This window comes from Syntrophomonas sp. DTU019, from assembly GCA_913757435.1.
Taxonomy (GTDB): domain Bacteria; phylum Bacillota; class Syntrophomonadia; order Syntrophomonadales; family Syntrophomonadaceae; genus DTU019.
The window spans coordinates 1-57,671 of record CAJYDM010000007.1 but is presented as its reverse complement, the minus strand read 5'-3'; the positions used below and the strand labels follow the sequence as shown (position 1 = coordinate 57,671).

Annotated in this window: 55 protein-coding genes, 1 riboswitch and 1 other annotated feature (1 of these 57 running past the window's edge); of the genes, 8 read left to right on the top strand and 47 right to left on the bottom strand. The window is 51.0% G+C overall.

Features of this window, described 5'->3' with window-relative positions:
- Together AC15IQ_RS14430 and AC15IQ_RS14425 are read right to left on the bottom strand one after the other, a co-directional pair.
- Positions 1-33, bottom strand: partial view of a hypothetical protein gene (locus AC15IQ_RS14430; RefSeq protein ID WP_483180062.1) — the start only. Its footprint begins 429 nt before the window's first position; only the first 33 of its 462 coding nucleotides appear in the window; the start codon lies at positions 31-33; the stop codon falls past the left edge of the window.
- Positions 34-448: 415 nt separating this feature from the next.
- On the bottom strand, positions 449-1,822 hold the full coding sequence (locus tag AC15IQ_RS14425) for a MurT ligase domain-containing protein (RefSeq protein WP_483180060.1): 1,374 nt from the start codon (positions 1,820-1,822) through the stop codon (positions 449-451).
- Positions 1,823-2,109: 287 nt separating this feature from the next.
- Here AC15IQ_RS14425 and AC15IQ_RS14420 point away from each other — a divergent pair, with 287 nt between their 5' ends.
- Positions 2,110-2,376, top strand: a complete 267-nt coding sequence (locus AC15IQ_RS14420) for a hypothetical protein (protein WP_483180058.1) — start codon at positions 2,110-2,112, stop codon at positions 2,374-2,376.
- Positions 2,377-2,614: 238 nt separating this feature from the next.
- Here the strand turns inward: AC15IQ_RS14420 and AC15IQ_RS14415 are convergent, their stop codons facing one another.
- The 25 genes from AC15IQ_RS14415 to pgeF all read right to left on the bottom strand — a co-directional run bounded on the left by AC15IQ_RS14415 (position 2,615) and on the right by pgeF (position 28,622).
- Complete coding sequence (locus AC15IQ_RS14415; RefSeq protein ID WP_483180056.1) at positions 2,615-3,817, bottom strand: glycosyltransferase family 4 protein; 1,203 nt, start codon at positions 3,815-3,817, stop codon at positions 2,615-2,617.
- 695 nt (positions 3,818-4,512) lie between these two features.
- The gene (locus AC15IQ_RS14410; protein ID WP_483180054.1) at positions 4,513-4,992 is read right to left on the bottom strand and encodes a TraR/DksA C4-type zinc finger protein; all 480 of its coding nucleotides are present in this window, start codon (positions 4,990-4,992) and stop codon (positions 4,513-4,515) included.
- Between the two features lie 37 nt (positions 4,993-5,029).
- Positions 5,030-5,350, bottom strand: coding sequence for a DUF5665 domain-containing protein (locus tag AC15IQ_RS14405; protein WP_483180051.1), 321 nt, complete (start codon positions 5,348-5,350; stop codon positions 5,030-5,032).
- 55 nt (positions 5,351-5,405) lie between these two features.
- The gene (locus tag AC15IQ_RS14400) at positions 5,406-6,773 is read right to left on the bottom strand and encodes a DUF711 family protein (protein WP_483180049.1); all 1,368 of its coding nucleotides are present in this window, start codon (positions 6,771-6,773) and stop codon (positions 5,406-5,408) included.
- Positions 6,774-7,612: 839 nt separating this feature from the next.
- The gene (locus AC15IQ_RS14395) at positions 7,613-7,894 is read right to left on the bottom strand and encodes an ACT domain-containing protein (RefSeq protein WP_483180047.1); all 282 of its coding nucleotides are present in this window, start codon (positions 7,892-7,894) and stop codon (positions 7,613-7,615) included.
- A gap of 252 nt (positions 7,895-8,146) precedes the next feature.
- Positions 8,147-10,924, bottom strand: a complete 2,778-nt coding sequence (ileS, locus tag AC15IQ_RS14390) for an isoleucine--tRNA ligase (RefSeq protein ID WP_483180045.1) — start codon at positions 10,922-10,924, stop codon at positions 8,147-8,149.
- Positions 10,925-10,997: 73 nt separating this feature from the next.
- Positions 10,998-11,218 (bottom strand) — a binding site (T-box leader).
- A 900-nt stretch (positions 11,219-12,118) separates the two neighbouring features.
- A complete protein-coding gene (gene nth, locus AC15IQ_RS14385) occupies positions 12,119-12,745 on the bottom strand; it encodes an endonuclease III (RefSeq protein ID WP_483180043.1) in 627 nt (208 codons plus the stop codon).
- Between the two features lie 88 nt (positions 12,746-12,833).
- Positions 12,834-13,556 carry an amino acid ABC transporter ATP-binding protein gene (locus AC15IQ_RS14380; RefSeq protein ID WP_483180041.1) on the bottom strand — a complete coding sequence of 241 codons (723 nt, stop codon included), beginning with the start codon at positions 13,554-13,556 and terminating at the stop codon, positions 12,834-12,836.
- Entirely contained in the window at positions 13,553-14,242 is a 690-nt protein-coding gene (locus AC15IQ_RS14375; protein ID WP_483180094.1) for an amino acid ABC transporter permease, read from the bottom strand. Before AC15IQ_RS14375 ends, AC15IQ_RS14380 begins: the two co-directional genes overlap by 4 nt.
- A 100-nt stretch (positions 14,243-14,342) precedes the next feature.
- Positions 14,343-15,146: a transporter substrate-binding domain-containing protein gene (locus tag AC15IQ_RS14370; RefSeq protein WP_483180039.1), complete on the bottom strand. Its 804-nt coding sequence runs from the start codon at positions 15,144-15,146 to the stop codon at positions 14,343-14,345.
- 354 nt (positions 15,147-15,500) lie between these two features.
- Positions 15,501-16,394 carry a LysO family transporter gene (locus tag AC15IQ_RS14365; protein WP_483180037.1) on the bottom strand — a complete coding sequence of 298 codons (894 nt, stop codon included), beginning with the start codon at positions 16,392-16,394 and terminating at the stop codon, positions 15,501-15,503.
- Positions 16,395-16,662: 268 nt separating this feature from the next.
- Positions 16,663-17,025 (bottom strand): ATP-binding protein, encoded by a 363-nt coding sequence (locus AC15IQ_RS14360; protein WP_483180033.1) that lies wholly within the window; start codon positions 17,023-17,025, stop codon positions 16,663-16,665.
- 342 nt (positions 17,026-17,367) lie between these two features.
- Positions 17,368-17,874 (bottom strand): CGGC domain-containing protein, encoded by a 507-nt coding sequence (locus tag AC15IQ_RS14355; RefSeq protein WP_483180031.1) that lies wholly within the window; start codon positions 17,872-17,874, stop codon positions 17,368-17,370.
- A 379-nt stretch (positions 17,875-18,253) separates the two neighbouring features.
- Entirely contained in the window at positions 18,254-19,870 is a 1,617-nt protein-coding gene (gene hcp, locus AC15IQ_RS14350; RefSeq protein WP_483180029.1) for a hydroxylamine reductase, read from the bottom strand.
- Positions 19,871-19,934: 64 nt separating this feature from the next.
- Entirely contained in the window at positions 19,935-20,345 is a 411-nt protein-coding gene (locus tag AC15IQ_RS14345; RefSeq protein ID WP_483180027.1) for an RrF2 family transcriptional regulator, read from the bottom strand.
- Between the two features lie 387 nt (positions 20,346-20,732).
- Entirely contained in the window at positions 20,733-21,023 is a 291-nt protein-coding gene (locus tag AC15IQ_RS14340) for a DUF167 domain-containing protein (protein WP_483180025.1), read from the bottom strand.
- A complete protein-coding gene (locus AC15IQ_RS14335) occupies positions 21,024-21,521 on the bottom strand; it encodes a DivIVA domain-containing protein (RefSeq protein WP_483180023.1) in 498 nt (165 codons plus the stop codon).
- A gap of 259 nt (positions 21,522-21,780) precedes the next feature.
- Positions 21,781-23,697 (bottom strand): peptidase U32 family protein, encoded by a 1,917-nt coding sequence (locus AC15IQ_RS14330; protein ID WP_483180021.1) that lies wholly within the window; start codon positions 23,695-23,697, stop codon positions 21,781-21,783.
- A gap of 51 nt (positions 23,698-23,748) precedes the next feature.
- Entirely contained in the window at positions 23,749-24,006 is a 258-nt protein-coding gene (locus tag AC15IQ_RS14325) for a YggT family protein (protein WP_483180019.1), read from the bottom strand.
- Between the two features lie 30 nt (positions 24,007-24,036).
- A complete protein-coding gene (proC, locus tag AC15IQ_RS14320) occupies positions 24,037-24,834 on the bottom strand; it encodes a pyrroline-5-carboxylate reductase (RefSeq protein WP_483180017.1) in 798 nt (265 codons plus the stop codon).
- Positions 24,834-25,268 carry a cell division protein SepF gene (locus AC15IQ_RS14315; protein WP_483180016.1) on the bottom strand — a complete coding sequence of 145 codons (435 nt, stop codon included), beginning with the start codon at positions 25,266-25,268 and terminating at the stop codon, positions 24,834-24,836. Before AC15IQ_RS14315 ends, proC begins: the two co-directional genes overlap by 1 nt.
- 35 nt (positions 25,269-25,303) lie before the next feature.
- Complete coding sequence (locus AC15IQ_RS14310) at positions 25,304-25,981, bottom strand: YggS family pyridoxal phosphate-dependent enzyme (RefSeq protein ID WP_483180014.1); 678 nt, start codon at positions 25,979-25,981, stop codon at positions 25,304-25,306.
- Between the two features lie 34 nt (positions 25,982-26,015).
- Positions 26,016-27,059, bottom strand: coding sequence for a sensor histidine kinase (locus AC15IQ_RS14305; protein WP_483180012.1), 1,044 nt, complete (start codon positions 27,057-27,059; stop codon positions 26,016-26,018).
- Positions 27,060-27,072: 13 nt separating this feature from the next.
- Positions 27,073-27,798, bottom strand: a complete 726-nt coding sequence (locus AC15IQ_RS14300; protein WP_483180010.1) for a response regulator — start codon at positions 27,796-27,798, stop codon at positions 27,073-27,075.
- Between the two features lie 8 nt (positions 27,799-27,806).
- Complete coding sequence (pgeF, locus tag AC15IQ_RS14295; protein ID WP_483180007.1) at positions 27,807-28,622, bottom strand: peptidoglycan editing factor PgeF; 816 nt, start codon at positions 28,620-28,622, stop codon at positions 27,807-27,809.
- Between the two features lie 50 nt (positions 28,623-28,672).
- Here pgeF and AC15IQ_RS14290 point away from each other — a divergent pair, with 50 nt between their 5' ends.
- Both AC15IQ_RS14290 and AC15IQ_RS14285 read left to right on the top strand, forming a co-directional pair.
- Positions 28,673-28,966: a hypothetical protein gene (locus tag AC15IQ_RS14290; protein WP_483180005.1), complete on the top strand. Its 294-nt coding sequence runs from the start codon at positions 28,673-28,675 to the stop codon at positions 28,964-28,966.
- A gap of 35 nt (positions 28,967-29,001) precedes the next feature.
- Positions 29,002-29,829 carry a hypothetical protein gene (locus AC15IQ_RS14285; protein WP_483180003.1) on the top strand — a complete coding sequence of 276 codons (828 nt, stop codon included), beginning with the start codon at positions 29,002-29,004 and terminating at the stop codon, positions 29,827-29,829.
- A gap of 189 nt (positions 29,830-30,018) precedes the next feature.
- Here AC15IQ_RS14285 and nrdR read toward each other — a convergent pair whose 3' ends face one another.
- Both nrdR and AC15IQ_RS14275 read right to left on the bottom strand, forming a co-directional pair.
- Complete coding sequence (nrdR, locus tag AC15IQ_RS14280) at positions 30,019-30,471, bottom strand: transcriptional regulator NrdR (RefSeq protein WP_483180001.1); 453 nt, start codon at positions 30,469-30,471, stop codon at positions 30,019-30,021.
- 80 nt (positions 30,472-30,551) lie between these two features.
- Entirely contained in the window at positions 30,552-30,842 is a 291-nt protein-coding gene (locus AC15IQ_RS14275) for a YlmC/YmxH family sporulation protein (RefSeq protein WP_483179999.1), read from the bottom strand.
- A gap of 247 nt (positions 30,843-31,089) precedes the next feature.
- Between AC15IQ_RS14275 and flgG the strand changes: the two genes are divergently transcribed.
- Together flgG and AC15IQ_RS14265 are read left to right on the top strand one after the other, a co-directional pair.
- A complete protein-coding gene (gene flgG, locus AC15IQ_RS14270; protein WP_483179997.1) occupies positions 31,090-31,875 on the top strand; it encodes a flagellar basal-body rod protein FlgG in 786 nt (261 codons plus the stop codon).
- A gap of 69 nt (positions 31,876-31,944) precedes the next feature.
- The gene (locus tag AC15IQ_RS14265) at positions 31,945-32,292 is read left to right on the top strand and encodes a rod-binding protein (RefSeq protein ID WP_483179995.1); all 348 of its coding nucleotides are present in this window, start codon (positions 31,945-31,947) and stop codon (positions 32,290-32,292) included.
- A gap of 99 nt (positions 32,293-32,391) precedes the next feature.
- Here the strand turns inward: AC15IQ_RS14265 and AC15IQ_RS14260 are convergent, their stop codons facing one another.
- The 6 genes from AC15IQ_RS14260 to AC15IQ_RS14235 form a co-directional block, all read right to left on the bottom strand.
- Entirely contained in the window at positions 32,392-33,327 is a 936-nt protein-coding gene (locus AC15IQ_RS14260; RefSeq protein WP_483179994.1) for an anti-sigma-I factor RsgI family protein, read from the bottom strand.
- Entirely contained in the window at positions 33,320-34,048 is a 729-nt protein-coding gene (locus tag AC15IQ_RS14255; protein WP_483179992.1) for a sigma factor, read from the bottom strand. The genes AC15IQ_RS14260 and AC15IQ_RS14255 overlap by 8 nt, the downstream gene beginning before the upstream one ends.
- A 163-nt stretch (positions 34,049-34,211) precedes the next feature.
- Positions 34,212-35,555 carry an S-layer homology domain-containing protein gene (locus tag AC15IQ_RS14250; protein WP_483179990.1) on the bottom strand — a complete coding sequence of 448 codons (1,344 nt, stop codon included), beginning with the start codon at positions 35,553-35,555 and terminating at the stop codon, positions 34,212-34,214.
- Between the two features lie 382 nt (positions 35,556-35,937).
- Positions 35,938-36,693 (bottom strand): Rossmann-like domain-containing protein, encoded by a 756-nt coding sequence (locus AC15IQ_RS14245; protein WP_483179989.1) that lies wholly within the window; start codon positions 36,691-36,693, stop codon positions 35,938-35,940.
- 213 nt (positions 36,694-36,906) lie between these two features.
- Positions 36,907-37,563: an SdpI family protein gene (locus AC15IQ_RS14240; RefSeq protein ID WP_483179987.1), complete on the bottom strand. Its 657-nt coding sequence runs from the start codon at positions 37,561-37,563 to the stop codon at positions 36,907-36,909.
- Positions 37,560-37,826, bottom strand: a complete 267-nt coding sequence (locus tag AC15IQ_RS14235; protein WP_483179986.1) for an autorepressor SdpR family transcription factor — start codon at positions 37,824-37,826, stop codon at positions 37,560-37,562. Before AC15IQ_RS14235 ends, AC15IQ_RS14240 begins: the two co-directional genes overlap by 4 nt.
- 399 nt (positions 37,827-38,225) lie before the next feature.
- On the opposite strand from AC15IQ_RS14235, the gene AC15IQ_RS14230 reads away from it, so the two are divergent.
- Complete coding sequence (locus AC15IQ_RS14230; RefSeq protein WP_483179984.1) at positions 38,226-39,434, top strand: cation diffusion facilitator family transporter; 1,209 nt, start codon at positions 38,226-38,228, stop codon at positions 39,432-39,434.
- 432 nt (positions 39,435-39,866) lie between these two features.
- Complete coding sequence (locus tag AC15IQ_RS14225; RefSeq protein WP_483179982.1) at positions 39,867-40,229, top strand: hypothetical protein; 363 nt, start codon at positions 39,867-39,869, stop codon at positions 40,227-40,229.
- Positions 40,230-40,346: 117 nt separating this feature from the next.
- On the opposite strand, the gene AC15IQ_RS14220 is transcribed toward AC15IQ_RS14225, so the two are convergent.
- The 12 genes from AC15IQ_RS14220 to AC15IQ_RS14165 form a co-directional block, all read right to left on the bottom strand.
- Positions 40,347-42,053, bottom strand: coding sequence for a response regulator (locus AC15IQ_RS14220; protein WP_483179981.1), 1,707 nt, complete (start codon positions 42,051-42,053; stop codon positions 40,347-40,349).
- Positions 42,001-42,867 carry a CheR family methyltransferase gene (locus AC15IQ_RS14215; protein ID WP_483179979.1) on the bottom strand — a complete coding sequence of 289 codons (867 nt, stop codon included), beginning with the start codon at positions 42,865-42,867 and terminating at the stop codon, positions 42,001-42,003. Before AC15IQ_RS14215 ends, AC15IQ_RS14220 begins: the two co-directional genes overlap by 53 nt.
- Positions 42,868-45,645 carry a response regulator gene (locus tag AC15IQ_RS14210; protein ID WP_483179978.1) on the bottom strand — a complete coding sequence of 926 codons (2,778 nt, stop codon included), beginning with the start codon at positions 45,643-45,645 and terminating at the stop codon, positions 42,868-42,870. It lies immediately after the preceding gene.
- A 258-nt stretch (positions 45,646-45,903) separates the two neighbouring features.
- Positions 45,904-46,827: a formate/nitrite transporter family protein gene (locus tag AC15IQ_RS14205; protein ID WP_483179976.1), complete on the bottom strand. Its 924-nt coding sequence runs from the start codon at positions 46,825-46,827 to the stop codon at positions 45,904-45,906.
- A gap of 55 nt (positions 46,828-46,882) precedes the next feature.
- Positions 46,883-48,103, bottom strand: coding sequence for an NADH-quinone oxidoreductase subunit NuoF (nuoF, locus tag AC15IQ_RS14200; RefSeq protein ID WP_483179974.1), 1,221 nt, complete (start codon positions 48,101-48,103; stop codon positions 46,883-46,885).
- A 16-nt stretch (positions 48,104-48,119) separates the two neighbouring features.
- Positions 48,120-48,569, bottom strand: a complete 450-nt coding sequence (locus tag AC15IQ_RS14195) for an NADH-quinone oxidoreductase subunit NuoE family protein (protein WP_483179973.1) — start codon at positions 48,567-48,569, stop codon at positions 48,120-48,122.
- Positions 48,570-48,601: 32 nt separating this feature from the next.
- A complete protein-coding gene (locus AC15IQ_RS14190) occupies positions 48,602-49,825 on the bottom strand; it encodes a molybdopterin molybdotransferase MoeA (RefSeq protein WP_483179972.1) in 1,224 nt (407 codons plus the stop codon).
- Positions 49,803-50,834, bottom strand: coding sequence for a molybdopterin-binding protein (locus tag AC15IQ_RS14185; RefSeq protein WP_483179970.1), 1,032 nt, complete (start codon positions 50,832-50,834; stop codon positions 49,803-49,805). Before AC15IQ_RS14185 ends, AC15IQ_RS14190 begins: the two co-directional genes overlap by 23 nt.
- Positions 50,835-50,845: 11 nt before the next feature.
- Positions 50,846-53,527: a formate dehydrogenase subunit alpha gene (gene fdhF, locus AC15IQ_RS14180; protein ID WP_483179969.1), complete on the bottom strand. Its 2,682-nt coding sequence runs from the start codon at positions 53,525-53,527 to the stop codon at positions 50,846-50,848.
- A gap of 146 nt (positions 53,528-53,673) precedes the next feature.
- A riboswitch (molybdenum cofactor riboswitch) is annotated at positions 53,674-53,793 on the bottom strand.
- Positions 53,794-53,959: 166 nt separating this feature from the next.
- The gene (fdhD, locus tag AC15IQ_RS14175) at positions 53,960-54,733 is read right to left on the bottom strand and encodes a formate dehydrogenase accessory sulfurtransferase FdhD (RefSeq protein WP_483179968.1); all 774 of its coding nucleotides are present in this window, start codon (positions 54,731-54,733) and stop codon (positions 53,960-53,962) included.
- A 425-nt stretch (positions 54,734-55,158) separates the two neighbouring features.
- On the bottom strand, positions 55,159-55,587 hold the full coding sequence (locus AC15IQ_RS14170) for a universal stress protein (protein WP_483179967.1): 429 nt from the start codon (positions 55,585-55,587) through the stop codon (positions 55,159-55,161).
- Positions 55,588-55,941: 354 nt separating this feature from the next.
- Positions 55,942-56,352, bottom strand: coding sequence for a universal stress protein (locus AC15IQ_RS14165; RefSeq protein ID WP_483179965.1), 411 nt, complete (start codon positions 56,350-56,352; stop codon positions 55,942-55,944).
- Positions 56,353-56,850: 498 nt separating this feature from the next.
- On the opposite strand from AC15IQ_RS14165, the gene AC15IQ_RS14160 reads away from it, so the two are divergent.
- A complete protein-coding gene (locus AC15IQ_RS14160) occupies positions 56,851-57,636 on the top strand; it encodes a 4Fe-4S binding protein (protein ID WP_483179963.1) in 786 nt (261 codons plus the stop codon).
- The last annotated feature ends 35 nt before the right edge of the window (positions 57,637-57,671 follow it).

Genomic DNA, 57,671 nt, shown 5'->3' with positions numbered 1-57,671 from the left:
CATTATACTTACCAATAAAACACTGGGCCGCATTCCCAAGCCCTCCTCCTCCCTATCGATCCCTGCTGGGCTTTCCCGTCACACCTTGTTTCTTATATCGTAAAATTACAGTCATTACAATAGATGACCAGTACCCTCGCCGGCACGGTGGCGAATCAGCCCCACACCTGTCTTAGTGTGAACAGCAGCGGTTGCTCCTTAAGGTCAAAGGTGCAAAGACTGCAACAGGCATCTCTTAGTCAGTGTTATGTGAAAGGAAGAGTGCCACCTGTGTTAAATAATAATATCGACCCTTGTGCAGAAACGGTGCCGCTAATGGCCCGCATCTGTCCCCGCATTTAGGACAGCGGAACCGTCCCCTCGTCCCGGTGCCGCCAATAGCCCGCATCTGTCCCCGCATTGGGACAGCGGAACCGTCCCCTCGTCCCTCTCCTCGTCCCTTGTCCCATTAGGCCCGTTCCCGCACGACGGACGGTGCATACTCAGCCTGCAGGCGCAGCAGTATCTTGCGGCATTGGAACAAGGCGGTATAGGTGGAGAGAATGTAGTTGACTTTGCCCGGTCCTGACAGGGCTTTCTGAATTGCCGGGTCGAGGTCGCTCTCGATTTGAATCAGCTCCTGGTCCACTCCGGCATATTTCACTCTCACCGCCATATCCCCGCTGCGCAGTCCGGAACACACCAACAGGCTTATCCCAGCCCCCGCGCTGGCCAGGCTCTCCAGGTCTGCGTCCCATATCCAGGATACATCCCGCCCATCAGCGGCATTGTCGTTTAAGGCCAGGAAAAGGTTTTTGGACCGATGGTCGTTCAACAGGGCCTGCAAGCTCTGGTTGAATCCGGTGGGATTTTTCACCAGTATCAGGGTGGCCTCCTTAGAACCCACGGTGAACCGTTCCATTCGCCCGGCTTGGGGCTGAAAGCGGGCGATGGCCTCTCTGATGACGGCATCAGCTATGCCCATGCCTTTGCTCACCGCCACCGCCGCCAAGATGTTATAAGCATTGTAAAATCCCTGATACGGGCTGGTAACCTCCAGGTTATTGATCTTCATGGTGATGTTGTGGTCCAACTGCAAGTCGCTGCCCAGGTAATCCGGCACCGGGTTGGTATTGCCGCAATTAGGACAGTAAAAAGCCCCCAGTTGGGCGAAATGAAAGCTCTGATACTCGATCTCCTCACCGCACAACATACAGTAGCGCCCCTCGCGGCTGTCCTGGTTGTGCAGGGTGTCGTAAGGGGTGGCGGCGAAACCGTAGTAGCTGCAGGACAGCCCGGTCTCCACGGGCAGGCCAGTCATCAGGGGGTCGTCGGCATTGAGCCACAGGCGAATATTTCGACCCTTCACCCCTTCGCTGATGAGACGAATGGTGCGATCCAACTCTCCGAAGCGGTCTAATTGGTCACGGAAAAAGTTGGTTATTAGCAGCTGTCTGGCGTTGACCTCATTCAGCAATGGGGCCACATTAGCTTCATCGGTTTCCAACAGGGCGTAGTCCCAGTGGCGGCTGGCGGTAAGGTTGCTGGCGGCAATAAAGGCCGTGGTGATGCCGTTTAGCATATTGGCCCCGGCCTGGTTGTGCACCACGCTATTGCCATTGGCATGTAGAATCTGAGCTATCATGTTGCTGGTAGTGGTCTTGCCGTTGGTGCCGGTGATGATGATAATCTGCCCCCTGACCCGGGCGGCCAGTTTCTTGAGAATGCCGGGGTCAAGCCAGAGCGCCACCCTCCCGGCCAGAACCGTACCCTGGTTGCCGAAGCGGCGGCTGACGTTAATGATAATCTTGGCAGCCATGATGGCTACAATTGTTCTCAGCATTATTCTCTCGTCCCATGTCAGAAAATGCAGCCACAAGCCCGATTGTAAACTAGACTAAACACCGGTTTTAAAAAATATGTTGAAAGCCTGAGGCTGTCCATTAACACTTTAACACAAACCCCCGGGGAACGAAACCGAGCTGATCCTGTTTATTCGCCAATCAATTGAGCACAGATTTTTCGTTTCAGGGAGAGTCGGCCTTATTCTGGCAGCATTCATCATGCTCTGTTATAATTTGGATAAATATCTTCAATGGGCGCGAAATATATCAAACCAGGGGGAGTATGATGAAGAAGATCATCATCGGGTCAGTATTTACCTTGTCAGGAATCATTGTCGTAGTGGGCATAATCATGGCGGCGGCCTGGTTTGCCCCCAGCATCACCAGTTGGAGCGGCTCCAAGTTGTGGTTCGCCATCTTCGGCGCCCCGCAATACGGCAGTGATGTGGTGCAAAGCCTGTTCCTGGGAGTGCCGTTCGTTGCCGGGGTGGTTCTGGCTGGAGCTGGATTGCTCATCCTGCTGGTCGAGTATTTCCGCCGCGATAATTTCTAGTCGATTACCGCATAGCTTCACTTCCACAACAACGAGGTAGGCCCGGCGCACCGCTTATTACGCTTAGTTCTACCCCGGATTCAGCTTACTATATTAAGGTGCGCCATGATTAAGGGGCGCCATGGAAACGCGGATTACCATTGATTCTAGCTTAGCTTCGCTTACGCAACAAAGAGGTGCACTCAGCACCTCTTAACTATCCCTATTATCTCACCTTTGGGCAGGATACCATCCTCTTCTAGGGCGCGATGCGTGACAGCCAGTCGTAGACCCGACTGCGGCGGTGAATGTTGCGATTGGTCAGATCCTGATAAACCCTTTCCAATTGCAGAGCCATATTGGGTGAAGAGACCTCCTCGGCCTTTATCAAGGCGTTGTGGCGGAAATACTGATACGCCTTGTCATCGTTTAGCATCTTGAGAATGGCAGCGGTGAATGCCTCCTGGTCGCATTCCGTCAACAGGCCGTTGATGCCATGATCTACCATATCCAAAACCCCATAGGCTTTGATGGCCACCACCGGCAGACCGGCGGCCATGGCTTCCACTAATACCAACCCCTGGGTCTCGGTCATGGAGGAGAACACGAACAGGTCGGCGCTGAAATATACATGGATCAGGGTTTCAAACGGCAACGCCCCGGTAAAGATCACATCCCGCTCCAGGTTCAGGCCGAGGTCTAAAACGAGCTGCTTTAAAGCCGTTTCCTGAGGCCCCTGCGCAGTAATGACCAGAGTAGTCTGCGGCTTCTGCTGATGCACCTGGGCAAAGCACTTTATCAGGAACTCAAGGTTTTTCTCCTTAGTCAGTCGCCCTACGTTGAGAAGGATCTTGTTTTCTGCAGGGATGGCATAGCGCTCCCGCAACACGTTTCCCTCTACCCGGGCGTTGTTGAAGAGCTGCACCGGCACCCCGGTAGGAATTACCGAGATAGGGGTGGGGATGGCGTAGCTGGACAGTATGTTGCTTACCTCCGAACTGGGTACGATGAGATGGTCCACCTGACGGCAAAAATTGTTGCTGAATTTGATGGTCATCTCCCGGGCCAGCTCTTGCCCGACCGGCAGATAATGCACATACTGGTCGTACAGGGTATGGTAGGTGAACACGATGGGCAGTTTGAATAAGCGTGCGTAGTGCAGCCCTACCCGCCCCATAGTAAACGGAGAATGTACATGAATAAGATCCAAATCCAGTTTGCGCAACAAGTATTTCATACCCGGGAAAACCGGTATGGCCAGAGCGAAATCCGGATTGGTCGGCGCTGGCACAGAATAATAGCGGTAAACCTGATCATCGGTTTCCACATAGTTGGGATAATTGGGGGCAAATATATAAATCTGGTGCCCTAGTTTTTCAAGTTCATGTTTGAAGGTATTTATTGAAGTAACTACACCGCTGGTATAAGGTTTGTAACTATCGGTGAAAATGCCGATTTTCACGTCCGGTCCTCCTTTTCCATGATGTATTGCCAATCCCAGACTGGTTATCAATACTATTACACAGCCGGGAAAGTTTAGCAATGCCGGGCTTCAGCCAAAATTCTAGATATCCCCCCGGGTTGGACTAGAAAACGACATTTGCATAGTTTTACAGCCATAAGCTGGATGGTGCCCAGGAATTCCTCTTGTCAGTCCCAGGGCGACTAGTCGCTGAAAAGCACCGGCCGCCTGACCAGGCCCCGGCTGTGGTGAACTTTTATTCAACTGCCACCGCCAACAAAGTTACGCTTCGCACTGCCAGATCTGCCCCCCGATCGGCTTCACCAGTGCTACCGCCCCCTGGACAATGATACTATCTTACACTGCCAATGATACCTAACACTGCCAAGGCCAACAGGTTTTATTCTGATTTTACGTTTGAAGCGGTTCGTCCTTTCAGGCCTGCCCTGAATGCGGAGTCGGTCAAATAAATGCTTCATTGCGCCAAACCTTCACACCTGCCCCACCGGAATGGTGCCTGGCACTATTCATACCTGCTCCACTGGAATGGTGCCTGGTATTATTGACACCTGCCCATCCGAATTCTGTTTGGTCCATAAAGCGGCGGGCGCTTTTTGGCTCTGAACGCCTCACCCCTGACCAATCCGGGCGGCCATAATACGAACCATCCCGATGCTCTTCTCTTTCCCCCCTGCTCAATCCGGATCCGGGTTGTGCAGGGTGTTCTGGTATTCATCATAATCGTAGCCGGCTATATCAAAAGCGGTGTCATACATCCGCCCGGGATGTATGACCCCCTCCTCCGCCGGTCGGGTATAAGTGTGGCTGTGTTCGCGAGCACAATGGGCGCACAGCGTGGTGTTGACCACTCGCTGCAGGCGGGCCGGTTCAATGGGCTGGCCGCACTGCTCACAGGTGCCGTAAGTACCGTTCTGATAATTGATTAAAGCGTCATTGACTTTCTCCAGTTCGAATTCCAGCATTTCTAAAAGCCCGGCCTCTTTTTCGCGCTCGTAAGTATCGGTAGCCACATCACCGGGATGCTGGTCATAGAAGGACAGCTCGTCCATGTACTCCGACATCGGCATCTGCAGGATGTCGCGCCGACGAGCGATCTGGTCCTCGATATCCGCTTTCCGGGATAATAAAGCCTGGTAATAATCGATCTGATTCATGGCTATTTCCTCACCTTCAAGGTTGATACAAACCCGCTTAATTGATCCCCAACTGTCTCTGCACGATCTGCACGACGTCAGCGATAAAATCGCCGATCACCGGCAAATTGAGGAGGATAATGTGCTGCAACAGGTACAGGACCAGAGCCGCCAGGATGGTGAAACCTATAGCCATGCCCAGTCCGCGGGCCACTCCAGACCAAAAGTTGATCCAAAAAAGCCGCCAGGGATGGCGCAGCATCTCTACGTATTCCGCCACCCCTATTTTGTGCATGGTTGAGACCATTTCCTCCATTTTGCGGTTCAGGTTCTGAAGCAGCTGGAGCTGTTGATCGCGATCCTCATCAGTGTGCTTCACTTTTCACCTCACCTGTATATATATTATTCCAGGTTGGTCAGCTTCAATACGCCATTTAATTGTTAAGGGAATGAATCGGTGCGGGGATCCTGCCCTTGCGGGCGATGAAATGCTCCGCCGAGGAATTGTTAACCGGCATAACCGGGGCCCGCCCCAAAAGGCCGCCGTACTCCACCCAGTCCCCGGGATGCTTGCCCGGTGCGGGTATGATGCGTACAGCCGTGGTCTTGCGGTTGATCATGCCAATGGCGGCCTCATCGGCGATTATGGCTGAGATGGTGCAGGCGTTGGTATCACCGGGTATGGCTATCATGTCCAGACCTACCGAGCATACCGAGGTCATAGCCTCCAATTTCTCGATGTTCAAAGCACCTTCGGCTGCGGCCCGGATCATGCCGGCGTCTTCGCTGACCGGAATGAAGGCTCCGGAGAGCCCGCCCACATAGGACGAAGCCATAGCCCCGCCTTTCTTGACGGCGTCGTTGAGCATGGCCAGAGCCGCGGTGCTGCCCGGTCCACCCACCCGTTCCAGGCCCATGGCCTCGAGGATGTCAGCCACACTATCCCCCACTGCGGGGGTAGGCGCCAGTGAGAGGTCTAAAATACCGAATGGTACTCCCAGTCGTTTAGAAGCCACCCGGCCCACCAGTTCGCCGGTGCGGGTGATCTTGAAAGCGGTGTTTTTAATGAGATGGGCCAATTCGCCCAGATCGCAGCCAGGATTGTTTTTTACTACCGTGGCTACGACTCCGGGGCCGCTGATGCCTATATTGAGGACGGTCTCCGGCTCGCCCGGACCGTGGAATGCCCCGGCCATAAAAGGATTGTCTTCGGCGGCGTTGCAAAACACCACCAGCTTGGCGCAGCCCAGGCCGTCGCGATCGGCGGTGGCCTCGGCAGTCCGCTTTATTATCTGTCCCATATCATAGACGGCATCCATGTTTATCCCTGATTTGGTGGTCCCTACGTTAACCGAGGAGCATACCCGCTCAGTACCGGCTAATACCCGGGGGATGCATTGAATAAGGCTGTGGTCGCCGCTGTTGTAACCTTTGTGCACTAGAGCGGAGAAGCCCCCCAGGAAATTGACCCCTACCTCGGCTGCGGCCCGGTCTAATTCCAGGGCTATTTTATAGATGTCGTCCTCATTGAAGCCGTTGACCAGCATGGCAATGGGAGTGACGGAAATGCGTTTATTAATAATGGGTATACCATAATCACGCTGGATCTCTTCTCCTACTCGGACCAGATCCCTGGCCAGTCGGGTGATCTTGTCATAGACCCGGCGGCCGGTCCTAATGCCGTTCTCCTCCCGACAATCCAGCAGATTGATGCCCATAGTAATGGTGCGGATGTCCAGATTCTGACCCTGCACCATATTAATGGTCTCTAAAATTTCTTCTCTGCTTACCGCAAACTGCATACCCACCCTCCTTAATGACACAGGGGGACGCTTTCATTGTGTCATTTTTCAAGTCATAAATGAATCAATTCATGCTCTAGGACATTCCAATCTTCGGGAATACTCCTATACTGGCGACATTCCTCCGGGACACATAGGGGACAGTCCCTCTGTATCACTCTATGGTGGTTTCCCTTATTAGTTGATTACATTTCGCGACACAGGAGGGACAGTCCCCGTGTATCCCCTTCCCGTCGCATAGTCGCATATCTTACTCAAATAACACACAGGGTGTGACACAGGGGGACGCTTTCATTGTGTCATTTTTCAAGTCATAAATGAATCAATTCATGCTCGAAGACATTCCAATCTTCAGGAATACTCTTCAGAGTATCCCCGTGCCTTAATGGTGTGGCCCCCTCTATTACCTAATAGCTCTTTAGTAGAGTTAGTAGAACGACATTAGTGACACACGGGGACGCTTTCATTGTGTCATTTTTCGAGTCACAAATGAATCAATTCATATTCGGGGACATTCCAATCTTCAGGAATACTCTTCAGAGTGTCCCCGTGCCTTAATGGTGTGGCCCCCTCTATTACCTAATAGCTCTTTAGTAGAGTTAGTAGAGCGAAACTATGATGACACACGGGACATTTCATACTTGGGGAAATTCCTGGTTTCCCTTATTAGTTGATTACATTTCGCGACACAAGAGGGACAGTCCCCGTGTATCCCCTTCCCGTCGCATAGTCGCATATCTTACTCAAATAACACACAGGGTCGTTTTATCGGCGAGCGATGCGTGCGACACAGGAGAGCCGCCGTCTCCTAATGTCGCAGTGTCGCAAGACACCCGCCCTTAGATGCGGTGCATGTAGCGAAAGATGTCTTCGTGCTGCACGGTGATCTGCAGGCCAAGTTCCTGTCCCTTCTGGTCCAGGAGTTGTTTCAATTCATCCAACCCCACGGTGGCACCGGTAAAATCGACCACCATCACCATAGTGAAGAATCCCTGCAGGATGGTCTGGCTGATGTCCAGGATGTTGACGTTAGTATTGGCCAGAATCCCGGAGATGCTATATATTATCCCAACCCGGTCATGGCCCAGGACGGTGATAATCAAGCGGTTGCTTTCTTCCATGGTGTCCTCCTGCTTATTGATGGCTTTATGGGGGATGAGGTCTTGCCCCATACAACAAGTACTTAAGTTGATGTTGCTCCCAGGCCAGGATGGATATGCCCCCGGTCTTAATAGTGATACCCCTGTTGGGGTGGTTTTATCTATCCATAACTGGCAGTTGTCCATAACCATTCACTGGGCTGGCTTACCCTTCCAGGCAATCTTACCTGTCAGGTCATCTCCAGGGCTCCCCGCATCTACCATATCCCGTATTTACAGGCTGTCGATGACCGCAGCACAGCGCTGGCAAAGACTGCTGTGCTCACTGTTCTTTCCTACGCTGGTGTCGATTATCCAGCAGCGCTCGCATTTCTCGCCTGGGGCCGGTTCGACGGATACTGACAGCCCGGAGACATGCTCCAGGGTAACGGCATTGAGCGGTGGCGCAATGGTCGGCACTACGGTGCAGCTGGAGACGATGAACATTTTTTCGATGTCTGACATCCCAGCAAAGACCTGTTCCCAAGCTGGACTTATAAAAATGGTGATAGCCGCTGCCAGGGAATGGCCGATAACCTTCTGGGCGCGGGCCTCTTCCAGAGCTTTGGTGACCACCTCGCGGGCGCTTAATACCATGTCCATGCGTTTTTCCAAAGCCTCATCCTGGTATCTGTCATCCGGCTGCGGCCATTCCAGAAGCTGCACACTTTCCGGCTGCCCATCGCGCCGCAAGTATGACCAAATTTCTTCGCTGGTGAAGGCTAACACTGGAGTGAGCATTACCACCAGGTCGTTGATCAGTTTATAGAGCACGGTCTGTGAAGCCCGGCGCTCGGGATCATTGGGATTTGAGCAGTACAGCTTATCCTTGAGGATATCAAAGTAGATATTGCTCAGTTCGATAGTGCAGAAATTGTGGACCGAATGGAACACCACATGGAATTCGTATTCCTCATAGGCGCTGGTCACGCGGCGCACCAGTTGGTCCAATTTCAGCAAAGCCCAGCGATCCAGGTCGGTCAGCTGTTCATAAGCCACCTGATCTTGGGCAGGGTCAAAGTCAAATAAGTTGCTCAAAATGAAGCGGCAGGTGTTGCGGATCTTGCGGTACGCTTCAGCGCTCTGTTTGATGATGTTCTTAGAAACCGACACGTCGTTGCGGTAATCAGCCGAAGACACCCACAGGCGCAAGATGTCGGCGCCCATCTCATTAATCATAATCAGGGGATCGATGACATTGCCCAGCGATTTGCTCATTTTCCTTCCCTGTTCGTCGACTGTAAAGCCGTGGGTCAAGACCTGACGGTAAGGTGCGGTACCGCGCACTGCCACCGCAGTGGACAGCGAGGAATTGAACCAGCCGCGATGCTGGTCACTGCCTTCAAGATACATGTCTGCTGGCCAGCTCAAGTCTTCATAAACATCCAAGACTGCCATATGGCTGGAGCCGGAATCGAACCAAACGTCCATGATGTCGGTCTCTTTGCGGAAATTAGCGCCGCCGCAGCCCGCGCATACATAGCCTTCAGGCAGCAGCTCAGCAGCCGATCTGATGAACCAGGCATTAGAACCCTCCTGGGCAAATATCTTGCTGATGCGGTCGATGGTCTGATCGTTAATGACTGTCTCGCCGCAGTCGTCACAGTAAAAGATGGGAATCGGAACCCCCCAGGTGCGCTGCCGGGAAATACACCAGTCGCCGCGGTCGCGCACCATGTTATATATGCGCTCCCGGCCCCAGGAGGGGATCCAGCGTACTCCATCGATGGCTTTGAGGGCGTTTTCGCGGAAGCCGTCGATGGAGGCGAACCACTGCTCGGTGGCGCGGTAGATGATAGGGCTCTTGCAGCGCCAGCAATGGGCATATTGGTGCTCAATCTTGGCGGTTCTCAGGAGCATATTCTGTTTCTTCAGTTCCTCAATCACTGCATCGTTGGCATTGTGCACGTATAGCCCTTCAAACTGCTGGGCTTCAGCGGTGAAACGGCCGCTGTTGTCGATCGGCGAAATCACTTCCAGGCCGTAGATCCTGCCAACATAGAAGTCCTCTTCACCATGACCGGGAGCGGTGTGCACGCAGCCGGTACCAGCCTCCAGGGTGACATGCTCGCCCAGGATGACCAGGGAGTCGCGCTGGAAGAACGGATGGGAACAAACCACCAGTTCCAGTTCTTTGCCCACGAATTCCTGCATGATTTGGGCATCCTGCCAGCCCAACTCCTGGCTGACCTGTTCCAACAAACCTTTGGCCAGTACATATTTTTCTTTGTTTACCAGGACCATCACATACTCATAGTCGGGATGTAAAGAGATACCGGTGTTGGCCGGCAGGGTCCAGGGGGTGGTGGTCCAGATGATAACGAAGGCATCCTGGGGCAAGATCCCTTTGCCGTCCTTGATCGGGAATTTTACATAAATGGAGGGCGAAACCTTATCGCCGTATTCCACCTCGGCCTCGGCCAGGGCGGTCTCGCAGTCGCCGCACCAGTACACCGGCTTCAGGCCTTTATAGATGTAGCCCTTGCTGGCCATGGCGCCGAAAACCTGGATCTGCACCGATTCAAACACCGGATTCAGGGTCAAGTAGGGATTCTCCCAGTCGCCCCTGACCCCCAGACGCTTGAACTCCTGGCGCTGGATGTCTATGAATTTCAAAGCGTATTGTCTGCAGTGTTCGCGAAATTCGACCACATCGGTGCGGTGGCGGTCCAGTCCCAGGGCTTTGATGGCCTGCTGTTCGATGGGCAGCCCATGGGTATCCCAACCCGGCACGTATGGGGAGTCAAATCCGGACATGGATTTGTATTTGACGATTATGTCCTTCAATACCTTGTTTAAAGTATGGCCCACGTGTATGTGTCCGTTGGCATAGGGCGGCCCGTCATGCAGAATGAAGGTGGGGCGGCCGTGGTTCTTGGCCTGCACCTTCTGGTAGATACCGATCTTTTCCCAGTAATCCAGGATTTCAGGCTCGCGGGTGGGCAGGTTGGCCCGCATGGGAAAAGCGGTCTGGGGTAGATTCAGGGTCGCGTCATATTTGCCTTTTGCCATGTGATTCACCTCATGTACTTTTTTTGCTGGCGATATGCGGGATGTGCCCGGGAAAAAATAAAGCCCTTCCATCCACAGGGACGAAAGGCCTCTTCCGCGGTACCACCCATTTAGTGCCTGCCCAGCCGCAGGCACCGCTCTTGTGCTCTATAACGTGAGCAAACGTTCAAACCTACTGAAGTTCGGTTGAAGGCTCCGGGGTGATCTTCGTCGAAAAGGCAGGAGCCGGCTCGCACCTGCCCGACCTCGCTTAACCTTGACCAAATCGCTTACTGTCCCCTTCACAGCCGCTGTTTATCCATGAAAACTGGAAAATAATAATTTATTGTAGCACATCCCCCATTGGCTAGCAAGCCGGGTCGACATTTTGCCGGGTTCTTGCCATGTATCCAATGTTGAAATGCTGACTGCATTTAAAGCTCTGGCAGAAAATCTCAGCCAGTCAACTGGCCTTTTCGACACAGTTTATGTATTTGAATTATAGATAATACCCTTCAATAATAATTTGGCAGCACTGTTTAGAAGCAATACGAAAATGTTATCATTTTACAATTGCTTGGCAATCCTGCAAAGCAGGGCTGCTTAAGTCATTTAAACCCGAAACTGCCGCTTTTGTGCCGCTAATCGGGGAAATACAACGTTTAAGTAATATTTGCACAGTCTATTGTTTTTGTTTTCACTATGTTATAATAGCAGTAATTATAGAGATAGTCCCCGGTTATTACCTGCCTTAAACCGGGTAGATTAGCATTAAGCCTTTACGCTGTGAGGAGGAAAATCGCGAGACCAACTATGGCCCATTTAATGGGTCTTATCTGAGACTTTTCATCAATTAGTGGTACGGAGCCAAATTCGCAGATCTTCCTTCTTGGCTGGTTGCCTTAGGGTTGGGGCGTACAACCTTGCGGCAACGGTAGGTGTGGCCCGGAGAAAGCGGCGGGACAGTTGCTCAAGTTGGCAGTAACAGTCGCGCAAGCACCGCCACATAAGCCAGGCTATCATGCGAACTTCGGCCACTGGTGAAAACCGGTGGCGTTTTTACATCCTTTAATCGGGATTAGAGGGAAATAGGGGGGAACACAGGGCGGTTTTCGCGGCTACGGAGCGTGAAAACCGCTTTGTGCTTTTCTGTTTATGTCAAGGGGACGGGGTTGTTGACAATTTCTTGTCAACAACCCCGTCCCCGTGACAAGCTCACTTAATGTTTTTGGAGCAAATCGATTCCAACAAGCAGGATGAACACTGCGGGGAACGGGCTTTGCATACCGCCCGCCCATGGCTGATCAAGAGGTGATGGGCTTGGCCCCAGCGTTTGCGGGGGATTTGTGCCTTCAATGCAGCCTCGGTCTGATGCGTTTGTTTGGCGTCGACCAAACCGAGGCGATTGCTGACCCGGTGCACATGGGTATCTACCCCCAGCCCCGGCATACCGAACCCAACCGCCAGCACCACATTGGCACTTTTGCGTCCCACGCCGGGAAGTTTGATAAGCTCTTCAAATCTGCGCGGTACTTCCCCGCCGTACCTTTCCAAGAGCATCTCTGACAAGGCTTTGATATGGCGGGCTTTATTACGAAACAGCCCCACTCCTCTGATAAATTCCTGCAATTCCTCCAAGGACAAAGCAGCCATCTCTTGCGGGGTGGAGTATTTGCTGAACAATTTGGCGGTGACCTGGTTAACTTGCTCGTCAGTACTTTGTGCCGATAAGACAACCGCTACCAGGAGTTGAAAAGGACTTTGAAAACTCAGCCTGGTTCCGGCCTCGGGATAGGTCTCTTGCAGTATATCCAGTATCTTTTTGGCCTTATTACGATTCATGATCTCACCTGCTAATATGTCACGGGGACGGGGTTGTTGACAATTTCTTGTCAACAACTCCGTCCCCGTGACAACGTCACCGTGACATTTACAGCACTTTGCTCAGGAAAGACTGGGTGCGCGGGTTCTGAGGGTTGTCAAATATGGCCGCCGGAGTGCCTTCCTCCATGATAATCCCTTCGTCCATAAATATCACCCGATGTCCCACTTCGCGAGCGAAGCCCATTTCATGGGTTACCACCACCATAGTCATGCCTTCATGGGCCAGGTCTTTCATAACCGACAAAACCTCACCTACCATTTCCGGGTCCAGCGAGGAAGTGGGCTCATCGAACAACATTACTTTGGGATGCATGGCTAATGCCCGGGCGATGGCTACACGCTGCTTCTGACCTCCGGACAGCTGCGCCGGGTAAACATGGTCTTTATCAGGAAGACCAACCTTGCGCAATAGTCCAATGGCAATCTCTTCGGCCTCAGCCTTGGGCATGCCCTTGAGTATGACCGGTGCCATGGTGATGTTCTCCAGCGTGGTCTTGTGGGGGAACAGGTTAAAGAGCTGAAACACCATTCCCACTTGCTGCCGTAAAGCGTTGATATCGGTCTTGGGATCGGTTACTTCAACACCGTCGATAAAAATATGCCCGGACTGCACCGTCTCCAACTGGTTGATGCACCTCAATAAAGTGCTTTTGCCGGAACCACTGGGTCCGATTACACATACTACCTCGCGCGCGGAGACATGGAAATCAATACCTTTTAAAACTTCGAGGCGGCCGAAACTCTTGTGTATGCCCTTTACTTCAATCATTCTGTGGCCAGCCTCCTTTCTATCCAGTCACCCATCATGGCAACGGTTTTAGTCATTATATAGTATACCACGCAGACTGCTCCCCACACCCAGGCCGCTTCATAGGTGGTGGAATAGAGCAGTTTTCCTCGGTGGGTCAATTCCATAACTGCAATCACCGAAACCAGTGAAGTATCTTTTAACAACATGACGAATTCATTTATCATAGGGGGGATCACTACTTTATAAGCCTGCGGTAATATCACGTAACGCATCGCCTGGCTGCCGTTCATGCCCAGCGAGCGGGCTGCTTCCATCTGCCCCCGATCTACCGCCTGAATGCCGGCGCGCACGATTTCAGCCACATAGGCAGCGCTGTTGAGCGAACAGGCGATTACTCCGGATAAAAATGGCCCGGAATCCATAAATATAGGCAGGATGCCGAAGTGAAAAAGCATTACTTGCACCAATAGAGGGGTGCCGCGGAAGAAATCGATATAAATTACGGCCACTGAACTCAAAAGCCGCCAACGAGACATCTTCATTAAGGCAATGATGAGTCCCAACACCATGCCCGCAGAAACGGATATAACCGTTAGTTGTAGAGTTACTAGGCTGCCTTCGAGAAAGTAATCCCAGTTTGAAAAAACGACATTAAAGCCATTAATAGAGTTTAATTTCTCCCATAGCGTGGCCCCGAAGGTCATCGGGTATGGCGTTATGGACATGAGCTGCTTCTCCTTCCCAATAAGATGCCTGGAAGTGCAGGGAACCCCCCACCCTTCCAGGCATCATTTTGACCTGTTCTTACTTAGTGAACCATTTCTTATAGATCTGATCGAATTCTCCGCTTTCCTTAAGCTTGGACAAACCTTCGTTGATCAATTGCAAAGTCTCAGTATCGCCCTTCTTAATACCAATGCCATACTGGTCATCAGCCTGGAAGATTTCGCCTACCATTTTGATCTTGCCTTTGCCGTCGGTCGTCATATAATAGTCGGTGACCGCCCAGTCATTGATAACCCCTTCGGCACCGCCTTTTTCCAGTTCCATAAAGGCCTCGCCGATGCCGTCAAAGATGGCTACCTGAGTCTTAGGATCTTTTTCTTTCAGTTTCTCGGAAGCGGCAGCTCCAATGGTGCCCACTTCAGCGGCCAGCTTTTTACCAGCCAGGTCATCATAACTATTGATGGTGGTGTTATCAGCGCGCACCGCTACGATCAGACCGCCATTAAAGTAGGGGTCGCTGAAATCGATGGCTTTCAGGCGTTCTTCGGTGATGGACTGCGCCGAAATGGTAACATCCACTTTGTCGGCCTGCAGGGACGGAATCAAAGCGTCAAAGCCCATGCTCTGGATCTTCACTTCGTATCCCTGAACTCTGCCGATGGCGCGAATCAAGTCCATGTCGAATCCTATGAATTCGCCGGTAGCCTTGTCCACAAATTCAAAAGGCGGATATGTAGCTTGGGTACCAACATTGAGCACTTTGGCCGGAGCAGGGGCATCGGCTCCTTGCTGGGGTGCGGGCTCCTTCGGGGCGCATCCGCCGACTGCTGCCAAGCTAAAGATCAGCATGGCAACCAACAACAGTCTGAACAACTTCTTCATGCTCTCCTCATCTCCCTTGTTTTTTTTGGTTTCCCTCGATCCCAATTATCAAATTAATTATACATGTAACTTCCGGGTACGACAACAAAAAGGGTTTTTCGCGCCGCTAGGCAAAAAAAGTAAGCAAGGCAGCCAGGGGGCTGGAAAGGCGGCAGGAGGCAAGCTAGACGCGAAAAGGTCCATGGCATATTTTATATAATTACTATTATTTTTATATGATTTGAATATATGATTTGAATTTGATGATTTTAACGGCATACAAAAATAACACACTGAAAACGTCCCCATAAGTCCATATGTCACACGTTTTTTTAATCACCCGGGATCAGGAAGGAGATGCAGAGTAGTCTTCCATTAGGCGAGGCTGTAGAGGAGCATTAACAGAAGAGGGACGGCTACCGATAATACCACTCCGTTGAATATCCCCAGTAAGGTGTACTCCTCAGGAAGGCTGCGCTTGATCACCGGCAGGGTCACGTCCATGGTGGAGGCTCCACCTACCCCAAACGCAGAAAGTTCAGAATAACGGGCCAGAAACGGCACCGCCGCAAAGGTGAGGATCTCGCGCAGAATATTGCTCAATAGAGCCAACAGGCCGACGTCTACCCCCGACTGCTGAGTGATCACCACTGAAGCGAAGGAATAGAACACCATGGTCCCGCCTATGGCTGCCGAATCCACCAGGCTGCGCCCGGTTACCAGCCCCGCTAGCATTCCTCCGCCAACACTGCCCAGGGTTACCAATACCGGAACCATGGCATATAGCCACAACTTTTTGGTAGCCGATATATAATGCAGCGAAGTCCTTATGACGACCCCGATAGAGGTACAAATTACGATCAAGGACAGATAGAACAACACCGCAGGCAGATTGGAGGGCATATTGATCCAGTACCTGCCGCTGGTGATACCGGCGATGATACATAGAGCGATCAGCCCGATGAGCAGAGCCTCACGCCCCAAGGCGGAACGCTCCAGGGGGTGGCGGCGGCGGATGAAGCGATGGATGAAGAGGCGCTCGTAGAAATACACCACCAGGATGCTGGCCAGGCTGGAGGCTACACAGTATAACACCGCCTGCGCGCCCAAGAGCGGTATAGCCTTCAGGATCTGTTCGCTTCGACCCAGATTCATGCCCATGGCTATCAACAATATATAGAGGCCAACGCGTATCATCCGGTCTGACCAGCGGGATAAGCGCTCACCGAGCAAATATCCGATTATTACGCAGATGCCCACCAACCACATGGTTTTGCCTCCTGAATCGATTCCTTTTAGCTTACCCCAAGCATGGCTTTTTGATTTCCCAAGCTAAAAGTTCACTGTTCCAGGCCTTGAATTCTACAGCCGATACCATATTGGCTGCGGTTTCAGTTAATTGTCGGGAGATTATTTCAGTAACAACGGTTATACCGGCAACCCTATTGGTTCAGTTTTAGCGACTAACTCTATTATAGTGACGCCCGGGTGGGTCATACACTCTTGCCAGGTCGTTTAGGCCTTGTCCGGTTCTATCTTAGCCGTGGATGAGGCCGGGCAGGCAGCGGGTACAGACCCAATCGGCTCTTCCCTGTTTGCGCACCTGCAGCAGGTAATGTTCGGACTCGCTGCGCTGGCACAGATGGCAGCGCAACACTTCAGCACCTTTTTCATCCTTGCTGATAAAGGCCGGGATCTCCACTACATGGTCTTTGCGTTCCAGAGATAGTGCTCCCACCGGGCAGGCCCCGATACACACCCCGGCCCCGTCGCACAATTCCTCGCTGACCACTTTGGCCTTGCCATCGACCAGGGCCAAGGCCCCCTCCACACAGGGGGAAATGCACTCACCACAGCCGTTGCATAGTTCTTCGTCTATTTTTATGGTCATTCTAGCCATCTTAGCTACCTCCTGGTTTGAATTTTACCTGCGGTTACGTCCAGGCCGCATTCTGCATCGGTATCAGGCGGGTCCCAAGGCTGCCTCTGCCTCGCTTTAACTCCTATGCAAAATGATCCCATCGGCTGATGCAGCAACGACAATAGAGTCAAGGGAAGTCACGGGAATGATGCTTTGACTCACAGCCGGTGTTTCATAGGGAAAAGCGTCCTTGATAATGATGTTCTGACTCCCAGCCGGTGTATCATAGAGGAGGCAAAACTTCCACGAACCTCCGGTTCCCAAGCTTGAATGAAATCCTTTTTGACAAGGGATTTTCGCAAAGAATAACGTCCCCTTATGCTAATGATGAGTGCCTTCGACTACTTTCAGCCCTTTGCTCTCCAGCATTTTCTTGATCTGTTTGGCGTGCGGGCAGCGCGGGTAGTCTTCCTCTAAGAGCATACATGAGGAGAGGTGCACCACATCGACTCCATAGCGCATCAGACTATCAACCAGACGGAAAGCGCGACGTCCCGGGCATCCTCCGCAGGTGAAAAAACCTACCATCTCAACTTCCCCCTGGTAGTCCGCAAAATGGTTTTCGCGGCGGTTAAAAGATTTAAAACAGGCCACACCCGGGCATACTTCGGATACTATCTCGCAGCGCACCACCGCCACTCTGGTTTTGTTGGGCTCCTGCTTACCGATGTAGCCCAGGTACTTTGCCTGTACCGTTGTTACGTCGTCTAGCTCCACTGTGTCCAATCCCTTTTTTCGCACCTCTTGCTCTACGGCGCGCCGGGCCATTTTGCGCACAAAACCGGGTACCTTTTCCAAGGCCTGTTGTGCCTCATCACTCCACTTCAAGCTGTTCCCCTCCATATCCCAGTAATCACTGTATACACGCTGCTGGCATTAATATAATCCACTACACCGCTGGATGGCCTAAGACCACTGTGTCCACTGCTAAATTGCATTTGGGCTTGCCATCTGTATAGAACCACTTCTAATGGTCTGTGTAAGCCCAGCCTTGACGACGTCCGAAGCTTGCCGTTCCATATAAAGAACCACTCTAAATTAAGAACCACTCTTAGGTTTGGTGTAAGCCTAAGGTCAGGTTCAGCCTGATGTTTTACCCCAGGACGCGGGGAAAAAGCCCCCGGGGCGAAAGTTGCGCCCCGGCGGGAAGAATTATATTGAATTTGGCCCCGGGTTGATCAGCCGCGGCCAATCCTGATTTCGCTTATTATCCTAAAATGGCCTGCAGATCCTCTTGCGGATCGCCCACCGCTTTGATGCCGAAATTTTCCACCAAAACCCCTAGAACATTGGGGCTGATGAAGTTGGGCAGGCTGGGCCCCAGGCGGATATCCTTAATGCCCAGGTACAACAAGGTCAACAGTATCGATACCGCCTTTTGCTCGTACCAGGACAACACCAGTGACAAGGGCAGGTCATTAACCCCGCAATTCAGAGCCTCAGCCAGGGCAACCGCAATCTGTATGGCAGAATAAGCGTCATTGCACTGCCCTACATCGAGGAGGCGCGGGATGCCGCCGATGCTGCCCAACTCCTGATCAAAGAAACGGAATTTGCCGCATCCCAAGGTCAAGACCAGGGTATCGGGCGGGGTCTGGGCTACGAAATCGGTGTAATAGCTGCGTTTGCCCTTGGAGCCGTCACATCCGCCCACCAGGAAGATATGGCGCAGATGGCCGTCAGCCACTGCCTTTAACACCTGGTCGGCTACGCTCAACACCGTGTTGCGGGCAAAGCCCACCATGACCTTTTTGCCTTCTTCATCGGAGGGGAATCCGGGTGCAGCCTCAGCGGCCCTGATAATATCCCCTAATACCCCGTTAGGCAAATGGGCCACTCCCGGCCAGCCAACCGGCCCGGTGGTGAAGAGGCGCGCTTTATAAGTTTCAGCCGGTTCCTGCAAACAGTTGGTAGTCATCAAAATGGGGCCCGGAAACAAGTCGAATTCCTTTTTCTGATTCTGCCAGGCGGTGCCGTAATGCCCGTACAGGTGGGAATATTTCTTCAGCTCCGGATAGCCGTGGGCTGGCAGCATTTCGCCATGGGTGTAGACCATAATGCCAGTATCTGCAGTGGCTTTCAACAGATCCTCCAAATCCTTGAGATCATGTCCGGAAACCAGAATGCACTTGCCAGCCTTATGCCCCAGCGGAACTTCAGTGGGGACAGGATGGCCAAAATTCTCAGTGTTGCCGCGATCCAAGGCCTCCATGGCCAGAAGATTGATGCGTCCGCATTCCATGGCCAGCTGCACCCATTCCCCCAGTTCCATCTGGCTCTGACCTAAAGCTGCCAGGGTCTTGCTCATAAACGCATAAACCTCAGGATTTTCCTCACCCAATATCTGGGCATGGTAAGCGTAAGCGGCCACTCCGCGCAGTCCATAGAGTACGATCTCTTGCAGGGACTGGATGTCCGCATCTGCCTGGCGGTCGATGATGAGGCCCATTTCCTCACCTTGTTTCACCATCTCGCTCAGGGTTGGAGCCGGCTCGAAGGGTATGATATCACTAAGGTCAACACCGCGCCCTTGGAGCTGATTTCGCAGGTCTTCCCGGTATCTCATAGCAGCGGTGATCAATGCGGTCACTTGTACAGGATCAAAAGTGACATTGGTCAACAGGCTAAACATAGCCTTCATGATATAATGGTCCACTTCTTTAAGGTCAATTCCGGCAGTGCGCGCTTTTTCAACCGCGGATGCCAGGCTCTGCAGGGCATGGCCCAACAGATCCTGCAGGGCGGCTACATCCGGACTTTTGCCGCATACCCCCTGGACTGTGCAACCGCCTTTGGCGGTCTGTTCACATTGATTACAGAACATTCTGTCATCCTCCTTTAATCGATTATGTTGAGTCTTATTGTCCACTTTTGTGCATATATAGACATTATTCCGCGTCAGGCTGCAATAAATCCAATAAGCTTTCACGGTTCAATTCCCTTATTAAAGCGGCCTGACCTCTGGCAAGGACGCGGTGCACCGGGCAGGTGGATCTATTGGGGCAATCAAAGCCGGATTCCAGGCAGACATTTAGAGCCAGAGGCCCTTCTACCGCGGCGATTATATCCGCTATAGTAATCTCTCCGGCCGATTTGCCCAGCCGTACCCCGCCCTGCACCCCACGCTGAGTGGCTACCAGACCCTGCAAGGCCAGCAGATGTACGGTTTTCTTCAGGAAATCCTCTGGAATTCCCTGGCGTTCGGCGATGAGCTTACTCGGTAATACGGAACCAGCCGGATTTTTCGCCAGCTCCAGCATTATTTTGATGGCGTATTCAGCCTGTCTGGTTATGTGCATGACGGTCGGCTCCCTTTTTGTAATGTGGATAATATTTATCCTGTTTGTTATGTTTTAAATTATAGAATAGGCTTGCTGTGTTTGACAAGCAGAATATTGAGTGTTGCTCATAATTAGAAAATGCCAATTATGCCATTCTTATGGTATGCGAGGAATCTTTAGAGCCTTCGGCTTCGCCTCAGGATGACAATCATAATTACTTTAGACAATACAAGAAAGGCTGGTTATGCAAAACTCTCTATTGACCGATGTCGCTTTTCTTATTTGCTTTTAGAAGCAAGGGTTGGGGAGTGAGGGACAGATGTCAACTTTAGCGTTATGCGAGTGGGGATTATGGGTCGATTTGGAGCCTTGTGAGGTGAATGAGTGCATGAAGGAACGCAGGATTTATTTCATACCCAGTCGGGTAAGGAGTTCTTCCTGGCTGAGGCCTTTGATAACAATGCTTTTGTGGCGCGAGGACTCCCCCCGGGCCAGACGCAGTTGGCTTTTGGCCAGCTTCAAGTGCTGAGACAGGTAAGCCAATAAGGCTTGATTGGCTTCACCCTCCACCGGAGGTGCGGTTAGTTTGACCTTTAAGGCTCCCTGGAACTCACCCACGATCTGGTTTCTGGAGGAACGCGGCTGGACGAGAACCTCCAGGCGCAGGCCTTCCCGGGTGTGACTGATGTTCAGCACCTATACTTCCTCCATTTTGACAGCCTCCAGGCTTTCCAAGACCTCTTTGAGGTCTTTGCCGTAGAAAAATTCGGCCAGTTCCTCGAAGCGCTTCTGGCTCTTGTCCAACATCTCCATCTGCCCGCCCAGTTGGGCTTTGAGTTCTGCACTATAGACATTAAGGCGCTTTATCACATCCTGGTAGATGTTTAACATCTGGGCGATCTTCTGTTTGGATTCGCTCAGCATCAGGGCAGCTTCGCGGCGAGCGTTCTGTTTCAGATCTTCGGCGGTCTGCTGTGCCAGGATGAGGCTGTTGTTCATGGTCTCTTCCATCTTGCGGTATTTGGATATCTCGAACTCCAGCTTTTGGATCTGATCACGCAGGGTGGCGTTTTCGGCGAAAAGCTTCTCATAGTCCTGCGCTATTTGGGACAGGAAATTACGTACCTCCTCTTCTTTGAGGCCGCGCATGACCTTGTGGAACTGCTGGTTGCGTATTTCCATAGATGTGATCATCAAACCGCCCTCCTATCTCAGGATATTATCCTACTCCAGGACATGCCGTCATATTTCGGGATATGCAGGGATCTTTACCACTATTTGGGAACAAATGTGGATACTGCGGTGGGGCAAAAGAGCCGTACTCCTGGTGACTAGTGGGCTTCCCACCCACAATATGCCGCGGCCTGGCTCAATCGCCCCGCACCCATGGCCGCACTGCTAACCTGGACGGAAGCAGGCTTCGGTGACTAAAAGAACCGGCACCCTCTCCCCCTTATAATTGGCGGACGGTCAGGCCTGCCGGGAAAAGTTCCAGCAACTGGGCGAATGCGTCTTCCTGCTCCCATTGCCCTTCGGCCAGGTCATTTATGGCCTGCTGGTAGATATCGGTCACCTTTCTCAACAATTCCGGAGCATAGAACTGACCGTCCATGCGCAAGCGCCTGAGGCCTGACGCAGCCATCCCCGGTAGGCGGGTCAATAGGGCCAGTTCATGGGGGAAATATATATGATTGCGGCATTGCCAATCGGTTCTGATGCGATAGAATTGCCCACAGGCATCCCACAGACCATAATCCGGTTCCAGGCAATGAATTGCACACCCTTCTAGTTTATCATCACTCCAGCTGCAGGCCATGCAGTAGTCGCTGATCATGCCACACAATGGACCTTGCACCAGCACTTCCATTTTTTCGCCCAACTGTCCCAGGGCGGTGAGGCTGTCTTTATCGGTTTCCAGAGAGGCGTTCACTCGGGTAGCGCCCAATTTGACCAGCCAGCTGGCGTTCTCATAGTTGGTGACGTTCAAACCGTAGCCGGCTTCAATTTCCATGCCCAGCTGTTGCGCCAGCTTCCAGGCCCCGAAATCATTGGCGATGGCTGCTTTCCAGGGAAAGTCCTGCCATTGCCGCAGTTTATCCTCCAGCCCCTCCAAATCTTCCTGGGTGACGATCCGGGGGGTCTCCAGGTAAATGTCAATTCCTTGTTCGGCTGCCTGGGCGAACAAGACTTTGAACTGATAACGGTTCCAAAGCGTGCCCTCTTGGCGCATTGTGTCCATTCCCACTATCACTTCTTTGACCCCGCTGCCCTGCAGAGCGATTAGCTGGTCCAGGCTGGTGATCTTGACCCGCAAGGATAGTTGTGCCGGAGCGACCATCAATTTGAGCTCATAATCCTGAGCCTTGAGGCGCAACAGAGGCCGACACTCAGTGGGGCGGAAGAACTCGCGGGTACCATCCAGCCCTATCGAGGTGCGGTTGGGCCTTTCCAGGAGGCTCCCTGTGCTCAGGTCGCGCAAGCGCCGGTTGACTAGGTGCTGCTCTTCAGTCTGGTCAGGCTGGGCGTTGGGATCCTGTTTCAGCCGATCCAGGGCCTGGCGATACACAGCTATCAGTCCGGTCAGATAGCTGGCTTCACGCATACGGCCTTCTATCTTAAAGGAATATACCCCGGCCTGCACCAATTCACGCAGGTATGGGTATACCATGAGATCGTTGTGGGTGATGTGGTAAGCATACTCCTCCGGGTCGGCGCTGGTACCGCTGAGGCGGTACAACCAGCGGCACGGTTTGACGCAGCGACCGCGGTTGCTGCTGGCCCCGCTGATAAAGCTGCTCATGTAGCACTGCCCGGTATGGGAGATGCACATGTCCCCATGGGCGAAAAACTCCAGGGTGAGGTCACTGCCGCAATGAATGTCCTTGATTTCAGCCAGGGAAAGGCTGTTGGAGAGAATCGCGCGGGCAAACCCCTGTTCCTCCAGGAATCTGACCGCCTGCACATTGCTGATACCCATTTGTACACTGGCATGCATAGGCACGGTAAGGCCCATCTCCTGAACCAGGGCGACCACTGCCAGGTCCTGAACAATCATGCCGTCGACCCCGATATCCTGCAGAAACTGCAGGTATTTGCGCAGTTCATCGATTTCCCGGTCACAGTACAGGTTGTTCACCGTTACATACAATTTCTTGTCCTGCTGATGCAGGTATGAGGCCGCATCTTGTAGTTCTTCACGAGTAAAGTTAAAATCAGGTCTGAGCATGCGCATATTGAAGCGCTTATCCCCGCAATATACAGCGTCAGCCCCTGCTTCGGCCACTGCCTCTAAGACATCCCATTTTCCGGCCGGGGCCAATAGTTCCAGTTCATGCATGATATTAGCTTCCACTCCTTTAAGAAACGCCATTTAGCCGGTGACCACCGGCTATGCGCAGCTGTATTGGGCGCCCGTCTTGTTTTAGAACCTCAGTGCCGATAAGGTATGTATCAATGCCCAGCGCAGCAATTCTAATGCAATAACTACCACAATGGGTGATATATCCAGGGCTCCCAGCGGTGGTACAATTCGCCGGAAGGGAGCCATGATCGGTTCTGTGACCTCATAAATGAAACGAATGATGGATTGATATGGATTATGGGGTACGAATGATAAAATACAGCGTATAATAACCAGCCAAATCAATACGCTGCAGGCGATATTCACGATTTCTATCAATATGCCAAACAAAGTGTTCTCTCCCGTCTTCTATTGATTGCCCAGCTCTATGGAGCGCTGGTAAGCTTTTTCAACAGCGTCAAAAAAGGCTTTGCGCAGACCATTGCCCTCCAACTGCCGTACCCCGGCGATGGTAGTTCCTCCTGGAGAACACACCTGTTCCCGCAAGATGGCTGGATGCAAGTTCTCGGCTTCCAGCATGGCCAGGCTGCCTTTAAAGGTCTCGATCACCAATTCCCGCGATAAAACCGCGTCCAAGCCTACATTGACTGCGGCATTGATCATGGCTTCGACTGCCAGGAACACATAAGCTGGTCCACTGCCCGATACGGCAGTGACAGCGTCCATCAGTTTTTCTTCCACTGTTACCGCAGAACCCAATTGAGCAAAAATATCCCGCGCGATTTGCATCTGTATCGGCGTTGCCAGTTTCCCCGGACAAAGGGCTGATATCCCCTCACCTACCAGGCAGGGGGTGTTGGGCATTACTCTGATCACTGCGGTTTGACCGCCGCTAGCTTTTTCCAGAGATTCGGTCTTGACCCCGGCCAAAACCGATATCAATAGCTTATCCTTGTTCCAGCGTCCGTCACTGGTCTGCATCACCTGCTGCATGTGCTGGGGTTTGACTGCCAATATTATTACTTCGGCGGCATCGATGGTCTCACACAGCGAGCAGGCTGTAGCTTGAAACTCAGTCTCAAATAAGGCGCTGCGGGCGGGGTTAATATCATGGCAATATACTGCCGCATAAGCCTGACGATCCAGCCCCTTCATAATAGCATAAGCCATTTTGCCGCAGCCGATAATAGCTAGTTTTTGGGGCACTATTTGTCACCCCCGAAAATGCTGCTCATGCCGTGCTTGCGCATCATAAGGCGAGCATCCCTGGAAATCTCCACATTGCTGGGGGTGAAGATGAATACATGCTGGCCTAATTGCTGGCTGTTGCCGTCCAAGGCGTAAGTAGTACCGCTCACAAAATCAAGGATGCGCTGCGACAATTCCTTAGGGGTATTCTCAAAATTCATGATCACCTGTTTGCGGTTCTTCAGATGGTCGGCCAATACCTGCACCTCATCAAAGCTCTCCGGTTCACAGACTACCACTTTCATGGTCTTGTTGGTATGTATGCTCACTACATTAGATATGCTGCTACTGCGCAGATTATCCTCGGCAACTTCAGGCATTTCGATGATCTCTTCCCGGACTTCCTCAGCCTCCAGGCCAAGCCAATTCCACAACTTGTTCATTTTACCCATATATAATGCCTCCTTCGTCCGATTACTCACAAAATTTACTCCCCAAACAGCGCAGTACCCACCCGAATCATGGTGGCCCCTTCCTCGATGGCAACCTCGAAATCCTGAGACATTCCCATGGAAAGGTGGTGCATCTCCACATTCTGGTAAGTCCTACGTTTATAGCATCGATATATTTCATGCAATTCTTTAAAGAATGGCCGAGATTTTTCGGAATCTTCCGACAGAGGGGCCATGGTCATCAGCCCCCTGATCTGGAGCCACTTCAACTGCCCTACGGACTGTAAGAATTGCTCGATATCCGTGGTCAATACTCCGGCTTTCTGCTCCTCCCCGGCCAGACTGACCTGCAGCAAGGTGTGGACCGGGGTCTGCAGCAAAGCCCCGCGCCGATCTAATTCTTCAGCCAGAGACCAGCGATCCAGGGAATGGATCAAAACCGCCTTACCGACCACATCCTTGGCCTTGTTGGTCTGCAGCCTGCCGATCATATGCCAATAGACTGCGGGAAAATGGCTATGTTTATATTTCAATTCCTGAGTACGGTTCTCACCGAAATGATTCAACCCGGCGGCCAGGGCTTTTTCCACCGCCTCCAGTCCTACGGTCTTGCTGACCGCGATCAGGGTTATTGCTGAGGGATCGCGTCCAGAGCGATGCGCGGCCTGGGCGATTCTATGCTGAATTTGGTTAATATTTTCTGCTATACCCACCACCGCACTCCCTTCCTCGGTATATCACGGACTATTAAACCGTCAGGAAACAGACTCCGAAAGTAGAGCCTTTGCCCACTTCACTCTTTACAAAAACCTGCCCGCCATGGGACTCAACAATGTGCTTGACTATGGAAAGCCCCAGCCCGGTGCCGCCTTGACTGCGGGTGCGGGCCTTGTCCACCCGGTAGAAGCGCTCGAACACCCGAGGGATGCTTTCCTCGGGGATTCCTACCCCGGTGTCGGTGACGGTTATCACGATACGGCTTTCACGCTCCCGGCAGCGCATGGTGACCACACCGCGGACAGGGGTGTATTTGATGGCATTATCCAACAAGTTGATCAATACCTGCCCCAACAGATCTTCGTCAGCATGCACACAGGGCATATCGGGCGGGTAAATGAACTTGACCATCAAGTCCTTCTCACTGATCTGCGGACCCAGCATGTTTATCACCGTGCGGATGGATTGAGCCAGGTTGACCGGTTTGGGTGAGATAAGTTTCTCCTTGGACTCGATGGAGGACAGTGTCAGCAGGTCTTCGATGAGCCGGCTTAAACGGTCAGTCTCAGCATCGATGATGTTGAGGAAGCGCCGACAGGTGTCGGCATTAGCCATCGCCCCGTCTAAGAGCGTCTCCACGAATCCCTTGATCGAAGTCAGCGGGGTGCGCAGTTCATGGGAAACATTGCCCGCAAACTCCGACCTCACCTGCGCAAAATTGCGGATGTCAGTCACGTCGTGAAATACCACTACCGTGCCTTCCATCTGCCCCGAATCATCTTTGACCGGCCGGACCACCACCCGGTAGACCTGATTATGAGTACCGAGCATGGTCTCAGCGAAGGTCTCTTTTCCGCCTGACACGGCTTCATCTACCATTGCCACCAGCTCCCCGTTGTTTGGGCTGATGGCTTGCATATTTTTGCCCACCAGGGCTCCCCGGGGAGTATGAAAGATGCGCTCGGCGACATGATTGGCCACAATTACCCGACCATCCAGGTCGAGTATGATGACCCCCTCCACCAGGCTGGTCAGAATCGCTTGGATTTTAGGCTGATTCAATGCCGTAGACATGATACCAATTCCTCTATATAGAAATAGACGATTTGTCCTCGGTAAAGCGGTAACCGACCCCACGCACCGTCTCGATGTAATCCGGGTAGCTGGAATCGTCGCTGAGCTTCTGGCGCAGATGACGGATGTGGACGTCTACGGTGCGGGTATCCCCGGAATACTCGTAGCCCCACACTTTTTCCAACAGGGCCTCACGGGTAAAGACCCGACCCTGATTGGATATCATCAATGATAACAGTTCAAACTCTTTGGGGGTGAGTTCCAATTTTTTCTCCCCCATGAAGGCTTCATATTTCTCCGGTATCACCAGGAGGTCCTTATATACATAGACCTTTTCGCCCATGGCCTTCTCATCCTGCAGGATCCTTAAAGCGCGCAAGCGGGCTTTGACCCGGGCGATCATCTCGCGGGGACTGAAGGGTTTCTTGATATAATCGTCGGCACCCATTTCCAAACCCAGCACGGTGTCGAACTCCTCGCCTTTGGCGGTCAGCATGATTATGGGAATGCTGTTGTACTCAGGGTTCAGCTTGAGGGTGCGGCACACTTCCAGTCCATCCATATTGGGAAGCATAATATCTAAAATGATCAGGTCGGGCTGCTCACTTTTCACCATCTGCAATGCGCTGAGGCCATCGTAAGCTAAAACCACCCGGTAGCCTTCCTTCTCCAGGTTGAACTTGACCAGCTCCACTATATAGGTTTCGTCATCGACAACCAGAATCTTGGTGTTTTGCATAGCAACTCCTATTTTCTCAAAGCTATGGCTGCACCCATGCGACCGGTCACGCCTCCATCGCGGCGATAGGAGAAAAAGCGTCCGGCATCACAGGCCGTGCACAGGGGGCAGGTGATGATATTATCCGCGGGGATCCCCGCCCCCATCAGGATCTGTTCGTTGGTAGCTTTAAGATCCCAAGTATAGCCCACTTCGTCCTCATAAATTATATCACTAAAATCACTAAATCCATCTATAACTTTGTATAACAGCTCAGACTGGATGCGATAACAGCAAGCCCCGATACCGGGACCGACAAAGACCTGTATATTTTCCAGGCAAGAGCCCATTTTCTTGACCATGGCGGCAACGGTTTTTTCAGCGATGCGCAAATAGGTGCCTTTCCAGCCGCTGTGAGCTGTAGCCACCACCTGCCGCGCCGGATCAAAAAACAATAACGGGATGCAGTCAGCATAAAAGGTGGCCAATATCAGACCGGGCTGATCGGTGATCATCCCATCTAAGCCGGTGATGCTAGTCTGGTCGCTCATTGCCCCCTGGCCGCGCTGCTCTGCTTTGACCACCCCCACCGCATTGCCATGCACCTGCTGGCAGGAAACCATATCCTCCAGCCCGGCTTCAAAGATCTTCATCATCCGCCGGCGGTTTTCAAGCACAACCTCATCAACATCGCCAACATGCAAGCCCAGGTTGAGACTATGATAAGGCGGACGACTGCCGCCGCCGCTGCGGGCGGTGAATACCATTTGGGCTCCCTGTTCCTGCCAGGACGGCACGGTCACATACTCCAGGTCATGTAATTGTTGCCAGGTCCAGCGGTTCATTTGTTCTACCTCCCTCTTTCGCGTACAATAGGCATATGGAGGTGGGTGTGATGAATCACTCCGTTCCCCCGAAAAAAGAGGACGGTAAGGCTTTGGTCTGGGTGACCCTGATGCGGGTCTGTCCTCCTGATGACATTATAATTGAAAGCCTGTTAAGATCACAGGAAATACCGTATCGTCTGCAGCGCCATACCATTTCCCAGATACCCCTGACGGTGGGCCCGTATGCCGAGACTGTCATTCAGGTGCCCAGCCAATGGGAAGAAGAAGCCTTAAAGCTCTTAGAACCGGTGCCAGAGCAGCTCGAGAACGATCCGCTGCCTGACCCTGAAGATCAGCCCTGACAGTACTATTACTCTAGTTTAGGAAGGTGCCCGTTGTGCTTACCATCAGCGAGGTGGCCCGCCGCTACCAACTTAACAATCGCCAGGTGCATGAATTGATGGAATATGGCTACCTGCAGATTTCCAGGGTATCGCGCAACGCCAATGGCGGCATGAGCTACCTTTTTGACGAAAAGGATGTGCAAGCAGCCGACATCTATTCCGCCCTGGCCGACCTGCAGGATAAGAAAAACCGCCTCGGCAGCCGCGGCGTCAGCACCGTCCGTTTCAGCAAGGTGCTCCGGGCTATACGCCACTATGACCGTTTTTTGGCCAGCATCGAGGGCCAGCCCGCCGAAACCGTCTTGCGGGTGTCTTTCTATCTGTTTCATCTTAACCATTATGCCAAACGCTATGCTGAGCAGAGCCGGGAACTGTACAGCCTTAAGAACCGGGTGATCAGAAAAATGTGGCGGGATAACCCGGATTTGATACAGGTGCGCTACCTGTTGGGTCCGGATCGGGAGCGCATCTGGCTGTGCGACGACTGCAAAGACTCGGCTCGCAGCGCGGGGCTTTCCTTTGTGGAATACTTAAAAAAGGGACATCGCTGTCCAAAATGCTTTGTACAATCGGTAGAACCCGAGTATTATTCTCTCTTCGAGTTCATAGTGGCCATAGGCAACTACCGTTTCGTCTTCCATCTGCCCCGCTCCTCAGCCTGGCGCTGGCTCAAAGATGTGCCCAATATAGAGCAGGGCCGCCGCGAGACCGGCCCTTATGACGATTCCATGTATCTCTACGGACGTCCTTCAACCCGCATTGAGGAAAAAAGCTTCCCCCTGCCGATGGTGATCGAAGCCCTCACCGCCTATTTGCGATGACACCGGATTACATCGGTTAAATCGGGACGTCAGACCGTGTGAAAAACCCTGTGATGACGTGCCAGATCCCGCCTATACCTGTAGAGCCGGGAGGGGGATGGTGTCGTAGCCATACTTCATAGGAATTCTAGCTAAAACCCCAAACAAAAAGACGTCCCCCACCTTGCGATTGGAACGCCCTGCGGTATGCTATCGATTCTTCAACTGCTCAATAGTCTTGATAAAGCTGTTTAAATCCGCGAACTGGCGGTACACCGAGGCAAAACGCACATAGGCTACCTCATCCAGGGCCTGCAGACGCTGCATCACCCGTTCCCCGATGATCTGGCTGCTCACCTCGCGCTCGTACTCGTCCCGCAGTTCCCTCTCCAGGGCTGCCACCAGGTTTTCGATATCCTCCATGCTGACCGGTCTTTTCTCACAGGCCCGGGTGATGCCGGCCAGAAGTTTGTCACGATTGAATTGTTCGCGGCTGCCGTCCTTCTTGACCACCACCAGAGGCCGCTCTTCAATGCGCTCATAAGTGGTAAAGCGGCGCTTGCAAGCATTGCATTCCCGCCTGCGACGAATCGAAGTCCCGTCATCGCTGGCCCGGGAATCCACCACCCTGCTTTCAAAATCCTGGCAATAGGGGCATCTCAAATCCTCTTCCCCCTTTAGACGTGCCGCTTATTGCTCTTATTATCGCCAAAAAGGGCGGGGAATTCAACTTTATATATCATTTAGTAGCGCTCATCATCGATGCGGTAGTCGCGGCGATAGCCGTCTATCTCATTGGCCACCGGGACCTCCACCAGGATAACATCGCGTCCAATGCGTACTATTTTATGCCAGGGCACGGTTACCTCCTCGCGGCGGGAGAATATGTGGAAACCCCGGCTGTGGCCGGGCATAATCAAACCCAGCACACGGCCATTCTCCAGGTCCAGGTCAATGTCGATTATGTTGCCCAGCTTTTTGCCGTCCACCACATTGATCACGTCTCGGGTACGCAGGTCTGAAATTTTTATCATGGATCACACCTCAATATCTGTATGTTCTTTAATATATGAGAACAGAGGAAAAAAGTTGCTATTCTGTACACCCTTAGGTGGACAAATTCTCTGTTAAAGTTTATGCGCCGATTTGCCGATATAGATGTAGAATAAGTGTTTTAGCTATGGGCTGGACTCACCCGAGAAGCCCATCTGCGCACCGAACGACCGAGGTGCATTCTGATCGTCATTAATAAATTCAATCATTGCAAGGAGGCAACCCACTATGATGAGGTCCCTCTATACTGCCAGTACGGGCATGTATGCGCAGCAGCTCAATGTGGACACCCTGGCCCACAATATCGCCAATGTAAACACTACTGGCTATAAGCGGCAGCGGGTGGAGTTTCAGGACCTGCTCTACCAAACCTTAAAACGCCCCGTGGTAAGCGACGAGCTAATTGAACCGGTTGGCATTGCGGTTGGTATGGGGGTACGCCCTGCTACCATCGATATCATGAACGGACAGGGCAACTTGCAGCCCACCGGCAATCCGCTGGATGTGGCTATTTCAGGTGGCAATGCGTATTTTAGAGTCTTGGCCAGCGGTGATGAGGAGCTATATACCCGTGACGGCGCTTTTAAACTGGATGCTGAAGGCAATCTGGTGACTAGCGCGGGTTATCTGCTCTCAGGAGTGGATGCTATGGAACCCGGTGCCTACAGTGTTACTGTGGAAAAGGACGGCCGGGTCACTTATAAAGCCTCCGGCTCGGATGAGATCCTGGAAGCAGGCCAGTTGGAACTGGTCACCTTTATGAATCCGTCAGGCCTGGAGAAGGTCGGCGGCAACTTGTACCGGGCTACTGACATCGCCGGCGAGGCGGTGGATTGGGATCCGGAGGAGGACAGCACTATAACTCTGGAAGCAGGTTATCTGGAATCTTCCAATGTGCAGATCGTGGAGGAGATGGTGAGCTTGATCACGGCGCAGCGCGCCTATGAAATCAACTCCAAAGTGATTCAGTCGGTGGATGAGATGCTGCAGGTAACAACCAACCTGCGCCGCTAAAGAAGATGTGACGGGGTGTGACGGGGGACGGTTCTGTGACACACGCCGCTAAAGGAGAGGTCGAGGTTTATGCCAACGGTAAGCCCCACCGGGATCAACGGTTTTGCCAATATGAGCGCTGCCCAGGCCAGCCGGGAACAGCAGCAGACTGGCAAGTTTGATCGCATTTTACAGAATGCCATGCGCTCCCGAGACGATAAAAAACTGCGCCAGACCTGCGAGGACCTGGAAAGTGTTTTCGTATACCGCCTTTTGTCGGCCATGCGCTCCAGCATCCCCCGCAGTGATTTCATCACCCGGGGTATGGCCACCGAGACCTTTGAATCAATGCTGGATGAGGAGTATGCCAAGACCATCAGCCGCCAGGGATCGCTGGGATTGGCTGATATCATCTACCAACAGCTGACCCGCAAATAGAGGCATGGGGAGGCATGGGATTTGTGAGTATGGGACGGTTCTTTGCCTGTTCTTCGAACAGGCAAAAGAACCGTCCCCATGCCTCTTCATGCCTCTTACCTAGTCGGATGTTTTCTGTTTAGAGCCAGAACGAAGTCTCGACCAGTCGGTTTTGCCTTGGTTGGTCATCCAGGGCGATTTATACTTCTTTTCATACTTGGACGAATTGGCTTTCGATTGCTGATTTTTTTGAACTTTGCCGCTATTGCCCGAAAATTGCTTTTTATCATCATCTTTCTTGTCATTGTTGCCTTTTGTCCATGCCGGAACCGCTGCTCGTGGGTTGGCATTGTTTACCCAGGCCCTGTTATCCGGTTCGGTGTATTCTCTCATAAAGCTCCGGGAACTATTAGTCTGTTCAGCTTTCTGCTTGCTGTTGCCCTGGTTTTGCCCCTTGGAGTTGGAGGATGTGGTCTTGTACTGAATATGCAGCCTTTCTTCAATAACTTCGTCCTTTATCTTGACCTTTTGATTGACTTTTAGGGCCTGGTCCACTGAATCACTGATCTTGGCGACCAGCTTCTGTTTATACTGCTCCTTCAGCTTTTCTCCGTTCTTTTTACTGTGCACAGTGACTTGCAGACTGCCGCTGTCATTTTCAGCTAACTGCTCCCGGGCCACCATCTCACCGACGACGGCTCCAACTGCCGCTGCAGCAGGCTGACCGCTTATATTCAGATGGGATATAACCTGGGCGGCCTGGTCACCCTCGGTCTTGACCGAGACCACTCGCTCCCAGCGGTTGATTCCCAGTTCAATGCCGGGAGAAAGTGAGGCATAGGTGACTACATTAAAGAAGTCTGCGGTCCCGGCCAGGAGCGCCAGCAATACCGCTGCGGCGATGCCATAGCGCAGCATTGGCCGCTGCCGGCCATAGTAGTATTCTCCCGCATATAGGGGCTGAGCCGACTTAACCTTTTGATAGCGACCGTCTTCACTCATGATCACAGCCCATCCACGCCCTGACTCAAGGACTATACCCTGTGCTTTAGACATGCTGCTCGCCTCCTTTCCGGTCACTCAAATACGGTCTCAGGCATTGTATATCATGGATCAATATCATAGTGCTGGCGATAATGAACTTGCGGTAACGATCGATTATCTTGCGGCTGGCATTGCAGCGCTGTTCCAGCATACGGATGGGGATCATTTTCTTTTCCTGCAAATATGTACTCATCTCCTGATCAGAAGCTATTCTGTCGGCTATGGAAATCGCTGCCTGCAAGGTCTTTTTCTGGCGCGGACTGCCTTTCACCAGATCTTCCAGCTTTATATCATACAACTGTATGACCGCTTTGAAACGGTCCAGGTCCTGTTTGCGCGCCAGGTCATCCAATATCTGCTCAGCCAAGTCCACGGTCTGGGCCCCGGGGATGTGCTGCTCACTCTGAAAAGCCGAGAATGGGGTGAAGTGCCGCTTTTCCTCACTGCGCTTGTAGTCTATGATGCGGTTGCGAATCACGTAGCCCAAATACAGCAAAATATTACCGCGCTGGGGTTCATATTTGTCAAAGGCCTCCAGGATGGCCATCCTGGCGATGCTGGCTTCTTCATCACTGCTGTCAATATAGCGTCCGCAGGTACGGGCGCAGACCCGCAAGCAAAAGGGCATGATCTGATCGAAACTGTCTTCAATAGCAGTGGTATCGCCCGCTTTATACCGTTGCCACACCGATACGGTGATCTTCTCCAATTGTGACGGTTCAGCGTTGGACATCTTCTGTCCTCCTGGAATTGATCTAAGCTCAATGGTAGCATACCAGCGCTGAATCATGATAAAAAATACCACCCCGGGCAGGAATCCTGCCCGGGTGATACGCAATTATGCCAGTTTTACAAAGAGCCCTGTATCCTAAAATTTCAGGATTTAGTCCTGTTTCTTAATCTTCGTCATCGTCATCATCGACGGCGGCACGGCCCACGATTTTAATAGTGGAGGCATCGTCGTCCCCATTATAGACGACTACCACTTCATAGCCTTCATAATCAGCCAGGTCTTCAATGTCAACCGCCTGCTTCCTATAAGTGATGCGGGTGTCTTCGCTGATATTAAAGGTCAATTCGTCTCCATCCTCGTCGGTGATGGTGATTTCATCCTCGTCAGCTACATCAAGGGTACCTTTGACCGAGCTGATATCGAATTCCCCGAGTATCTGGTCAGTCAGGCGGCTTAACAGAGTGGCGATCTCATCGCGCTTGACCACCCGCATGGGGCTGAAGCAGCCATTATTATCGCCGACCATGATGCGGAAGCGTTTTACCTTTTTAACCGAAAATTTGAATTCATACGGAATCAGGTAGTCATCTGTAAAAGAGTCGTCCTTATCAATGTCCCGGAATGCTGTTAAGGCTCTCCTGACCGTGCTGGCCTGCTTGGCTGCATCGCTAAGTTCGCCCAGTATGTCTTCATCCAAATCGGCATCCTCAGCATCAGCGATGATATCCCCCAGGCTCCTGGAAATGACCTTGAAATCTGCGATCAGGTCAGGCAGGTCGGCTTCATCGGCTTCATCCAGCTGGTCCAGGAATGCTTCCAGATCGTCGATTATTGCATCGATACCATCCTCTATCTCGGCATAGTCATCTTCCAGGTCGCCCAGTCCCTCCAGAATGGCGATGATCTCCTCCACATCTTCAGAGACACTGTCAAAATCAATATCTTCATCATCGTCCCGGTCATTCGCATCCTCATCCAGAATACGGGCTACATATAGGGCTACCTGCCCCCTCTTACAGCCTTGATTCGGGTTGAAGGTCTTCAGCTCTTGAGGCAGGATTAAGCCGAAATCAACTGCAGCCGCTACATAGGGCTGACCCCAAGCCGGGATCTTTTTCAAATCGTACTTGCCTACATCAGCATCGTCCAGGTCAAGCTGTCCATCTTTATCGAGGGCTCTGACCAGCATTATGATCAGTTCCAGGTTGGTGACCGGTTTATTGGGCTGGTATTTACCCATGTACCCTTCCACCAGGCCTTTGCGGGCTGCTTTCATTATGTAGACATTGGCCCAGCTGTCGTTAATGTCATCGAAAATAACCCAAAAACGGTCTTTGCCAGAGCTGTAGTTACGCGGCTCCGATTTTTTGATTTGGCTTTGAGATGACTTCTGCTTATGATTCCCCTGGTTGCCCTGCACTTTATCGGGGTCGGGTTTGGCCAAGGCAGCCGCAGGAAGCAAAGTGAGCAGAAATGCTGCCAACACCAGAATCGCTATCTTTTTCACCGAGTATACCCTCCTTAACATAGATTATTTGTTTCGAATATAGTTGCGTCAGAGATCATGAATAAACGGGGGTAGGAAAACCAGCGCCATATTATTCATGACCGGATTATGGTAAACAAGCCCGACATGCAACAGCAATAGGCGGACCAACAAAATTACCCGTGGCCCGGTCTTGTTGATAGCATGAGCTCTGCTACAGCATTCGTACACAGCAAATAAAGCAGACCTATTCCCCCCATCAGTAGTAAGAACCAGGAAAAACTGATGATGATGTAAAAATGGCAACCATAACGGCCCTATCCCTAGAACCAAACAACCGGGGTAAACTGCCATTACAGTCATCCCGGTCGCCATTATGGTATTTATTCCCATTTAGCTATGTTCAGCTACTCATGGGGCACAGCCACGGCATTCCATTGGCCTTGGCCAGGCTTGCCGCAGTGGTGCCGAATAGATAGTAGGGTTTGTCTCCCAGTTGTTGCAGGATTTGGTCAGCTTTGCGATTGACCAGGTTGGTGCCGCTCATTAAGAGCACATCGGCGAAATCCAGCAGTGGGCCATAGTCTTTGTCCCCGTCCCAGATCTCCACCCCATTGATGAATGATCCGATATGGCTGGGGTTTAAATCCATTACGGCTAGATTTTCCGCCCCGAATACATCCGCTGCTTGCTGCAGCAGTTCAGGGAAAAAGCCCATCATACCTATACGGCATATCCCGTGCCGCTCTTGCAGCAACTGGCAGATATGGCGGGCACATTGTACCGGTCCTTCACCGCTGCATTCAATACTCTGTTCGATGCAGCCCACCTTGCGGGCAGCAGCATTCAATACCGCCACCACCATGGGATAATAATAAGGATTGACATCAGGCAGGTTGGCTACCGCGTCCACGGTGCCGGAAAAGGTACGGGGGTGGAAGGTGTAAACCTGGCCAATAGCCCCCTCCATCTCGGCTTGAATAAGCACCTCATTCCCGCTGGTCAGGGGATCATAACGTCCTCCCCCCGATTTGGCAGGCTGGTAGATCTTGATCTCTACATGCTGGCCCTTTAATTCCGGATATTCCCCTACCAACTTACGCAAAGCACTATTAGCGTTTACTCGCATTATGTACATCACTCCCCAAACATGATCCAAATGTTTATCTTACTCCTCTTCTGGCGCCCGTTCTGACGATCCCTCCCCCCTGACCGTTGCGGGTCTATATCAATGATATTATCTAATGGCAGGTATACGCAATATAATTACTTTAATGATAAGTTTTGGGAAAATATTAACGCAAAAAATAACCCCCAGTAAATGCATGTGGGGGTGATCCTTTTTGGTATGCTGGCTTTATTAGTATGCCGATTAAGAACTGCCTATGCTCCGGTAAAGCAGGTAGGAATACAGGTACGTTCCTGCTGTGAGCAATATAATGGCGCCGATCACCAGGTAGAAAAGCGCCTTGCCAGTCAGGAAGAATCCGGCTACTGCAATCAGCAGTCCCACCAGGAAGAATCCCCACCCTCCCACGCGGTGGGTCTTTCTCCACACCTCATCAGATGACAACGTCCAGGGGGTTTTGATGCCTACAAAGAAGTTGCTGCGCAACTTGGTCATATAGTTGCCCAAAACCATGAACAGCAAGCCCATGCCCACCATCATGTGCCGGGTGGACAACACCTGCTCCTGGCTGCGTCCGGTCTGTATGCTCAATATCAACATAAAGGCCATAAAAACGGTGCTGCCCAGTTTCATATACTGATAGCTGGTGCTGAAATAATCATAGTTCTTCCGGCGCGGGTCAAAACGAGGCAGCAGATCCATGAATAAAGGAATGCCCACCACCAGCGCCGTCATCCACAGCAACTGGCTTTTTGGAGCGAAACGGTCGGGAATACCTTCTGTGTTCCAGTGTATCGGAAAATTCCCAGTCAGATCAGGGTAAACCCAGGCTACCCAGCCTGCCGCCAGAATGGCAACAATATAAGCAAGCCAAAAAGCAACACCTCGGTTAGAATTCATGCCTTAGCCCCCCTCAATATGTTGTAGAAACCCAGCAAGGTTTCCTCCAGGACCGATAAATTCAGGTGGTACTTGATGTACTGTCCCTCTCTCTCCGCAGTGACCAGTTCAGCAGTCCTGAGCAGTTTGAGGTGATGGCTGATGGAGGGCTGGCTCATATCGAAATGAGCCGCGATATCACCGGCAGTCATGCCACCCTCGCGGAGCATTTCCAGTATCCTGCGACGGGTCGGATCGGCCAGGGCTTGGAAGACTCCATTCATTACCACGGCCCCCCTTCATAAACATATAGTTAAACTTCTAATTATTATTTTAATGGCTATCATTTCCGGCTGTCAATAATAAGGCTAGGATATGTGTCAGTAAGGTGCATAAAAAAGCCGGGCAATAGCTGGATACTCGCCTGAGGTCAACGGGTATGGTTTCAGCAAGTGGCAAAAATCTCCCCCTGTCCAAACCTGCCGCAACCGATCCGGGGTCTTAGCATTAAGACGAGTCTTATACGTTGCTGTTATCCAGCAAATCGGCGATAATTTTATAAAGTTTACATATGCTAATACCAGTTATTGGACACCCCATACTTTCAGCCACTGTCCCTGACGGACCCCCTTTCAGGTCGCCGAACTGGTCTAGCGGTCAGTTTTAAGAAAAGGCTAAGATAAATGATCAAGTACCTGATAAGAAAATGGATAAAAGATTATGAGAATGTCTCCGACCGCAAAGTCCGGGAGTCCTATCTGGTGCTCTCCGGAATTGTGGGCATCGTCTGCAATATGCTCCTGTTCATTACCAAACTTGCTATCGGCCTGTTCATCAATAGCATCGCGGTGATATCGGATGCATTCAACAATCTGACTGATATGGGATCCTCGCTGGTTTCCATCCTGGGGGCCAAACTGAGCAATCGCCCCGCCGATGAAGAGCACCCCTATGGACACGGGCGTTTTGAATATATAGCTGCACTGGTGGTGGCCTTCATCATTTTCGCGGTCGGCTTTGAGCTGTTGCGCACTTCTTATGATAAACTGATCCATCCCCAAAGAGTCACCTTCAGCACCGCGGTATTGATTATCCTGATCACGACCATTTTGGTTAAATTATGGATGTTCGCCTATAATTCTTACATCGCTAAAACCATCAATTCCAGCATCAGCAGAGCCAATGCTTTCGACAGTTTAAACGACTGTCTGGCTACAGGACTGGTCATAGTCTCGATGCTGGTCGGGCTTTATACTGATTTTCCCATCGACGGCATGGCCGGTTTGCTGATTTCCCTGATAATCCTCTATGCAGGTTTTGATATCGCCCGAGAGACCGTCAATCTGCTGCTTGGTTCGGCGCCAGATCCCATTCTGGTTGAAAGGATTAATGAATTGGTATGCGCTGGCAATTGTGTGTTCGGAACTCATGACCTGGAGGTTCATGATTACGGCCCTAACCGAATTATAGCCTCCATCCACGCCGAAGTCCCCGATTACATGAACATCGTGGAAGTCCACGGCACTATAGATACGCTGGAAAGACAGGTTAAAACCGAGCTGGGCATCAATATTATCATCCACATGGACCCCATTTCCACCGATATGGAAAAGATTGAGCGGGTCAAAGCTGAAACCGAAAACTGCCTTCGGGATGAAAACAACTTGCGCTTGCGCGATTTTCGTATTGCTCAGGCAGAGAACAAAATTAATGTCATCTTTGATCTGGAGGTAGGAAGGGAAATCCCCGAGGACCATTATACAGAACTGAAAAGACGGGTACGCAACAAGATACAGCGTGATTGTCCCCACTATGAGGTGGTCATTGATCATGTCGGCAGTGTTGATCATCTCAACAGTCTGAATCAACTGCACGCCAGCTTTTACAAGTAAGGCCAAACGGCGGCGGCACTATAGCCAATCCCTTAGCATTGAAAAAGTTTTCAAGCGGGCCCTCTGCGCTGCAAGTCGGAGACGGCCCGCCAATAGTCTAAATAGCTGTTGTCCTGTAAATACAACCGGGTATGATGTAACAGAGAACCGCCTCTGCGTTGACTGCGTCATAAGGGCTTCAATATTTAAAAATGCCAATACGGGCATTGTGTCCTCTGCGTCAGGAGTGTCTCAATATCTTACACTTTTGATACACTATTGACACATCCTGAATGAAGACGGTCAGGTGTCAGCTTTCGCCCTCCTCTTAATAACCCCCGTTTAAAGCCAGTGCGGTGTCATTTTTAATCTTCTTCTCAGTTGGCACGTTGTTTGCATTAATGTTAAATAATTCACAAAGTAATCGTAATACAGGAAAGGAGGCACAATATAATGGAACAAGCATTAATGATCAACAACCATGATACTAAGTTGCAGAACCGACCCGAGGATAAAACCTCTTCCGCCACCGACAAGCTCACCCTGGTCCCCTATCCGGCGGCACAGAACCGGATCAGCAGCGAGGGTCTGGAACAAAACCTGGCCGGTTTTGTAACCAACGGGGGACCAATATTGGAGGAAAAGGATGGTGTTATTATGAGTTCGGTTGCCACCCGCAATCGGAGAAAGGCATATTCTGGCCGGGAGACGGTCGCATTGCTTACTGAAGAGGGCCCCAAACAGGTATCAATAGGCTATCTGAACGAGAAACTAGCTTACTTCTACAGCCATGGTGGACCGGTCATGGAACTTTAACTAAATTATAAGGAACTGACCATATGATGGAATTGGAAACCAGCACCGCTATCATCTATTCCAATATACCTAGAGTCTAGCCCCCGGATTATGACAAATGCCGGGGGCTATAGTCTTTTATATGGTATTCGCTTCGTTAAATGACTGGTCCAGGCTAGCTTGCGCCGACCCACTCGGGCTATGCTGCAGCGGTACCGCCTGATCGATCGGAAAAATCACTGAAATGCTAGTCCCCGTCTTCCCGGTCTGAATATCAACGCGAGCCTTATGGCGGTGGGCAATACTGAAGCATACCGGCAATCCGAGACCGGTACCGGTAGCTTTAGTGGTCACAAACGGGGTGCCGATCTTTTCCATTAATTCCGCCGCTATCCCTGGGCCCTGGTCTCTGACCGTGAGTATGACCTCATCTTCTTGCTGCCAGGTTTTAATATAAATAGCTCCACCGCTCGGCATGGCCTCCAGGCCATTGCGGCAAAGATTCATGATCAACTGCCGGATCTCTTTCTCGTCCAGCAGCAAGGGGGCCACTTCACCCAGTTCCAGCACTATATTCTTGTCTCCATGCAGAGCCTCGGCAGATAACAGCGGATAGATGGTTGCGATGATCTCATTGATAGAATTGAGGTGCAGTTTTACGGCTTTGTTCCCTGCCAAGTCGAGGAATACGGATATGATGTCATTGGCCCGGTCCAATTCACTGATCATCAGCTCATAATATTCTTGGCTGCCGACATTCTCTTCGGTAGCCAGCAATTGAAGAAAACCCCGCACTGCTGTCATGGGATTTCTGATCTCATGGCCGATGGAGGCCGCCATTTCCCCCACCAGATGGAGCCGGTCCAGCCGGTTCACTTCTTTCTGCAGTTCAACCATCTCGGTTACATCTGTGACCACAGCCAGCACCTGCTGTGCTCCACGAGTGTACAATAATTCGGTGGACAGCAGGCCATGGTGGACCAGCCCATTTTTGGTCAAAAATTTCACCTTACAGTTGCGTAATTCCCCTTGCAGTTCAAGCATTACCCCCTCCTGGCTATGAGCTTGGGGGATATACAATGACTGATCGGTCAGCGAGGCCAAATCCTCCCGCTGGTAGCCCATCACTTCCAGCCAGCTGCGGTTCACATCCACAATGCTGCCGTCCTCAAGAGATCGGATTGACATCAAGGTGGGACTCAGTTCAAATACTTTGCGGAAGTGTTCTTTGGTTAGTTTATGTTCTTCGCTCTCCCGCTGCAGTTCACGGTTGGAGACCAGCAGTTCCTGGGTGCGCTTTTCTACCATTTGCTCCAGATTGGTGTTGACATGATGGAGCTGCTGGTAAGCAGCTTCCAATTCCTGCGCCTTCTGCTGCAACAACCTGCTCTGCGCCTCGACTTCGTAATAATAGGCTTGATAATCGATTAGGGCTTCTACCTTCCACCGCAGGGTTTGAGGATTGAAGGGCTTAAATATGTAATCGATAGCCCCTACCGCATAACCGCGCTCTACATGCTCCATGGCCTGATTGATGGCAGTTATGAAGATAATGGGAATCTGCCGGCTCTTACGTCGGGATTTGATCAGCCAGGCGGTTTCAAAACCATCCATTCCCGGCATCTGCACATCCATAAGAATCAGCGCGAAATCCTGATGCATGATTTGCTTTAAGGCCTCGGTACCGGATGTCACCGAACAGATATTATAGCGAGGAGAAGCTAGAATAGCTTCTATGGCTACCAGATTCTCGATATGGTCATCAACCGCCAGCACATTTACTATGCCGGGATCAGTTGCGGGATTTCTTGCGGTAGATTTTGTTACCGGCATCGATGATTTCATAATACTCCCCACCCTTGATGTTTTCAATGCCCTCTTTGCTTCCCAAGGCCAGATAGCCTGCGGAGGCCAGGCTCCTGTAAAAAAGCTGTTTCACTCGCCGCTGCAGATCACCATTAAAATATATCAACACATTCCGGCAGATAATGAGATGGAATTCATTAAATGAGCTGTCAGTGGCCAAATTGTGCTGGGCAAATACCATATTAGACTTAAAATCCCGGTCGAAAATCGCCTCATGTCCTCTTACCCGGTAATATTCGCAAAAGGCCCTTTTTCCCCCGGAAGACAAATAGTTGCGGGTATATTGCTGCATCTTATGCAGTGGGTAAATGCCTTTTTCCGCCTGGGCTAGTGAACTGGGATTGATATCTGTAGCATAAATCCGACATTTTCTGTAAAGCCCGGCTTCCTTCAGCAATATGGCCATAGAATAGACCTCTTCACCGGTAGAACAGCCCGCATGCCACACCCTGATCAATGGATGAGACTTTAAGGATGGTAACACCTGTTCGCGCATGGCCAGGAAAAAATTGGCATCACGGAACATTTCGGTCACGCTGATGGTAAAATCAGCGGCCAAGGCTTGAAAAACACGGGGTTGGTGTAAAACCATCTCCTGCAGCGCTGACACGGTATTGAGATTCAGGCAGCTCATGCGGTGTTTTATGCGACGACGTATGGAACCGTAATTGTAGTCCCGGAAATCATAGCCATAACGGCGGTATATGGCCTCCAAAAGAACGGAGATCTCGATCTGTTCCAGTTCTTCGCCGTCATCTGTGCTTGGTTGAATACTGCGCCTGACCGCATCCATTTATTTATACATCCATACACTTATTAATGACAGCAATTGTTCGATTTCCACTGGTTTATTCATATAATCCGAGGCCCCCACCTCGATGCATTTGAGGCGATCACCTTTCATAGCCTTGGCAGTCAGGGCGATTATGGGCAATTCCCGATATTCCGGCATAGCCCGAATATTCTTGATAGCCTCGTAGCCATCCATTTCGGGCATCATTATATCCATGATGATGAGGTCGATTTCAGGATGCTCCAGCAGAACCTGTATGGCCTCCTTGCCGTTTTCAGCAAACAACACTCCAATTTGCTTGTTTTCCAACACCGAGGTAAGAGCAAAAATATTGCGCATATCATCATCGACCAGAAGTATCGTCTTATCCTTAAGATTCATCGGGATGGTTTCACTGCCCTGAAACGGCGATTCATCCACACCGTCGGAGGGCGTTGACAGTTCTTTAGGTGAATAATCAAGGGGCGCATGGGTCTGTACCTGCAAAGGCAATTCTTGGATATCTGTGCTGCTGGCGACCTGATCTTCCAACAACCCTGCGTCGCAGGGGACAAATACCCTGAAGGTGCTGCCCTGGCCCGACTGACTGTCGACCTCGATATACCCTCCCAGAAGCCAGGCAGTCTGACGGCATATTGACAATCCCAGCCCTGAACCTCCGTAAATACGGTTGGTCGCCCCATCGGCCTGCATGAAGGCTTCAAATATGAGTTCCTGTTTGTCAGCAGGAATACCGATGCCATTGTCCCTGACCACTATCTCCATCGCCCAATCGGCCTTTTGCAGAGCCGGGTATTGATCGCTAAAGGATCGTTGCGACCGATTCAGACTCAACTTAACCCGACCGTGCGGAGAGAACTTAAAAGCATTGGACAACAAGTTATTGATAATATGCGATAAGTGCTGTTCGTCGTTGTAAATGATGTCGGGCAGCTCAGGGTCGATTTCCACCGCGAAGTCTATACCGCGACGGCTCGCCTCCAATAAATGGTGGCTTTTGATGGCGTCTATCCATTCCGACAAGATGATTTCAGTGTAATGGATATCCATTTTGCCAGCCTCGATCTTGGTCAGATCCAGAACCTGGTTGATTAGGTTGAGCAGGTCACGTCCGGAATTATAAATGGTCGTCACGAATTCCACCTGTTTGGAAGTGAGGTTTTCATCAGGGTTCTGGGCCAGGATTTCCGCCAGTATCAAAATGCTGTTTAAAGGAGTGCGCAACTCGTGGGAGATGTTGGCCAGGAATTGTGACTTAAACTCAGACGCTTGTATAAGCTGATCGTTTTTCTCCTGCAGCTCGTTGCGCATCGCTTCCATCTCCATGCGGCGCTGCTCAACCTTGAGATTTTGGGCTTCAAGTTGTTCATTGATGGTTTTCATCTCTTCGTGCTGGCTCTGCAGTTCCTCTGACTGGCTCTGCAATTCTTCAGCCTGCACCCGCAGTTCCTCATTCAATAGCTGACTTTCATTGAGCAGTTGCTTAATCTGTATTTGCTGCATAAACCCAAAAAGAAATATGCCGAGATTGCTGGCGGCTTTATCCAATAGCTCATGATGCAGATCGCTGCAGGGCTTGAATGAAGCTATTTCCACAACGGCTAGTACTTGATCGCCGAATTCCACCGGAAATATGGTCAAAGCTACCGGAGCTGCTGAGCCTAAACCAGAATTTATCTTGATATAATTTTCGGGGGTCTGATCAATAACAATTTTTTGCTTTTCTTTGGCACATTGTCCGATAAGGCCTTCTCCGATATGAATACTCTGGGGAGTATCAACTGAAGTATCTGCAGCATAGGCTGCCAGCTGGGTGAAAACTTCATCATCCTGGCGGAGATAAATCACGCCGTATGGAGCCGCAATCAGGGAACAGACCTTGCCGATGAAAAAGCTGCCTAATTCCTCGGTATTGGGAGCATCCTGAAACGAGGTGGTTAGTTCGGCGATATTGGTACTTAGCCAGGTTCTTTGCTGCATTAGCAAAGCCGTCTCCCGCTCTTTTCTGGCGAAATTTTCAATTCCTGTGGCCATCCGGTTATACGCCTCTGCAATTGTACCCAGCTCGTCGTGGGAATCGATGTCAAGTCTGGGCATATCGGAGCTTTTATCAGCTGCAGAAGAAATCACCGTGGTTAACTTAGAAATATTTCTGATCATGCTGCGCAATACCCAGGTGACAATTCCTATGCACAGGAACAGATAAATAATGAAGAAAAGCACCAGCATCCTCATCATACGTGCGAATGAGGCCTGGGAACGATCTAAAGCCTCAATCATCAATTGCTCCTGCACTGTTCGAAACTCCACCACCGTAACTGCGAGGGAGTTGTACAGTGTTTCTTCAACATCTGATAATCTGTTCACCAGGGTTTGTGATTGGCCTTGTTCGATATATGATACGGTTTGTCTCACTACGTCTCGATAATCGTAATAGGCAGTGTTAAACCTGGCTAGAATATCGAGCGCTGCAGGGGTATTGTCATAAGTCTCCAGGCGTTGCAGCATTGAGTTGATATGCAGAATCGAATCATTTACGTTACGTACTTGTTCCAAGGGATCATGTCCGCCTGCACTGGCTTTATGCAGGCATAGACTAATATTGTTCAGTTCATAACGAATGGAGTTTATATTATTTATTACGGCATATCTCTGCTGAAGGATTTCCTCCATGGCTTTATTGTTCTGATTTAAGGTGCTGACCACCAATCCGACAAACAATAGCTGCAAAGTCAGCAGCATCACCGTGCCCAGTAACAAGCGATTTCTGAGGTTCAACTTCAAATCCCCATTTCCCCATTTTATGTACTAATTATGGCCCCAAAAACCATTGTACCTCTAAACCCACGCCAAATTTGTCGCTTTTAGTAAATTTTTGAATAGAATTAAATTTTATGGCAGCCCAGTTAGAGCTGATGCCTGAAAGGGGGAACAGGTGGGGGCTGCAGGACCTATTAGCCATGCGCTGCTCACAACAAGAAAAAGGACTGCCCCTCTTGAGACAGCCCCCTTCTTCATATGACAAGTGCCTTGGTGTTATGCTGCGGTTGATTTATCTTTGGCAACCGGAGCGTCTTTTTTCAGGTAGGAAAACCAGTACAGTGAACCCACCATAATTGAACCGCCCACGATGTTACCCAGGGTCACCGGGATGAGGTTGTTCATTATAAACTGCTTCCAGGTGAACACATTGGTTACCGCCAGCTTGAAGGCTGCAATGGCTTCAGGGCTGCCGGCACTCGCTGCGGCTACGTCTACGATAGCCGGGATCTGAGCTACCAACAGGCCCATGGGGATGAAGAACATATTGGCAACGCTATGCTCGAACCCGCTGGCGACGAAGGCCATAATGGGGAAGAAGATACCGAACACTTTGCCAACCACGTCTTTGCTGGCCAGAGCCAACCAGACCGCCATACATACCAGCCAGTTACAGAGTATCCCCCGGAAAAATGCTGCGCTCCAGGTCAACTCCAGTTTACCTTTGGCTACTGCCAGGGCTTTGGCCCCTACGGCGCCTTTGAACAAGCCTACTGAGGCGGCACCATCCGGTCCGACCCCATAAAAACCGCCGGCTACGATGTAAACTAACAACAGTGAACCAACAAAGTTGGCTATCCACACCACAACCCAGTTCTTAAATAGGTCTCCCCAGCTGCAAGAGCCGTTCATGGCGCCGATCATCATAAACATGTTGTTGCCGGTAAACAATTCGGCTCCACCGATAACCACCATCATCAAGCCGGTGCTGAACACGGCGCCGAACATAAACTGGCCTAAGCCGTTACCCAGGAACTTGGGTATGTCGTTGCCGATAACTGTGGCCAGGTTGGCACCGAAGCCGATGTAGGCACCGGCCAGGATGCCCAGGATAAACAACTTGCCGAACGACAGCTTGGACTTGGCCGCGCTGATGTTGCAGGCATTGCCTGCTACTTCTCCAGGAGCAAAACAATTCATAAAATTCACCCTTTCCCCTATTACTTCTCAGTCTACTCTTAGAACCCCGCGCTTTCTAATTGAGTTTAGCTTTGTATTCATCGCGGAAATGATTCAGAGTTGTCAGTACCGGAGCCGGAGCAGCCTGGCCCAGACCGCACAGGCAGGCCTTGCACATTACCAGCCCCAGCCTCTCTAAATTGCTCAAATCATCACCAGTACCCTGCCCATGATTGATGCGTTCCATCATCTCATGCATACGTTTGGTGCCTTCCCGGCAGGGGATGCATTTGCCACAGGATTCATGTTCAAAGAACTTGGCTATCCTTTCCACCACGTCTACTATGTCCCGGGTCTCGTCCATGACGAATACTGCTCCGGAGCCGAGTACCGCCCCGATGGCATTCATGGAATCAAAATCGATGGCAGTATCCAGCAATTCCTCAGGGATGAATCCTCCGGAAGTACCACCGATCTGCACTGCTTTAAAATTCTTGTCCCCTCTGATGCCTCCGCCGAAATCGTATATCACCTGACGGATGGTCACATCGGTAGGCACCTCAATGATTTTACGTTCTACAACATCTCCTGTCAATGTCAAAAGTTTAGTGCCGGGATAATTGGCAGCACCTATGGATTTAAACCAATCTGACCCTTTTTCCACTATCAGCGGAATATAAGCCAGGGTCTCCACATTGTTGACTATACTTGGTTTACCCCACAGGCCGGTCACCGGCGGGAAGGGGGGCTTGAAGCGGGGCTCGCCGCGATGCCCTTCGATTGATTCGATCAGGGCGCTCTCCTCTCCACACACATAAGCTCCGGCACCCATACGCACCTCAACCTCGAAGTCACCTAGAGCGCCGCTGTCTTTAGCGTCTTTGATTGCCTGATTGAGAGCCTCCACTACGAAGGGATATTCTCCCCGGCAGTAAATGTATCCCTGCCTGGCACCGATGGCATAAGCACAGATGGCCATGCCTTCCAGTACCCTGTGAGGTACTGTCTCCAGGAGAATTCGGTCTTTGTATGTGCCCGGTTCGCCTTCGTCAGCATTGCAGATCACGTATTTTTCATCAGTATCAACACTATAAGAGAATCTCCATTTCATACCGGCATTGAATCCGGCTCCGCCCCGACCGCGCAGGTTGGAATTCTTGACCGCTTCGATCAGGTCCAGTCTGTCCATACTACGGGCCTTCTCCAGGGCTTTATAGCCACCCGCGTTGGTGTAGCCTTGATAGCTTGTCAGGTCCTCGGCGTCAGCAGGCAATAGAACACGCATTTCTTGCGCCATTATTTCCCTCCTTTCTTTATTGGCATTTGGCCAAGATTTCCCCTACTCCCTCAGGAGTGACATCTTCATACGGTTTGCAGTTAATAGTTATGACCGGAGTTGCTTGACACTGGCCAACACATTCAGTGAATTCTAGAGTGAATTTGCCGTCAGGTGTGGTTTCGCCCATCTTAATCCCCAGGTGTTTTTCCAGGGCGGCCACTACTTTATCCGCACCAGCGATGTGGCAAGGGGCGCTCTCGCAGATCCTGATGATATAGCGGCCGCGCTCTCCCACTTTAAAATACGAATAGAAGGTAGCAACACCCCAGGCTTCCGCTTTTGACATGCCAAAAGCCTGGGCCGCAGAGGCGACCGCCTCTTCCGGAATATAGTTGTAAGCTCTCTGGAGGGCGTGGTAGGCTTCGATAATGCCCCCCGGTTTTTCTTTATAAGCGGCTATAATTTCGGTATAATCTGATTTCACAACTTCACCTCCTCTAGTTGCTTGGGGTGTAATTACAGCAGTATCAACTGTACACTGCTGCCTGGTTCTAGCGCAGGACTCCCTGCGGCGATATCAATAAGTGCATTGCAATCTAAAAGCGATCTTATCATGCTCGGCTTCTGACCGGGAAGCACTGTCACTTCCCATCCGTTGTCACTGTACAGAGCCCTTCCGCGTACCATTCGCCTGGTGTTGGCAGGCTTATTGAAACCGTTGATGCATCGGGCCTGGGCTCTGTTCTGCCCGGTTTGCCCGAACATGGCCTTAATAACTGGAGCCACAAAAAGCTGGTAGCCCACGAAGCAGGCCGCCGGATTGCCAGAAAGAGAAAACAACAGCTGAGAATCCATTTTTGCTGCACCGGTATGACTCCCGGGTTGAATGGCTACGTCCCAATATAAAACCTTCGCCCCAATATCAGTGAAAAGGCTTCTAGCTTCACTGTCGTTTTCGGTGTAAGAACCTCCCGTACAGATCAACAGGTCAACTGTATTCAATAGCTCCGGCAGACGCTGGGGTAATTCGCTGACTACAACGGGTTCTGCGACAACTGCTACTCCCCCGTCCTGCTGCACCAATGCTGACAGCATAGGACCATTGCTGTCCCAGGTCTGCCCCATGGTAATCGGCAGGGGAGCCGGGACAACATTGGGGGCTAAATTGATGGTTGCGATGCGAGGTCGGCGATAAACCTCAACGGCATCAACGCCCATAGCAGATAACAAGGCGATGCCGCTAGCTGTTAGCCGAGTGCTACCGTTCAGGATGACCTCTCCCTGGCGGAAATCCTCACCCTGGCTTTTTATGTTTTGTCCGGTTTTGACCTTTTCGTAGACCAAAAGTAAATCAGCTTTACAAAATGTCTTTTCATGGGGTACCACCGCGCAGGTTCCAGGTGGCAATACTCCACCGGTTTTGACCCGAACAGCCTCATTGCTCTGCAGGGGATAATTAGGGCATTCTTCCAGTTGGTAGCTGCCGGCTACCCTGAAGTTGCTCGGTACTGCAGAAGTCGAACTCCCCACCGCATAACCGTCTACCGCCGATTGCTCAGCCGCCGGCAGGCTTTGCGAAGCAGTCATCTGGCGGGCCAGAATCCGGTTCAAGCCGGCAGACAGGGCAACTGTTTCTGTTTCTAGGAGAGGCAGGTTTTCTAAAAGGATTTGTTGCGCCTGCTCCAGACTGAGATCTTGCATGGCTTCTTTAGCCCCCTTACAGAAAGCTGTTTTTTCCAAAAGGACACTGCGGGTAATTACAGACCGGGCAGCCTTCACATAATCCTCCATGGGCCAATGCTGCCAGATCGGCTTTTTCAATCCTTTCCCCGGCGAAGATACGGGGAAGCAACAGATCCAGAGTAGTCTTACGACTGAACAAAGCCCCTCCGGGGATACCGCATATAGCCACATGCCCCTGATAGGCCAGCATAAACTGAGATCCTGGCAATACCGGGACGCCATAGGAAACGACCTCGGCGCCTGATATCCTTATTCCCTGCGGAGTGGCGTCATCAGCATCGACCGACATACCCCCGGTGAGTAGTATCAGTTGAGCACCTTCAGCCAGGGCATTTTGAATTTCTGCGGCGATCAATTCCGAGTTATCAGGCACAATTATCTGCCCCATCCAGCGGCCGCCGAATGGCGTGATCTTTTTCCTGATAACCTTGCCGAACCCATCTCGGATGCGCCCGCTGTTGACCTCGCTGCCGGTGGTAATTACCGTTACCCACAAGGGCTGAAATGGTTTTACGCTCACCAATGGCCACGGGGCCCGGCACAGCCTTTGGGCCTTTTCCATCAGTTCCCGCTCCACTGCCACAGGTACTACCCTGGTTCCTGCAACACATTGCCCTTTGGTTACACTGCGGCAATTGTGCAGGGTAGAGAAGATCACATTTTCAAGGCTGTTGAGTTGTTGTAGTTGCGCCAATTGTATACGTAATAAACCGTCGTATTGCGCAACCAGGTCAACCCTGCCCTGATTGGGCCGGGTATATTCTATCCCCGCGCCGGCTGCGCTGGACCCCAGCAACAAGGCGGCATCATCCTCATGCATTAAGTCATCATCTGGTTCCCAAATGAGCACGTGTTCCTTGCCCAGATCTTTTAACAGATTTACATCCTCGGCAGCTATGGTATGCCCCCGTTTAAAGGCGCGATATTTCTTCTTTCCCGGGATTATCCGGGTGATATCGTGCCCCAGGATCAATCCAATGGCCTGATCCACAGCAACCTTGCGCATTAATAGTCCTCCTAAATAGGCTCAATCTGCACAGCGCACACCTTGTATTCACCGGTTCCAGTGATCGGATCCAATACAGCGCTGGTCAGTTCATTGGTGGGCGTTGAAGCAAAGTGGAAAGACATCCAAATGACACCTGGCATTACCCGGTCGGTGACCTTCACGGCAGTGGTGACCTGGCCACGTCTGGAGGTGACCTTGACTAAACTTCCGGTTTGAATCCCCAGTTTTTCAGCATCAGCCGGATTGACTTCAGCCATTTCTTTGTCCCACACACTGCTGATCCCGCCAGAATAGGGGGTGGTCACATTGTAGTGGAACAGAATGCGGCCGGTTGACAACAGGAACGGATATTCCTCATCAGGAATTTCGCCAGGCGGTATATGCTCGGAAGGCTGGAACAAGCCGAGGCCGCGAGTAAATTTGCCGACATGCAAAATCGGGGTGCCAGGATGCTCTAAGGTCGGGCAGGGCCACTGCAAGCTGTTCTCCTGATCTATTCGCTCATAATTTATACCCGCCATGGAAGGCGACAGGGAAGCCATCTCGTCCCATATTTCCTTGGGGCTGTTATAATTCAAGGGATAGCCCATAGCAACAAACATCTGACAGATGGTCTGCCAGTTGGCCTGACCGGGGATAGGTTCAATTGCCTTGCGAACCCGTTGAACGCGCCGCTCGGTATTGGTAAAGGTGCCATCACACTCGGCAAAACTAGCCGCTGGCAGAATCACGTCAGCGAACTGCGCAGTCTCAGTGAGGAACAATTCCTGCACTACTAAGAATTCCAGGTTGGCCAGGGCTTCTTTAATGTGGTTGGCATTGGGATCGGTCAAGACCGGGTTTTCGCCCAGTATATACATAGCCTTGACACTGCCATGATGGGCGGCTTCAAACATCTCCGGAATCTTGAGGCCTACTTTGGGTGACAGGCTCACTCCCCAGGCCTTTTCATGTTTTTCCCGCACAGCATCCACGCCTACAGCCTGGTAGCCTGAATATACATTAGGCAATGCGCCCATATCGCAGGCGCCCTGAACGTTGTTCTGGCCGCGCTGCGGGCAGACTCCGGTTCCCGGGCGGCCCAGGTGTCCGGTCAGCATAGCCAGGTTGGCACAGCTCATAACATTACGGGTTCCACAGATATGCTCGGTAATACCCAGGGTGTAGAATAACATGGCCTTATCGGTGGTAGCATAGAGGCGGGCTACGGCGTACAGGTCATCCACTGATATGCCGGTAAGCTCGGAAACCCGTTCCGGAGTGTAGGACTCCACAATAGCCTTGAGTTCTTCATAGTTCTCGGTGCGTTCTTCTATGAATGTCTTGTCTTCAAGGCCTTCCTTGATAATAATGTGCATCAGTCCATTGAGAAGGGGTATATCAGTACCCGGTTTCACACGCAGCCAGTAGTCGGCTTCATCAACCAGGTCAATTCGACGGGGGTCACATACTACCAGTTTAGCTCCCCTACGGGCAGCCTGTCTCATCTTATAGCCTATGACCGGATGAGCTTCGGTAGGATTGGTTCCAATCAGGAACATCAGCTCAACCTCGTTGGTAATGTCACTTATTGGGTTTGTCATGGCGCCGCTTCCAAAAGTTGTGGCCAGACCGGCCACGGTGGGCGCGTGTCAAGTACGAGCACAATGGTCCACGTTATTGGTCCCCATTACGGCTCGGGCAAACTTGCTGACCAGGAAGTTTTCCTCGTTGGTGCAGCGAGCGGAACTCAAAGCCGCAAAAGCATCGGGGCCGTATTTTTCCTTGATTTCTTTAAATCGGGTAGCAATTAAGCTAAAAGCCTCATCCCAGGATGCATGTTCAAATTGTCCGTTCTTCTTGATCAAAGGAGTAGTGAGCCGCTTTTCATTATAGATGAAATCCCAGCCAAAGCGTCCTTTGACGCACAGGCTGCGTTGATTGACGGGCGCATCCGGATTAGACAGAACGCCTATTACCTTACCGTCCTTTACCGCCAGGTCAAAATTACATCCAGTGCCACAGAATGGGCAGGTAGTCCGTACCCGATCAATCTCCCAGCGACGTCCCTGACCGGCCATAGTCTTCTCGGTCAATGCTCCGGTTGGGCATACGGCTACACACTGCCCGCAGAATACGCAATCGGAATCGATGTAGTCGACATCCCCAGCGGTGGTTGCTTTGCGGTCAAAGCCCCGATACAGGAAGGACAGGTTGTCCTGACCAGTCATCTCCTCGCAGGCGCGTACACAAGCACCGCACAGGATACACTTGTTCAGGTCCCTGTTTATAAACGGATTGCTGTCATCGATAGCATAGTGATGCTTCTCCCCGACGAAACTGCTCTCTTTCACCCCATAGCGATAGCAGTATTCAGCCAGCTTGCAATCCCCCATTTTTTCGCAGGTCATACAATCCAGAGGATGATTGGCCACCAATAATTCAAGTATTGTCTTACGGGCTTCGATTACTGATTCTGATTCGGTGTCAACTTCCATGCCTGGATAAACCGGGGTAACACACGCCGCAGGTAAAAGACGATTGCCTTTTACTTCAACAACGCACATGCGGCATGCTCCCAGTGGACTCAGATCGGGATCATAGCAAAACCTTGGAATATCGATCCCAACCATATCCGCAGCCTGCAAAATAGTGCTTCCTGCCGGAACCTTAACCTCCTTTCCGTTCATCACCATAGTTACCATTTCCAAAACCTTCACCCCTTTCATTTTTGGGACAGATTAAAATACAAAAAACCTCCTGCTTTAGAAACAGGAGGTTTATGCATTTGCCCGCTCAAAGGTCAGAAGATGATACAAACACCTGACCCATGAGCAGACAAACGTCGCCTTCAAATCGATATCAAAGACAAACTCCTTTCCAAGCACGGGAGGCAGGTCCATTTCCAGACCCACCCAGCGGTTGAAGAACCGTGGCTTCGGCTTTAGGCTCAGCAACTCGGAGTATAATATATGAAATTAATGGCGTGAATTTTTATGTAGTTGGTGTATACATTAGACAAATGTTTTCATAATCCTGCTAGATGTGAAATATTTCGCAGATAAATGGAAATACTATATTCTTGTCTGTTTACCATTCAAACTGTAAAAAGTTGCTCAAATCTTCCTACGGTAACCATGTCTTTACTCGAAGCAAATCCTCTCTTGATGACTGTAGACATTAAAACGCTCTCCCCTGGCGAACCCCACCACGGTGATGCCCAACTCCCTGGCCCGGTCAACCGTTAGGAGGGTTGGTGCGGAGCGTGACAAAATAACCGGGATCTGATTGTAGGCGGCTTTCTGCAGTATTTCATTGGCTACCCGCCCGCTCAAAACCAGGCATTTATCATAGAGGGGAATTTGATTCAGATAAGCATAGCCAAAGACTTTATCAACCGCGTTGTGCCTGCCTATATCTTCGAAGCGCTGAACCAATCCTTGGGGCGCACCCAACCCTGCACTATGCACACCTCCGGTGCGTTTAAAAGTATATGACTTGGCATCTAGTTCGCTTATTATCCTTAACAATTGCTCCGCAGTGAACAACTTCTCCCCCACAGCTTGCTTTATCAAAGGCCTTAATCCCCCGTATCCCTTGGCTATACAAGTGTTTATGGTTTTCACTGCTTGATGGTGTTGGTCGAATTTGCCCTCAACAACCAAATCTACCACATCATTTTCCTGTAGATTTATACTGAGCAGCCGGTATGAGGGCTCAATAATCCCTTCCCCGAGCAAATAACCCACAGCCAATTCCTTCCCGGCTTGAGGTGAGGAGGCCAGTTGAACCACTTCCTGGCCGTTCAGGACGACCTTGAGATTACTCTCCACCACGAGCGGTTCAAAACTCGCTGTGACCTTTCCTTTGTCATAAACCGTTACCTCTCGCTCTTCAACCAACTGCCTGTCTTTCATCCTGCCGCCTCCCTTATCATGTTTTCACTATTCCATGGCCACGAGTAACGATATGATAAGTGCAGTTAAACTAATTTAATCACACTTGTGTTCAAGTATCCAGGCTGGGATGCGACAGGTGATGGTTCTCGTTTTGCCGCATTACAATTTGCGACAGTTGCGACGAAGCTGCTGCTAAAGGGGAAGCAGGTTGCGACAGGAAGCGGTTCTTATTAGGGCCAATCAGAAGTTTTGCCACGAAGAAGGCTCAAATTTCGGCTGATAACCGAAACTTGAGCCTTTGATCATAGCCTGCTATTGCTTGAGAGTTTTGCATAATGCAAAAACTCAATTTTGAGCGTTAGCGAAGAATATTTAGACCCTTCGGCTTTTCCTCAGGATGACAGTCATAGGTACTTCGTCCCCGGCCCCTGCGCCATATCAAGTTATTTTACTACCATGACCGGGCAGGCGGCTTCTGCCATGACCCTTTGGGTCACACTGCCCAGCAATGCGCCTTTCAATGGCCGGTGTCCCCTGCTCCCAATAATCACCAAATCAACTTCCTCGCTTGATTCATTAAGGATTTCGCTGGCAGGATAGCCTGTAACGACCTGCTTACTGATTTGGATTTCTTCTAGCTCTAGTCCCTCGAGTGTCGCAGCAAATACTTTGGCGCCTATTTCTTCCACCTTCTCCTTTGACAGAGGGTAATACTCTTTTATAGTAAAGTCATACATATGTGTGGGAGGTTGGGATACTACATGTAAGAGTTTGATGTCAGCATTTAGTTCCTTGGCATACTGGGCCGCAGTTAATAGGGCCCGGCGCGAATACTCGGAGCCATCTGTTGGTACTAGAATCTTTTTAACCATTACCTTTCCCCCTTAATGTATTTTTTATAGGGCTGATTATGGCAACCCTATTATATTAATTATTTCATTCTCCTAAAATACTGCAACCACCAGTACTTGATGTAAATGTCTGAATAATGCCGTATATATGGGAAGGTTCGTTTTCCTGCATTTTAACCGTTATTCTCAATTTTTTATAATATTTCGTCATGTACGGTATTACAAACACTTTTGAACTACGGTGGAAGTCTCACGCCCCTTCGGATGACTACGATGCTCTTCCAGGAGAATCTCTATCTGCTGGTGCTGACGTCGCCTTGGCCTGCGTTTGAGAGAGGTAAGGTAAGCAGAGATAACAATAGGGCCATCCCCCAGTTATTTCACTACCATGACCGGGCAGGTGGCTGCTGCTATGACCCTTAGGGTCACACTACCTAGCAAGGCACCTTTTATCGGCCGGTGTCCCCGGCTTCCCATTATCACCAGATCGACATTCTGGGCCGTTTCATTAAGAATCTCACTGGCAGGATAGCCTGTCACGATCTTCTTACTGATTTGGATTTGTTCAGGCTCTAACCCTTCAAGTGTCGCTCCGAACACCTTGGTTCCTAGTCTTGTTACCTGCTCCTCTGACAGCGGATAGTACTCCTTAAGGGCGGGATGTTCGGATATTACATAAAGGAGCTCGATTTCCGAGTTGAGTGCCTTTGCATATTGGATCGCTGTTGACATTGCCCGGCGTGAATACTCAGAACCATCTGTTGGCACTAGGATTTTTTTGACCATTACCTTTCCCCCTTATATTTAATATAGGGTTGAGACATTGCGTTTAAAAACAATATGGTTTTACCGCAGCATCTGCATCTTTTACAATATAGGGTAGAGACAATACCTTATATTATTATATTAATAATTATTTCACTTCCCCAAAAAACTGCAACCAACAAAGCTTAATATAAATTCTTGAATAATGTCATTTATGTCGGAATGCTAGGTACCTTTCATGCTGGCCGTCATTCCCAATATACTTAATATCTGTATATTTCCTGTATTGTCAGCAGTTCCCTATAGAGTATTTTGTCCTTATTATCACGTATGAACCAGTTCGGAATCGAAAATTAATATGGTTTTAGCTGAATTAGGTATATTGCCCCATTAAAACGAAGAAAGGAGGCCTGACGTCAGTTTATCGCTCGAGGCCAGGATGTTATCCGTCATGTTGCGGATCTGTTCCAGTATTATCTATTAATAGATTTGGTTGGATTTATATGAGGAGGAGAATATATGAATAATGTGGACTTAAGCGCAGCCAAAGAGCGAATTAAAATTTTTATGCACAATGCAGGTGTGGATGATGTAGGTTTTGCCAATCTTAAAGATTATAATAGCCCCAATTCTCCGGTTGTGACGGATTTCTTCCCACAAGCCCGGTCCATCGTTGTCCTAGCCTATAAAGAGTTGAGCAGCTGCGCCAGCACCAACTTGCAAATAGCTATGAACGGCCGCATGGACCTCATGGAATTTTCCCGCTCCTGCAACTACAAACTGGCCCGGCTGTTGGAAAGAGAATTCCACGACCAGGCTATGACTGTGCCAGTCTCTTATCCTCTGGAAATGAGTAAATCAACCGGCGGAGCTGTCGGCGAGGTTTCACTGCGCCATGCAGCTCATGCAGCCGGGCTGGGCGTTTTCGGTAGGCACAACCTCATTCTCCATCCTAAATATGGGAGCAGGGTGATTTTCAGTGCGGTTCTGAGCACGCTTGATTTTCCATCTGATCCCCGTTTGGAAGAGGAGCTGTGCACCTATTGCGACATATGTATAGAAAGCTGCCCGGCGGGTGCGCTGGATGAGGAGGGGAAAACTCATGTAAACAAGTGCCTAAGACACTCACAGCCTTATGGCCTGGGGGGTGCTATAAGTTTCTGGAGCAGAATAGCTAAAAGTAGCCCAGAGGAACAAAACAGAATGTTGATGGATGATCATTACTGGCGTCTCTATCAGGCCCAGTTAATCGGTTTTCAATACTGCTGTTTCAACTGCTTGAGCACCTGCCCCCTAGGTGAATAACTATGGGGGACAAGGGGACTGGGACAAGGGGACGT

What these genes read in the sequence shown, in the direction of transcription:
- pgeF (WP_483180007.1), bottom strand. Translation starts at nt 28,622, where the DNA reads ATGAACCGCTGGACCTGGCAACAATTACATGACCTGGAGTATGTGACC.
- AC15IQ_RS14360 (WP_483180033.1), bottom strand. Translation starts at nt 17,025, where the DNA reads ATGGCTAGAATGACCATAAAAATAGACGAAGAACTATGCAACGGCTGT.
- AC15IQ_RS14160 (WP_483179963.1), top strand. Translation starts at nt 56,851, where the DNA reads ATGAATAATGTGGACTTAAGCGCAGCCAAAGAGCGAATTAAAATTTTT.
- AC15IQ_RS14225 (WP_483179982.1), top strand. Translation starts at nt 39,867, where the DNA reads ATGGAACAAGCATTAATGATCAACAACCATGATACTAAGTTGCAGAAC.
- AC15IQ_RS14345 (WP_483180027.1), bottom strand. Translation starts at nt 20,345, where the DNA reads ATGCACATAACCAGACAGGCTGAATACGCCATCAAAATAATGCTGGAG.
- AC15IQ_RS14330 (WP_483180021.1), bottom strand. Translation starts at nt 23,697, where the DNA reads ATGGCGTTTCTTAAAGGAGTGGAAGCTAATATCATGCATGAACTGGAA.
- AC15IQ_RS14410 (WP_483180054.1), bottom strand. Translation starts at nt 4,992, where the DNA reads ATGAATCAGATCGATTATTACCAGGCTTTATTATCCCGGAAAGCGGAT.
- AC15IQ_RS14275 (WP_483179999.1), bottom strand. Translation starts at nt 30,842, where the DNA reads ATGATAAAAATTTCAGACCTGCGTACCCGAGACGTGATCAATGTGGTG.
- AC15IQ_RS14365 (WP_483180037.1), bottom strand. Translation starts at nt 16,394, where the DNA reads ATGTGGTTGGTGGGCATCTGCGTAATAATCGGATATTTGCTCGGTGAG.
- AC15IQ_RS14240 (WP_483179987.1), bottom strand. Translation starts at nt 37,563, where the DNA reads ATGAATTCTAACCGAGGTGTTGCTTTTTGGCTTGCTTATATTGTTGCC.
- AC15IQ_RS14400 (WP_483180049.1), bottom strand. Translation starts at nt 6,773, where the DNA reads ATGCAGTTTGCGGTAAGCAGAGAAGAAATTTTAGAGACCATTAATATG.
- AC15IQ_RS14260 (WP_483179994.1), bottom strand. Translation starts at nt 33,327, where the DNA reads ATGTCTAAAGCACAGGGTATAGTCCTTGAGTCAGGGCGTGGATGGGCT.
- AC15IQ_RS14170 (WP_483179967.1), bottom strand. Translation starts at nt 55,587, where the DNA reads ATGGTTAAAAAGATTCTAGTACCAACAGATGGCTCCGAGTATTCGCGC.
- AC15IQ_RS14230 (WP_483179984.1), top strand. Translation starts at nt 38,226, where the DNA reads ATGATCAAGTACCTGATAAGAAAATGGATAAAAGATTATGAGAATGTC.
- nuoF (WP_483179974.1), bottom strand. Translation starts at nt 48,103, where the DNA reads ATGGCGCAAGAAATGCGTGTTCTATTGCCTGCTGACGCCGAGGACCTG.
- AC15IQ_RS14290 (WP_483180005.1), top strand. Translation starts at nt 28,673, where the DNA reads ATGAATCACTCCGTTCCCCCGAAAAAAGAGGACGGTAAGGCTTTGGTC.
- AC15IQ_RS14420 (WP_483180058.1), top strand. Translation starts at nt 2,110, where the DNA reads ATGAAGAAGATCATCATCGGGTCAGTATTTACCTTGTCAGGAATCATT.
- AC15IQ_RS14380 (WP_483180041.1), bottom strand. Translation starts at nt 13,556, where the DNA reads ATGATTGAAGTAAAGGGCATACACAAGAGTTTCGGCCGCCTCGAAGTT.
- AC15IQ_RS14425 (WP_483180060.1), bottom strand. Translation starts at nt 1,822, where the DNA reads ATGCTGAGAACAATTGTAGCCATCATGGCTGCCAAGATTATCATTAAC.
- AC15IQ_RS14335 (WP_483180023.1), bottom strand. Translation starts at nt 21,521, where the DNA reads ATGATCACATCTATGGAAATACGCAACCAGCAGTTCCACAAGGTCATG.
- AC15IQ_RS14300 (WP_483180010.1), bottom strand. Translation starts at nt 27,798, where the DNA reads ATGCAAAACACCAAGATTCTGGTTGTCGATGACGAAACCTATATAGTG.
- hcp (WP_483180029.1), bottom strand. Translation starts at nt 19,870, where the DNA reads ATGTTCTGTAATCAATGTGAACAGACCGCCAAAGGCGGTTGCACAGTC.
- AC15IQ_RS14315 (WP_483180016.1), bottom strand. Translation starts at nt 25,268, where the DNA reads ATGGGTAAAATGAACAAGTTGTGGAATTGGCTTGGCCTGGAGGCTGAG.
- AC15IQ_RS14370 (WP_483180039.1), bottom strand. Translation starts at nt 15,146, where the DNA reads ATGAAGAAGTTGTTCAGACTGTTGTTGGTTGCCATGCTGATCTTTAGC.
- AC15IQ_RS14395 (WP_483180047.1), bottom strand. Translation starts at nt 7,894, where the DNA reads ATGGAAGAAAGCAACCGCTTGATTATCACCGTCCTGGGCCATGACCGG.
- AC15IQ_RS14220 (WP_483179981.1), bottom strand. Translation starts at nt 42,053, where the DNA reads ATGAAATCATCGATGCCGGTAACAAAATCTACCGCAAGAAATCCCGCA.
- nth (WP_483180043.1), bottom strand. Translation starts at nt 12,745, where the DNA reads ATGAATCGTAATAAGGCCAAAAAGATACTGGATATACTGCAAGAGACC.
- AC15IQ_RS14305 (WP_483180012.1), bottom strand. Translation starts at nt 27,059, where the DNA reads ATGTCTACGGCATTGAATCAGCCTAAAATCCAAGCGATTCTGACCAGC.
- flgG (WP_483179997.1), top strand. Translation starts at nt 31,090, where the DNA reads ATGATGAGGTCCCTCTATACTGCCAGTACGGGCATGTATGCGCAGCAG.
- AC15IQ_RS14235 (WP_483179986.1), bottom strand. Translation starts at nt 37,826, where the DNA reads ATGAATGGAGTCTTCCAAGCCCTGGCCGATCCGACCCGTCGCAGGATA.
- AC15IQ_RS14205 (WP_483179976.1), bottom strand. Translation starts at nt 46,827, where the DNA reads ATGAATTGTTTTGCTCCTGGAGAAGTAGCAGGCAATGCCTGCAACATC.
- AC15IQ_RS14185 (WP_483179970.1), bottom strand. Translation starts at nt 50,834, where the DNA reads ATGCGCAAGGTTGCTGTGGATCAGGCCATTGGATTGATCCTGGGGCAC.
- AC15IQ_RS14215 (WP_483179979.1), bottom strand. Translation starts at nt 42,867, where the DNA reads ATGGATGCGGTCAGGCGCAGTATTCAACCAAGCACAGATGACGGCGAA.
- AC15IQ_RS14375 (WP_483180094.1), bottom strand. Translation starts at nt 14,242, where the DNA reads ATGACCTTCGGGGCCACGCTATGGGAGAAATTAAACTCTATTAATGGC.
- AC15IQ_RS14265 (WP_483179995.1), top strand. Translation starts at nt 31,945, where the DNA reads ATGCCAACGGTAAGCCCCACCGGGATCAACGGTTTTGCCAATATGAGC.
- fdhD (WP_483179968.1), bottom strand. Translation starts at nt 54,733, where the DNA reads ATGAAAGACAGGCAGTTGGTTGAAGAGCGAGAGGTAACGGTTTATGAC.
- ileS (WP_483180045.1), bottom strand. Translation starts at nt 10,924, where the DNA reads ATGGCAAAAGGCAAATATGACGCGACCCTGAATCTACCCCAGACCGCT.
- AC15IQ_RS14255 (WP_483179992.1), bottom strand. Translation starts at nt 34,048, where the DNA reads ATGTCCAACGCTGAACCGTCACAATTGGAGAAGATCACCGTATCGGTG.
- AC15IQ_RS14165 (WP_483179965.1), bottom strand. Translation starts at nt 56,352, where the DNA reads ATGGTCAAAAAAATCCTAGTGCCAACAGATGGTTCTGAGTATTCACGC.